This window comes from Gardnerella vaginalis (genome assembly GCF_001546455.1).
GTDB lineage: Bacteria > Actinomycetota > Actinomycetes > Actinomycetales > Bifidobacteriaceae > Bifidobacterium > Bifidobacterium vaginale_B.
Genome location: NZ_KQ956802.1, coordinates 2,712 through 60,382 on the forward strand (window position 1 = coordinate 2,712; position 57,671 = coordinate 60,382).

49 protein-coding genes, 1 tRNA gene and 1 riboswitch (1 of these 51 only partly in view) are annotated in these 57,671 nt (G+C 40.2%); of the genes, 35 read left to right on the plus strand and 15 right to left on the minus strand.

Translation table 11 applies throughout. The features are described from left to right. Nucleotides 1-197: 197 nt before the first annotated feature. Together HMPREF3216_RS00020 and HMPREF3216_RS00025 are read left to right on the plus strand one after the other, a co-directional pair. Nucleotides 198-473, plus strand: coding sequence for a type II toxin-antitoxin system RelB/DinJ family antitoxin (locus tag HMPREF3216_RS00020; protein ID WP_060786381.1), 276 nt, complete (start codon nt 198-200; stop codon nt 471-473). A gap of 407 nt (nt 474-880) precedes the next feature. Next, on the plus strand, nt 881-1,783 hold the full coding sequence (locus HMPREF3216_RS00025) for a hypothetical protein (RefSeq protein ID WP_155639657.1): 903 nt from the start codon (nt 881-883) through the stop codon (nt 1,781-1,783). A 111-nt stretch (nt 1,784-1,894) separates the two neighbouring features. On the opposite strand, the gene HMPREF3216_RS00030 is transcribed toward HMPREF3216_RS00025, so the two are convergent. Continuing rightward, nucleotides 1,895-2,233 carry a hypothetical protein gene (locus HMPREF3216_RS00030; protein ID WP_060786383.1) on the minus strand — a complete coding sequence of 113 codons (339 nt, stop codon included), beginning with the start codon at nt 2,231-2,233 and terminating at the stop codon, nt 1,895-1,897. A gap of 496 nt (nt 2,234-2,729) precedes the next feature. Between HMPREF3216_RS00030 and HMPREF3216_RS00035 the strand changes: the two genes are divergently transcribed. The 3 genes from HMPREF3216_RS00035 to HMPREF3216_RS00045 all read left to right on the plus strand — a co-directional run bounded on the left by HMPREF3216_RS00035 (nt 2,730) and on the right by HMPREF3216_RS00045 (nt 5,864). Beyond that, nucleotides 2,730-3,236: a GNAT family N-acetyltransferase gene (locus tag HMPREF3216_RS00035; RefSeq protein ID WP_060786384.1), complete on the plus strand. Its 507-nt coding sequence runs from the start codon at nt 2,730-2,732 to the stop codon at nt 3,234-3,236. Nucleotides 3,237-3,246: 10 nt separating this feature from the next. Then, nucleotides 3,247-4,200, plus strand: a complete 954-nt coding sequence (locus HMPREF3216_RS00040) for a hypothetical protein (protein WP_060786385.1) — start codon at nt 3,247-3,249, stop codon at nt 4,198-4,200. A gap of 401 nt (nt 4,201-4,601) precedes the next feature. After that, nucleotides 4,602-5,864 carry an MFS transporter gene (locus tag HMPREF3216_RS00045; RefSeq protein WP_419470994.1) on the plus strand — a complete coding sequence of 421 codons (1,263 nt, stop codon included), beginning with the start codon at nt 4,602-4,604 and terminating at the stop codon, nt 5,862-5,864. Here HMPREF3216_RS00045 and HMPREF3216_RS05990 read toward each other — a convergent pair. Beyond that, nucleotides 5,790-6,353, minus strand: a complete 564-nt coding sequence (locus HMPREF3216_RS05990; protein WP_196485406.1) for an InlB B-repeat-containing protein — start codon at nt 6,351-6,353, stop codon at nt 5,790-5,792. The genes HMPREF3216_RS00045 and HMPREF3216_RS05990 overlap by 75 nt on opposite strands. Further along, nucleotides 6,340-6,900 carry a hypothetical protein gene (locus tag HMPREF3216_RS00050; RefSeq protein WP_060786387.1) on the minus strand — a complete coding sequence of 187 codons (561 nt, stop codon included), beginning with the start codon at nt 6,898-6,900 and terminating at the stop codon, nt 6,340-6,342. The genes HMPREF3216_RS05990 and HMPREF3216_RS00050 overlap by 14 nt, the downstream gene beginning before the upstream one ends. A 72-nt stretch (nt 6,901-6,972) precedes the next feature. On the opposite strand from HMPREF3216_RS00050, the gene HMPREF3216_RS00055 reads away from it, so the two are divergent. Further along, nucleotides 6,973-7,665 (plus strand): lysophospholipid acyltransferase family protein, encoded by a 693-nt coding sequence (locus tag HMPREF3216_RS00055; RefSeq protein WP_060786388.1) that lies wholly within the window; start codon nt 6,973-6,975, stop codon nt 7,663-7,665. Nucleotides 7,666-7,676: 11 nt separating this feature from the next. Here the strand turns inward: HMPREF3216_RS00055 and HMPREF3216_RS00060 are convergent, their stop codons facing one another. Both HMPREF3216_RS00060 and HMPREF3216_RS00065 read right to left on the minus strand, forming a co-directional pair. Continuing rightward, the gene (locus tag HMPREF3216_RS00060) at nt 7,677-9,956 is read right to left on the minus strand and encodes a protein kinase domain-containing protein (RefSeq protein ID WP_060786389.1); all 2,280 of its coding nucleotides are present in this window, start codon (nt 9,954-9,956) and stop codon (nt 7,677-7,679) included. 83 nt (nt 9,957-10,039) lie between these two features. Beyond that, nucleotides 10,040-11,140 (minus strand): polyprenyl synthetase family protein, encoded by a 1,101-nt coding sequence (locus HMPREF3216_RS00065; protein WP_060786390.1) that lies wholly within the window; start codon nt 11,138-11,140, stop codon nt 10,040-10,042. 155 nt (nt 11,141-11,295) lie between these two features. Between HMPREF3216_RS00065 and HMPREF3216_RS00070 the strand changes: the two genes are divergently transcribed. From HMPREF3216_RS00070 to HMPREF3216_RS00080, 3 genes are all read left to right on the plus strand, one after another. Further along, entirely contained in the window at nt 11,296-12,234 is a 939-nt protein-coding gene (locus HMPREF3216_RS00070; protein WP_155639658.1) for a hypothetical protein, read from the plus strand. A gap of 163 nt (nt 12,235-12,397) precedes the next feature. After that, a complete protein-coding gene (locus tag HMPREF3216_RS00075; RefSeq protein ID WP_081090861.1) occupies nt 12,398-13,711 on the plus strand; it encodes an RNA polymerase sigma factor in 1,314 nt (437 codons plus the stop codon). A 60-nt stretch (nt 13,712-13,771) separates the two neighbouring features. Further along, nucleotides 13,772-16,138 (plus strand): DNA gyrase/topoisomerase IV subunit B, encoded by a 2,367-nt coding sequence (locus HMPREF3216_RS00080; protein WP_060786391.1) that lies wholly within the window; start codon nt 13,772-13,774, stop codon nt 16,136-16,138. A 131-nt stretch (nt 16,139-16,269) separates the two neighbouring features. Here HMPREF3216_RS00080 and HMPREF3216_RS00085 read toward each other — a convergent pair whose 3' ends face one another. Both HMPREF3216_RS00085 and HMPREF3216_RS00090 read right to left on the minus strand, forming a co-directional pair. After that, the gene (locus HMPREF3216_RS00085; RefSeq protein ID WP_060786392.1) at nt 16,270-17,379 is read right to left on the minus strand and encodes a type II TA system antitoxin MqsA family protein; all 1,110 of its coding nucleotides are present in this window, start codon (nt 17,377-17,379) and stop codon (nt 16,270-16,272) included. A 58-nt stretch (nt 17,380-17,437) separates the two neighbouring features. After that, a complete protein-coding gene (locus tag HMPREF3216_RS00090) occupies nt 17,438-17,845 on the minus strand; it encodes a hypothetical protein (RefSeq protein ID WP_060786393.1) in 408 nt (135 codons plus the stop codon). Nucleotides 17,846-17,994: 149 nt separating this feature from the next. Between HMPREF3216_RS00090 and HMPREF3216_RS00095 the strand changes: the two genes are divergently transcribed. From HMPREF3216_RS00095 to HMPREF3216_RS00105, 3 genes are all read left to right on the plus strand, one after another. Continuing rightward, nucleotides 17,995-18,228, plus strand: coding sequence for a DUF3791 domain-containing protein (locus HMPREF3216_RS00095; protein ID WP_060786394.1), 234 nt, complete (start codon nt 17,995-17,997; stop codon nt 18,226-18,228). Nucleotides 18,229-18,242: 14 nt separating this feature from the next. Continuing rightward, nucleotides 18,243-18,470, plus strand: a complete 228-nt coding sequence (locus tag HMPREF3216_RS00100) for a DUF3791 domain-containing protein (RefSeq protein WP_060786395.1) — start codon at nt 18,243-18,245, stop codon at nt 18,468-18,470. An 83-nt stretch (nt 18,471-18,553) separates the two neighbouring features. Then, nucleotides 18,554-19,729: an MFS transporter gene (locus HMPREF3216_RS00105; RefSeq protein WP_060786429.1), complete on the plus strand. Its 1,176-nt coding sequence runs from the start codon at nt 18,554-18,556 to the stop codon at nt 19,727-19,729. A 69-nt stretch (nt 19,730-19,798) separates the two neighbouring features. Here HMPREF3216_RS00105 and HMPREF3216_RS00110 read toward each other — a convergent pair whose 3' ends face one another. Continuing rightward, nucleotides 19,799-22,480 (minus strand): DNA gyrase/topoisomerase IV subunit A, encoded by a 2,682-nt coding sequence (locus tag HMPREF3216_RS00110; protein ID WP_060786396.1) that lies wholly within the window; start codon nt 22,478-22,480, stop codon nt 19,799-19,801. A 205-nt stretch (nt 22,481-22,685) separates the two neighbouring features. Here HMPREF3216_RS00110 and HMPREF3216_RS00115 point away from each other — a divergent pair, with 205 nt between their 5' ends. After that, on the plus strand, nt 22,686-23,903 hold the full coding sequence (locus HMPREF3216_RS00115; protein ID WP_060786430.1) for an alkaline phosphatase family protein: 1,218 nt from the start codon (nt 22,686-22,688) through the stop codon (nt 23,901-23,903). 31 nt (nt 23,904-23,934) lie between these two features. On the opposite strand, the gene sepH is transcribed toward HMPREF3216_RS00115, so the two are convergent. Then, nucleotides 23,935-25,260: a septation protein SepH gene (gene sepH, locus HMPREF3216_RS06495; RefSeq protein WP_060786397.1), complete on the minus strand. Its 1,326-nt coding sequence runs from the start codon at nt 25,258-25,260 to the stop codon at nt 23,935-23,937. 239 nt (nt 25,261-25,499) lie between these two features. Between sepH and HMPREF3216_RS00125 the strand changes: the two genes are divergently transcribed. From HMPREF3216_RS00125 to HMPREF3216_RS00135, 3 genes are all read left to right on the plus strand, one after another. Further along, a complete protein-coding gene (locus tag HMPREF3216_RS00125; protein ID WP_004574584.1) occupies nt 25,500-25,793 on the plus strand; it encodes a DUF4193 domain-containing protein in 294 nt (97 codons plus the stop codon). Beyond that, complete coding sequence (dut, locus tag HMPREF3216_RS00130) at nt 25,793-26,290, plus strand: dUTP diphosphatase (RefSeq protein ID WP_060786398.1); 498 nt, start codon at nt 25,793-25,795, stop codon at nt 26,288-26,290. Before HMPREF3216_RS00125 ends, dut begins: the two co-directional genes overlap by 1 nt. A 120-nt stretch (nt 26,291-26,410) precedes the next feature. Next, nucleotides 26,411-28,750, plus strand: a complete 2,340-nt coding sequence (locus HMPREF3216_RS00135) for a RelA/SpoT family protein (protein WP_060786399.1) — start codon at nt 26,411-26,413, stop codon at nt 28,748-28,750. 99 nt (nt 28,751-28,849) lie between these two features. Here HMPREF3216_RS00135 and HMPREF3216_RS00140 read toward each other — a convergent pair whose 3' ends face one another. The 5 genes from HMPREF3216_RS00140 to HMPREF3216_RS00160 form a co-directional block, all read right to left on the minus strand. Further along, nucleotides 28,850-29,389: a peptidylprolyl isomerase gene (locus tag HMPREF3216_RS00140; protein WP_060786400.1), complete on the minus strand. Its 540-nt coding sequence runs from the start codon at nt 29,387-29,389 to the stop codon at nt 28,850-28,852. Nucleotides 29,390-29,475: 86 nt separating this feature from the next. Next, nucleotides 29,476-30,075: a hypothetical protein gene (locus HMPREF3216_RS00145; protein ID WP_060786401.1), complete on the minus strand. Its 600-nt coding sequence runs from the start codon at nt 30,073-30,075 to the stop codon at nt 29,476-29,478. Continuing rightward, nucleotides 30,066-30,173, minus strand: a riboswitch (TPP riboswitch). (Overlaps the previous gene by 10 nt.) A 63-nt stretch (nt 30,174-30,236) precedes the next feature. Beyond that, nucleotides 30,237-30,917 (minus strand): methionine ABC transporter permease, encoded by a 681-nt coding sequence (locus tag HMPREF3216_RS00150; protein ID WP_060786402.1) that lies wholly within the window; start codon nt 30,915-30,917, stop codon nt 30,237-30,239. A gap of 1 nt (nt 30,918) precedes the next feature. Beyond that, on the minus strand, nt 30,919-31,710 hold the full coding sequence (locus HMPREF3216_RS00155) for a methionine ABC transporter ATP-binding protein (protein ID WP_060786403.1): 792 nt from the start codon (nt 31,708-31,710) through the stop codon (nt 30,919-30,921). A 105-nt stretch (nt 31,711-31,815) separates the two neighbouring features. After that, a complete protein-coding gene (locus HMPREF3216_RS00160; RefSeq protein ID WP_060786404.1) occupies nt 31,816-32,664 on the minus strand; it encodes a MetQ/NlpA family ABC transporter substrate-binding protein in 849 nt (282 codons plus the stop codon). A 285-nt stretch (nt 32,665-32,949) separates the two neighbouring features. Here HMPREF3216_RS00160 and HMPREF3216_RS00165 point away from each other — a divergent pair, with 285 nt between their 5' ends. The 18 genes from HMPREF3216_RS00165 to HMPREF3216_RS00250 all read left to right on the plus strand — a co-directional run bounded on the left by HMPREF3216_RS00165 (nt 32,950) and on the right by HMPREF3216_RS00250 (nt 55,120). After that, nucleotides 32,950-34,662 (plus strand): NAD+ synthase, encoded by a 1,713-nt coding sequence (locus HMPREF3216_RS00165; protein WP_060786405.1) that lies wholly within the window; start codon nt 32,950-32,952, stop codon nt 34,660-34,662. A 262-nt stretch (nt 34,663-34,924) separates the two neighbouring features. Continuing rightward, nucleotides 34,925-37,300 (plus strand): formate C-acetyltransferase, encoded by a 2,376-nt coding sequence (pflB, locus tag HMPREF3216_RS00170; RefSeq protein ID WP_060786406.1) that lies wholly within the window; start codon nt 34,925-34,927, stop codon nt 37,298-37,300. Between the two features lie 112 nt (nt 37,301-37,412). Beyond that, nucleotides 37,413-38,294, plus strand: a complete 882-nt coding sequence (pflA, locus tag HMPREF3216_RS00175; RefSeq protein ID WP_016635604.1) for a pyruvate formate-lyase-activating protein — start codon at nt 37,413-37,415, stop codon at nt 38,292-38,294. Between the two features lie 106 nt (nt 38,295-38,400). After that, nucleotides 38,401-38,757 (plus strand): hypothetical protein, encoded by a 357-nt coding sequence (locus tag HMPREF3216_RS00180; protein ID WP_060786407.1) that lies wholly within the window; start codon nt 38,401-38,403, stop codon nt 38,755-38,757. A gap of 242 nt (nt 38,758-38,999) precedes the next feature. Continuing rightward, complete coding sequence (locus HMPREF3216_RS00185; RefSeq protein WP_060786431.1) at nt 39,000-40,346, plus strand: HRDC domain-containing protein; 1,347 nt, start codon at nt 39,000-39,002, stop codon at nt 40,344-40,346. 51 nt (nt 40,347-40,397) lie between these two features. Further along, complete coding sequence (gene tig / locus HMPREF3216_RS00190) at nt 40,398-41,756, plus strand: trigger factor (protein ID WP_060786432.1); 1,359 nt, start codon at nt 40,398-40,400, stop codon at nt 41,754-41,756. 100 nt (nt 41,757-41,856) lie between these two features. Further along, nucleotides 41,857-43,350, plus strand: coding sequence for a chloride channel protein (locus HMPREF3216_RS00195; protein WP_060786408.1), 1,494 nt, complete (start codon nt 41,857-41,859; stop codon nt 43,348-43,350). 34 nt (nt 43,351-43,384) lie between these two features. Beyond that, nucleotides 43,385-43,996, plus strand: coding sequence for an ATP-dependent Clp protease proteolytic subunit (locus HMPREF3216_RS00200; RefSeq protein ID WP_032816729.1), 612 nt, complete (start codon nt 43,385-43,387; stop codon nt 43,994-43,996). A gap of 5 nt (nt 43,997-44,001) precedes the next feature. Further along, complete coding sequence (locus HMPREF3216_RS00205) at nt 44,002-44,670, plus strand: ATP-dependent Clp protease proteolytic subunit (RefSeq protein WP_060786409.1); 669 nt, start codon at nt 44,002-44,004, stop codon at nt 44,668-44,670. Between the two features lie 176 nt (nt 44,671-44,846). Then, a tRNA-Arg gene (locus HMPREF3216_RS00210) sits at nt 44,847-44,920 on the plus strand. Between the two features lie 538 nt (nt 44,921-45,458). Continuing rightward, nucleotides 45,459-45,674 (plus strand): helix-turn-helix domain-containing protein, encoded by a 216-nt coding sequence (locus HMPREF3216_RS00215; protein ID WP_060786410.1) that lies wholly within the window; start codon nt 45,459-45,461, stop codon nt 45,672-45,674. Between the two features lie 181 nt (nt 45,675-45,855). Next, nucleotides 45,856-47,673 (plus strand): site-specific DNA-methyltransferase, encoded by a 1,818-nt coding sequence (locus HMPREF3216_RS00220; RefSeq protein WP_060786411.1) that lies wholly within the window; start codon nt 45,856-45,858, stop codon nt 47,671-47,673. Then, the gene (locus HMPREF3216_RS00225; protein ID WP_060786412.1) at nt 47,674-49,863 is read left to right on the plus strand and encodes a DEAD/DEAH box helicase; all 2,190 of its coding nucleotides are present in this window, start codon (nt 47,674-47,676) and stop codon (nt 49,861-49,863) included. It begins immediately after the preceding gene. 17 nt (nt 49,864-49,880) lie between these two features. Beyond that, on the plus strand, nt 49,881-50,570 hold the full coding sequence (locus tag HMPREF3216_RS00230; protein WP_060786413.1) for a hypothetical protein: 690 nt from the start codon (nt 49,881-49,883) through the stop codon (nt 50,568-50,570). Continuing rightward, complete coding sequence (locus tag HMPREF3216_RS00235; protein ID WP_060786414.1) at nt 50,567-52,870, plus strand: DEAD/DEAH box helicase; 2,304 nt, start codon at nt 50,567-50,569, stop codon at nt 52,868-52,870. The genes HMPREF3216_RS00230 and HMPREF3216_RS00235 overlap by 4 nt, the downstream gene beginning before the upstream one ends. Before the next feature lie 222 nt (nt 52,871-53,092). Next, nucleotides 53,093-53,860, plus strand: coding sequence for a helix-turn-helix domain-containing protein (locus HMPREF3216_RS00240; protein WP_060786415.1), 768 nt, complete (start codon nt 53,093-53,095; stop codon nt 53,858-53,860). An 84-nt stretch (nt 53,861-53,944) separates the two neighbouring features. Continuing rightward, complete coding sequence (locus HMPREF3216_RS06565) at nt 53,945-54,691, plus strand: hypothetical protein (protein WP_230953829.1); 747 nt, start codon at nt 53,945-53,947, stop codon at nt 54,689-54,691. A 72-nt stretch (nt 54,692-54,763) separates the two neighbouring features. Continuing rightward, nucleotides 54,764-55,120, plus strand: coding sequence for a DUF2513 domain-containing protein (locus tag HMPREF3216_RS00250; protein WP_230953830.1), 357 nt, complete (start codon nt 54,764-54,766; stop codon nt 55,118-55,120). Nucleotides 55,121-55,199: 79 nt separating this feature from the next. Here the strand turns inward: HMPREF3216_RS00250 and HMPREF3216_RS00255 are convergent, their stop codons facing one another. Further along, complete coding sequence (locus HMPREF3216_RS00255) at nt 55,200-56,588, minus strand: ApeA N-terminal domain 1-containing protein (protein WP_060786417.1); 1,389 nt, start codon at nt 56,586-56,588, stop codon at nt 55,200-55,202. A gap of 859 nt (nt 56,589-57,447) precedes the next feature. On the opposite strand from HMPREF3216_RS00255, the gene HMPREF3216_RS00260 reads away from it, so the two are divergent. Continuing rightward, nucleotides 57,448-57,671 carry the 5' portion of a hypothetical protein gene (locus tag HMPREF3216_RS00260; RefSeq protein ID WP_060786418.1) on the plus strand. Its footprint extends 73 nt past the window's final position, so 224 of the gene's 297 nt are visible here — the first part of the coding sequence; its start codon is at nt 57,448-57,450; the stop codon falls past the right edge of the window.

A 57,671-nucleotide genomic window follows, 5' to 3' on the forward strand; every position in this document is an offset into this window, starting at 1 on the left:
GGGGGGGGGGGGGGGTGCTCTAAAAGAAAATTTCTTGCAAAATGTTATAACAATATAACTTTTGATAAAATTTCTTATTATTTTCGTAATTTGTTATATGTCTTATGGTGTGTCGCAGATTTGTGATTGGGTAATCACTAAACAAATGTTGTAGTTCATTACCTCACTATAATTTTGATACTAAATCGTTTAGTACTTTGTTGAATACAGCGAATGTGAATGTGAGAATACAAGAGGATATTAAGCAGCAGGTGCAGCAGATTCTGGAAACTATTGGAGTTCCTAGGGCTACGGCTATTGACATGTTTTATCGTCAAATCATTCTTAATAAGGGTATTCCGTTTTCGCTTACTATTCCAAAGTCTCTTCCAGCACAAGATGATATGGATGAGAAAACGTTTAACGCGTTGATGGCTAAAGGTTATGATCAGGCGGTTCGTGGTGATAGTTATCCGATAGATGATGTTTTTTAGGAGCTTGAACGCTGATTAGCAGCCGTGGTGTGAACTTGGTTTTAGAAAATTAAAATATTTAGTGCTAAAACCAATGCTTTTGCTATGTGTCTTTCTGCGTTTTTATACTGAGCATTACTCAATACGTATAATTATGTGATTAAAAAAACTAAAATATATATAATAATGTGATTAATTAATTATGTGATTAAATGCGTCAGAACATACATAATAGTGTGATAATAGTGCGATATGTCTAAGGCATAATGCGACATATAGCCTAGGGGCATTTAGGCTATTTTTGAGTCCTCTGTCGCTATTATAATCAGCGAAAAGCAAAGTATAATTTTTAAATCTTCTCGCTTATAAAATTTAAAAAATGATGGTAAAAATTGCGTAACATATTTTTCAAGAAAGAGCAATTAATTATGAAAGAAATAAGAGAAAAGTTAACATCACGTTCAATCATCATAGCTTTAATTTTGATAACGTCAGAAGCAATGAAATACTGCTATCTTATTAACGTTTTTGAAAGATTATTATTGCACGCTCATGTATATCAATCGATAATGTCATTAATCACGCTAGTAGTATTTTTAGTATGCATCTGCTATGTTGAGCTAATTTATCATAAAAATAATAATCTTATTTTTAAACCCAGCAGTTACAGAAATAATACTTTTTTCAATAAGATTGTAAAACATAACTTAATAATTCATGTTGTAATGACAGCGGTTCTTTTCTTAATTCCAAATGAAGTGAAATATAACTACACAATATTAGTTATTGCAGTGCTTGTTATTGAATTTTTAAGACCAGATGTTCTGCGCGTTAAAGAAGAAAGAAAAGAAAATCCAGAGAATGTTAACATCGATGTAGACGCCGATATTCAGCAGCTTGCATCTGAAAATATTGAGGATGACGTTGATGGTGATGAATATTATGAAATTTCTGGTAATGCATATTATCAAAGAGCTTTAGAAGAAGCTAAAAAAAGAAACATTGCAGTTTATAGAAAACTGCTAATTAGAAGAGGTCAAATGTGCAGCCCTGAGGAGTATATAGCATGCGCGGAAGATGAAGACTCTTTACCTGAAAGAATGAAAAGGAAACTTGAGAGAGAAAAAATTCATTACGCGAAGATTATTGATTGCGTGGGAAGAGATTATTTAAACTTCGATAAGCTTTTCGGCTCCGATTATGAAGCTTTGCAATTCCTTCACGACATGAACAAGAGTGAGAACCCTGTATGCACTCCTTCTGACGTTGAATATTTCTGGAAGAATTATGAAAAATATTATTATGATCATCCGTCAATAGCTGATAAATAACGCTCTCCGAAGCTTCGTCTTCGGAGCTTTGTACGCTAAATTATAAAAAGCGGCTATTGTTTTATTTTTTAAACGGCCGCTTTTTGCTTTCCCAATTTTTCAGTCAATTTTTCAGTCGTCGTTATTATCATAAAGTTTTGAGAACTTGCCGCTTTTAAGGTCGTAATCCTCTTCTATTTTGCCGTTAAGATAATCTATTCTTCGCTTATAAAACCATTCCACTGTGTCGCGGGGAATTTTATCTTTTAAATCTTCTATTTGAGTGTTGTAGAAATCATCAAACGAAGGGTAACGTGCGTGGTCAAGATAGTATACGTCGATGTAATAAACTAGTTCGGATTTATAGTATAAGTCGCTGCCTCTTTCAAAACGTCCATAAATACATGCATCTTCAATGTCGCAACGGTTAATTAATGTTATTGCATCATCTGTAAGATTCGAGTAAAACATTTTTCTCCCATCTTTAAAAAACTTTCCCTGCTATTTTTCTTTTATCGTATTGTTATCTATATTTGTTACAAACGGACTTTTTTTTATATCCATTTGTTGCCACACAAGCAATATAGACTATTTTACCAAGTTGTAGAATACTCTACTTTATTTGGTCGGAGTGCCTAAACTGTGGCACCCCGAATTTTTATTTTATGTTCAAAATTTTATTCTGCTTATGTAATAGCACATTATAATACGATAATCAATAACATATGTTTACAGTTTTGTGATGCTGTATTGTTTGACCACGTAGTACCGCTGCTGTTTTTAAAGTCTCAGCTATGGCGATTTACCAGATTTTCTACTGGAAGAGATGCGTAATCTGCTTGATTTTGCTTTTGTATAGATTATGTTTCGCGATGACTACTATTAAAGTTAAACGGACTATTATGGATTCTAATTTTAATAGAATTGTATTCTTATTAGAATTGCATATTAAGAATAAGAGGAACTTATGAAATTAATTAGACCAGATAGTAAATATATTCAAGGTTATATAGAAGCAAATGAAGAAGATGAAATTCTTAGGCCGAATGCAGAAAGACGTTTTATACACCCTGAGACAATTATAGAGAGTTCTTATAACTATGAGCATGGTATAAATTTGCCTGAAAATTATGTTAGAGCTACTACATTTTGGTTGATAGATAATGAAAAATTTATTGGTGAGATTAATATTAGGCATGAATTAAATTCTTTTTTAATTAACTATGGTGGTCACATAGGGTACGAAGTTAGACAGTCTGAATGTATGAAGGGCTATGGAACAAAAATGCTTTCTATGGCACTTACATATTGTAAAGAGACTCTGAATCTACATAAAATTTTGATTACGTGTGATGATGACAATATTGGCTCGATACGAGTCATAGAAAATAATGGTGGAATTTTAGAAAACAAAGTTAAAAATAGCTTATCAAGAGGAAACGTTACAACAAGAAGGTATTGGATTAATATATAGAGGAAAGATGATGAGTGAGACGAAGGTAAGGCCAGTGCTTTTCAAGCATGCTTTTTGGGATAATGTGGTTACAGAAACTGTTGCTGGCGTTTGCACGCTTATTATTGCGTTGCTTGTGCAGCAGTTCGTAGGGCGCCGCGTACTAGGTTGGGAAACTGTGGTCATACTCGCGTTGAGTATTGTGGTGTTTTCGCTGCTAAGTGCAGCGTATCTGCAGTGGTATAGGCATCGTAGACCAGATGACGGGTATTTGCTTATTGGAATCATCGATTTTGCGTTAAGGCTTCTGGTGACTTCTGGTATTGCTTTATTGCTTGTTTCCAATACTATGTTGCTAAGCATTATTATTGGTGCAGCGATTACTAGTGTGTTGATGTTTGTTTTAGAAAAGCCTTGGCAGCCAGGGATGACGGATGCGCAATTACAGGAAGCTTCAAAGAAATCGGTTGAGCTTGGCGTTCAAATGCTTGAAGAAGAGCGCGTAAAGCGCGCCGAGGTGAGAAACACGATTGCATTACAGAATGCGAGCGAAGGTAAAACAGACACTCCTAGAGGCGTGTCTTTAACATTCTCCTCGTTAATCGTTGCGAATATGCTGATGGAATCAGTATATGCTGTTGTTACATTTTTGCTTGCATTGATGCTGCAATGGTGGATGCTTGGTACTATCGCTGGCTGGCGAACGCTACTCGTCATATTCTTGGGCAACATGCTATTTTCTTGCGCGGCAGCTGCGGTTATGGTTATGATGGGCGCATTGAAGGCTGATCAACAGAAATGCCTAACAAAAAGTTGGCCTTTCTTGGTTATTGTTGTATTGCTTCGACTGCTGATTTTCGGTGTTCTCGCTTGGCTGCTTACACCGAGCTTGGTATGGGTGAGCGTAGTCGTTGGTATTGTGCTTACCAATATTGTTCTCGTTATCAAGTGGCACCCACGGAGAAGAACCGCAGTAGACGCATAAGATTTTATAAGACTGTTTTCTTCTCTTTTGAGCAAAGGGTTCTACGTACGTGGAAAGTGTTTGCTTTTATGCTGATAATTATGCAATACATAATAATGTGATTAAATACACTAAAATACGTATAATAATGTGATTAAATGCGCCAAAACATACATAATAGTGTGATATTCGCTAAGACATAATGCAATTTTTGCTTTTTTTTTAAACGAGAGTATTGTGTTATTAAATTTGTCAAATAAGCTATTGGATTTGTGTAGTTTGTATTGAATTATTTAAGTTGGATAGCGATTTGAAGGTAGTTATGTAAGTTTGCGTGTAGGCATGCGTTATTTTGAAAGAGTTTTAGAGGAGAGCTGGTTGCAGTGAAGTCAATTTTTAGCAAAGATAATATTTTTATTCGTATGAGATCTATTAGTCCAGCATTGCGATGGGCGCTGGTTGGATTCTGTTTTTCTATGCTCGGCAATCAAGCGTATGAAGGCTCGGTTTTGCCTTCGATTATTATTGTGGGCTTGCCGGCTTGGGTGATTGGTTTTCGTAAGACTTTTATGACGGTTGCCGATTTTCTTTCGCCATGTTCTGGTTGGATTGTTGATAAGCTTGGCGGTTTTCGCGCTCTTGCTATGACTGAAGGCGTAGAAGGCGTGCTCAGTTTGCTACCGCTTCTTATGCTTGGCTCTCCTGCGTGGAAGTGGTCGCTTGTAGCTCTTTCTTGCGCGTTGTTGATTACTGGTCAAGTGATTGATATTGCTAGCGAAGTTTTCGAGGTTGATGCTGCCGGAGGCGATGATGGCATGATTGTAAACTACAGCGGCATTGTGAGCGTTTTGGCGAGTGTTACAGGAACACTGCTTGGCTCTCCGCTTGGATCTTGGATTGCAAGCTGGTCAATTCCTGCGGTTTTGATTTTCTCGTCCGTGACTTCTTTTGCGGCTTGTGCTACGCGATTTATTATGAAACAAGACATTGCGCAAGCATCTTGCGTAGAAGAGGAAGCGTCGCAAGATGTAGAGAATGAATCGCAAGCGATTAGTGAAGAAGGAGAAGTATCGCAAGAATCGCAAGCAAATGACGTTGCTAACAAATCTGCAGCTAAGCAATCTGCGAACCCATCACTCAAGAGTAAAATCATGCTTCTTTTGGGCTCTCTTTTGGTCGCTTTTATTCCTGCATGCTCCGTTTCCTATATTCTTCTCGGTATCGGTAAGCAATATAGCTCTCAATCTTTAACAGTACTGTATATTTTCAGTGGTGTAGGAAGCGTGCTTGCGTCCATTTTGTATGCGCATTCGTCTCAAAAGCTCGGTTTAAGAAAAGTTGCGATTTTGGGGATTGCTGCAAGCGTGGTTGCTTATTGCTTTATGTTTATTAATCTTTTGCCAATTATGTGCGTTGCATTCTTCCTTGAGGCGATTGGCGGAATGTTATTGGTAGAGCCGATTATTGTTGCACGGCAGATTCTGTTTAAAGGAAGTACGCTCGCTAAGTTTTCTGGTTGGGCGCGCCTTGCGTTTGCGATTGGTGCTACTACTGGTTCTTGGATTGGATTTGCATTCTCGTCTATGTTGCAATGGCAGCTTTTGCCTATACTAGCGCTGATTTTTACTGCCGGTCTTCTTGTTGTTTTGCCGCAGTTGCCAAATACTAGCTACGCTAGAAATTAGGCGCATAGGGGTGAATACTGTCTTTGTTGTAATTTGCGGATCAACATTGAATTCTATTTGCGGCTGCGTTTTGTGAGTATCTGGCTTTGTGTCTCCAGGTGTGCCTGGGGTATATGGATCTTCTGGATTTCCTGGATCTTCTGGATCTCCTGTGCCTTCTGTTCCTGGGGTAGGTGTAGGAGGTGTAGGAGGTGTAGGAGGTTGTGTTATCTTTGTCCAATGCGCAGTTAATGTAACGTCAGACGTTACAGTGTCTTTATCAAAGTTCCACTTGGTAGTTTCATCCTTAAACCAGCCAGCAAACGTGTAGCCAGCTTTGGTTGGATCAGCAGGCTTAGTTACCTTCGAACCATCATCAACCTTAACTGATGTTGTGTCGTTAAAGGTAGCGCCTTCGCCTGGGATGAAGGTTACTGTGTGCTGTGTGGCTTTTTTCCAATGGGCAATTAATTCAGTGGTTTCGCATGCACCTGGCCTATAGCCTTCCAAACTCGTTATAGTCTTCGATAGAAGTGTTGCTCTTTTTTCTAGACATAAGTAGGCCTGCGCCGCCAATCAAAAACAGGAAAGCACTAACAGAGCCAGTATAAAGCGCAAGATATGGCACTAGAACGCTTAAAATCATGCCTAAAATTCCCAGAATAAACACGCTCCATAAAACTATAAGGGTAATGGAAACGTTGTTAAAATGAGGGTTTGGGGCAATAAAGTCATCTCCATACTCGTCCATTGTTTTATCAACATCCAGCCAGCTTAATTTGGTATTATCTCTTGGACCAGATTTTTTTAAATCAGATTTTCTTAAATCAGATTTATCGCTCAACGCTATATTTTTTAACGGTTTTGCCGCTTGATTAATGCGTTTTTTAAAGATTTTTGCACTTTTTGACTTTTCTAAATCGTTAAAATCCTCTTTATGTTCGCTAACAAATTGAGCCCATGAGTCGTCAAAGTTTTTACCAAGCGAGTTGTTAACATTACTGTTTTCGCTATTCGGCAAAGGGTTATGGGAGTTGGTATTCTTAGAAGAAGTCATGAATTATACTGTAGCAAGTCTGCTTGATAGTTGGAATGCTGTTTTGCGAATCTTGCTAGAACGGGGATTAGCATGTTGTATTGGTTCTTTGTAAAGGGGTTTGGATTCATTGCACGCTTAAGGATTCATCCTACTGCTCAAGGAGTTAACAACATTCCTAAAACAGGCGGCGCGATTATTGCAGCAAATCATCTTGCTGTTATTGACGACGCACTTTTGCCTCTTACATGCCCGCGCATGATTCATTTTATGGGCAAAGCCGAGTATTTTGAAGGCAAGGGCTTAAAGGGTCGTTTTAAAAAGTGGTGGTTTACGTCTGTTGGTGTGTTCCCTGTGGATCGTTCTGGTGGGTCTAAATCGCTTGGTGCGTTGAATCATGCTAAAGAAATCCTAGAAAAAGGTCAGCTTTTTGGAATTCACATTGAAGGAACAAGAAGCCCAGACGGAAAGCTTTATAAGGGTCATTCTGGCGCTGCAAGATTGGCGCTAGAAACGGGATGCCCGATTGTTCCAGTTGCAATTATTGGCACTCGCGAGCTTCAAAAACATGGTCAGATTATGCCTGCAAAGGGAAATACAAAGGCGATTTATGGCGAGCCAATTGAAGTTAGCAAGATGAATCCAGAAGACATTACTCACGACATTCTTCGAGATCTTACCAATAAAGTAACCATGGCAATTCAACAGATGAGCGGTCAAGAGTACGTTGACGAATATGCTCAAACTGTTAAAAAGCGCATGCAAGATGCGCGCGAAGAGCGCTAAATAATCGAGCGCTAAATAATCGTTAGCGTTACGGTTGTTGGGTTTCCGCTTTCGTCTAGAACTCTAACTTGAGACCCTGGAGCTGCGGATTGGAACCTAACAGTATGCATAAGATCGCCCAAAGGCGCAGAAATATTAACTTTTAGCCCAAGCGATTCAAGTATTCTTTTAGCTTCGTTAGCGTTCTTATTGCGCACATCTGGCATTGTTATAGTCTTTGGTCCCTTAGAAACAACCACATCGAGTTTATCTCCCCAATGTAGTTGCGCTCCCTTTTGCACGCTAGCGCTAATAATCTTGCCTTTTTCAACTTTGTCGTTAAACTCTTCGCTGTAGTTTGGAACGAGTTTTGCTTCGCCAAAGGCTTTGTCGGCCTCTTCTTTTGTAAGATTAACAACGTCTGGCATAGAAACAGGCATAGGACCCTTAGAAAGAATCACGGTAATGTTTTTATTGTGATTCATTTGCATTCCAGGGGTTGGTGAAATTTCAACAACGCAACCCTTAGGGATTTCCAAAGAGTAAATGTCATCGCTCGATTTATGCGTAATAGAAGTAAATCCAGCCTTCTTTAAAGCTTTTATAGGATTTTTCCCTGCGCTAGAAGTTGGATCCATAATGTCTTCTGGAATAGTGGACTTGCGTATGCCTTTGGAAACAACAACTTTCAAGCGGCCATCATTGCGCTTAGAAACTTTACCGCCACTAAAATCTGGATTAGTGAAAATAATGTTTCCTTCGGGTATGTTGTCGCTAAAGTCTTTAGAAACGGAATAAGGAATATTAGATACTTTAAGCGTGCGCTCGTAATCTACCCAAGGAATGTTTGTTATTTTGCACGCACTCTGCGATGCGCATTCTTGCGTGCTTGGTTTTGGCAAAGACCAGTAGCTTCCAGGGCCTAAATAGTACCAGTACGCTCCAAATGCAGCTGCTGCTAAAACAATTGCCGCGCAGCTGGAAGATGCAATTACAATGTTTTTGCGCGTGTTTTTGCGCGTTTCTTTGCCGTTGCCGTCTGCATTATTAGACTTATTTCGTTTAGCTTTTAAACGTTCACTAATAAATTGCGGAGCGCGCATTGTAACAGTGAGCATATTACTGTCGTTAAAGTCTTCAAGCGGATTGCTGTTTGTTGAAGTTGTTGAAGTTGAATAGTTTGAAGATTCCTCACCAAAATCGAAGCTCTTTGTTTCTAAGGCTTGAGTGGCATTAATATCGGTTGTTTTATCAATATCCGCAGTCTTATCTATATCTGCAGTTTTATTTAGCACTTCTTCGTTTTCTAAAGAGTTAAGGTTATTAGCAAAGCTAGGAGGAAGTGGTATTTGAGATTTTAGATTAGACTTTTTATCTTCAAACTTGCTTGCGATTATCGAGTCTTCAAGAGGTTGATTTTCATCGTTTGAATTTGCATCAAACTTATATTGCCATTCTTGTTCGCTTAATCCAGCGCAAATGCCTCTTAAAATGTTAAGCGCTTTATTGGCATCGGCTGGTCTTTTTTCCATTTCTCGAGCGGTAATAGCGCTAAGAAAATCAGCAACAGAAGAATTGATATCTTTGCAAACAGTTTTTATAGAAGGAGTATCTTCGTGAACATGCTTAAAAACAAGCGTTACGGGATTATCTGCGTTAAAAGGAACACGTCCAGCAAGCATTTCCCAAGCCATCATTCCTGCAGAATATAAATCTCCCTGCGGAGTTGCAAGATTCTTCTCAATCATTTCTGGTGCAAGGTATGCGGCCGTTCCAAGAAGAAGCCCTGTAGAAGAAAGAGTGGCTTGAGATACTGCTCGCGCAAGTCCAAAATCAGTGATTTGCACGTTTCCGCGGTCGTTAATCAAAATATTTTCTGGCTTAATATCTCTGTGAACAACGCCAGCAAGATGTGCGGATGCAAGACCGTCTAAAGTTTGAGCCAGCACGCGTAAAGTGTCTTTTACGCTAAAAGTGCCGTATTTGTTCATCTCGTATCTAAGATTTACGCCATGAACATATTCCATAACTAAGTAGTCAAGTCCTTCAAATTCGCCAGTATCGTAGACTTGAACAATATGCGGATTTGCGATTGCAGCAGCAGAAGTTGCTTCTCTGCGGAACCTTGCAATAAATTGTTCTCGGTGGATTCCCTGAGCAAGTTGCGTATGCATGATTTTAAGCGCAACAGGGCGATTAAGACGCTCATCTTGCGCTTGATAAACAGTGGCCATGCCACCTTCTGCTATCTTTTTAACTATGCGATAGCGATTTTCAATACACATTCCTGGTTGCGCTTGAACTTCACTCATGTAGTAAATCCCTTATACGCGTATTAAAACCCACTACTTAAAAGTGTACAGGTAATACAGTAAAGAATAGTCTTAATTTATACTTATTGCCATTCTTTAGGTATAAACATGTTAGAAATATTTCTAAGAATGACTTTGCTATTGGCGTTTAGCGTGCTGTTGCTTATTTTTTCTTGCGATTTAACCCAAAGATTATGAATGCGTTCTTTAGACTTACTTATAGCGCCGCTTTTGTTGTAAATATCAATGATTCTTTTAACATCATCTTCATTTCTGCTGCTAGAAGTGTATGCGTTTATAAGGAAGAGCTTATCTTCGGGAGTGCAAAGTTCTAATGCGTCTGCTAAAAGAACAGCACGTTTTCCTTCTTTAATATCTCCTCCAATCGGCTTTCCAGTGTGAGCAGAATCCGAAACAATATCTAAAAGATCGTCTGCAAGTTGGAATGCAATTCCCAAGGGGTCGCCAATCTGGTTTGCTAAGTCTATTGCATAATCTTTTTGCATTCCAGCAGCTAAAAATCCTAGAGAAAGAGGTGCAATAGTTGTGTAGCTTGCGGTTTTCCACCTAAAAACGTTTATGGAAGATTCGGCAAGTTTTTGTGGATTATCTAGGCTCATCATCTCGATTGAAAGATCTAGAATTTGGCCAATTCCAACGTTTTTTTGCATGTTTGCAAACTCGCATAAAACCTCATGCGGATTTTGAAGATTTTCGCACGCTTTTCTAGATATATCGAAGCTTTGAGACGCTAGAATATCTCCAAGCATTAATCCAAGCCCAGTTCCAATATGCTGGCTGTTTGTTGCTTTAGACAACGCGCAATAAGCGCTTGGTTTTCCTCGCCTTAAAGCGGATTCGTCGATTATATCGTCGTGAACAAGTGCTGCCGTTTGAAATACTTCTAAAGCACAAGCAAGGTTTAACATTGCGCTTTTTGAGTCATTGGAAAAGTGGCCATTGTTCTCTTTACTGCTCTCTTTGGCTGCGTCAAAAGCCTTTAAAGCTAATAATGCTCTAAGTCGTTTTCCGCCTTGGCTAGACAAAATAGCCTGAGATACAACGCTTTTAAGTGTTTCGCTGCAATTAGAAATAAGATTTTTACAAGCTAAAGAGTCAAATTGATTATAAATTAATTCGCTTATACGCGTATCAATGCATGACCTTTGAGAATCTAAACTCATATTTACGAGTTATCCACATGCCTTAGACATTATAAATCGAGTATTTTCTAGGATTTATAGCCTTTAACCACATTGCTTAATTTTTATTGCATTATTGTTTGCGTGCTGCAAAACTCTTATTTACAAATTTAAAAACACAAAAGTAAGGAGGAATTATGGAAACAATAAATGGCGAAATAATAGACAATGAGTTAGAAGATACACATTTTTTTGAAAACAAAGAGCATGAATATTCAACTCTTAAAGAGATGACAAATCTATATGCTGCTAGCATGATTTGCTGCGATTCCGAAGACTATTTTGCTGTGAGTAATGTTGCTGGAAAAAGTATAGAGAAGGTGAATCTTAGTTATCTTCCAAAAGAGTGCGTAGCAGTTTTAGACATTCCTAAAGATTATGTTAACAATCATCATGGTTACAACGATGATTGGATTAAAAATCTTAGAGTGTTGGCAAAAGACTTTTTTGAAAAATACATTGATTATATAAATAGGGATTTAGATGTTAGAGGGAAATCAGAAGTATTTTCGGCTTTTGATATTTTTGTAAATCAATCAATAAGAAACTGGCATAATATGATTTCCAAAAAAGACGGAAACATTGTAGGCTACGACCTTATAATGCTTCCGATTGCAATGTTTGACAACATTAACGTTCGAGACACGCTGCTTGTATCTTTATTGGATTCTAAAGGTGAATATTACGATATTGATTCTTTGCTTTCTCTAGCCTTAGAGCCTAGAACAAAAGAGATGTCTAAAGCTTTAAGGCATTTTCTAGAAGAAAAGTTTAATGAAGAACATGAGCTTCCCGATATTTGCAAAGCTCTAGACGCGGTAAATCTGTTGAAGGCAGTGGCTTGTGTTGTAGATGGAATTCCAGAGTTAAAAGTGCAAGTTTACGCTCTAATGTGCTATATAAGCTGGTGGTTTAAGCTGGGAGACGTTGAAAAATATGTTGAAATGGCATTAGACATAGATCCAGATTGTTCTATGGCTAGAATTGTTTATAACGCTTATAGCAATCATGTAGAGCCAGCTTGGTGTAAAAACTTTAACGATTTTCAAGAAAAAACAAAGAAAAATCGTACATAAAGAAAGAATCGTCCTTAGAAGATGATTAACTTCTTAAAGAAAAGTTGCCCTTGCCATAACTATGCCTTTGTGGTATAGTAGAGTGCCTTTAGGGTATAGCAAAATTAAATGCCTAATTTGGCAGATTACTTTGTGCTAGCGGGGAATCTACAGGAGGAAAAGTTTGGCGAGCAAAGATAAAGCGATTGTCGATTCCAAGACGAGCAAAGAAGAACAGCAGGACTTTAAAATGGCAGAAGATGTTGATGCTCAAGATGTTGATGTAGACGTTGATGTTGATGCGCCAATGGATCCAGACGAAGACCACATGGATTTAGAAGATGAAGATTTTGATGAAATCCACGATGATCTTGATGTAGACGATGTAGACAACTTGGACGACGTTGACGACATTAATAATCTAGACGATATTTCCGAAGAAGATAGCGAAGATAGCGAAGAAAACAAGCCAGAAGCTCCGCAAGTTCCACAAGCTAAAGGTGCTTTTATTGTTCGAGATGATGACGATGACGATAATCTAACTCCTTCTGGGAATCCAAAGCGTCGCGTAATCGCTACAGGAGCTACTGCAGATCCTGTTAAGGATTATTTAAAGCAGATTGGTCGCGTGAGCCTGCTTAATGCCGAGCAAGAGGTTGATTTGTCGGAGAGAATTGAGGCTGGCTTGTATGCTCAGCATTTGCTCGACACTCAAATCGATCAAATGGAATTTAAGCGCAAGCGTGAGTTAAAGTGGGCTGCAGCAGACGGTAAGAAAGCTAAGGATCATCTTCTTGAAGCAAACCTTCGTCTTGTTGTTTCTCTTGCTAAAAGGTATACAGGCAGGGGCATGCTTTTCCTTGATTTAATTCAGGAAGGCAACCTTGGCTTAATTCGTGCTGTAGAAAAGTTCGATTGGAAGAAGGGCTTTAAGTTCTCAACTTATGCAACGTGGTGGATTCGCCAGGCCATTACTCGCGCTATGGCAGACCAGGCTCGTACAATTCGAGTTCCAGTGCATATGGTGGAAGTTATTAATAAGCTTTCTAGAGTTCAGCGTCAAATGCTCCAAGACTTGGGTCGCGAGCCTACGCCAGACGAGCTTGCGCGCGAGCTTGATATGCCTGTAGAAAAAGTGCAAGAAGTTCAAAAGTATGGTCGTGAGCCTATCTCTTTGCATACTCCTTTGGGTGAAGATGGCGATTCCGAGTTTGGTGATTTAATTGAAGATACCGATGCAATTGCACCTTCGGATGCAGTAGCTTTCTCGCTTCTTCAAGAGCAGTTTAAGCAGGTTTTGGAAACATTGGCTCCTAGAGAAGCTGGTGTTATTAAAATGCGTTACGGCTTGGAAGATGGCCAGCCTAAGACTTTGGACGATATTGGGCGCGTGTATGGAGTTACTCGCGAACGCATTCGCCAGATTGAGTCTAAGACTATGTCTAAGTTGCGTCATCCATCTAGATCGCAGACTTTGCGTGACTTCTTAGATCAGTGATTTGCTGCAGCTGCGCTTTAGTAGCTTTAAGCTTTAATTGTTGTTGAATAAGGGGTAAAAGTGGCTTCTCTTAAAGAGCAAGAGCAATATGATGCCGATAGTTTAACCGTGCTAGAAGGCTTGGATGCTGTTCGTAAGCGCCCAGGTATGTATATTGGCACTACCGACAGCCAGGGATTAATGCATTGCCTTTGGGAGATTATTGATAATGCGGTTGACGAGGCTTTAGCTGGTGCTTGCAATCATATTATTGTTACTCTTCACAACGATGGATCTATTGAAGTTGCAGATAATGGTCGCGGTATTCCAGTAGATGTAGAGCCAAAAACAAAGCTTACAGGCGTTGAAGTTGTTTTAACTAAGCTTCATGCTGGAGCAAAGTTTGGTAACGCTTCGTATAATGCTGCAGGCGGCTTGCATGGCGTTGGCTCTTCTGTTGTAAACGCGTTGAGCTTGCGATTAGATGTAGAAGTAGATAGAGACGGTAAAACGCATCACATGGCGTTCCATCAGGGGCATCCTGGTGTGTATAGCGATGCAGATCCAGCAAATCCATCTCCTGCTTCTCCTTTTAAGCGTACGCGTAAAAACAAGCCTACCGAACTTGAGATTATTGGTACTGTTTCTCCAAAAACTACTGGTACTCGAGTTCGATATTGGGCGGATCCTGAGATTTTTAATTCAACGGCTCGCTTTAGTTACGAACAGCTGATTGACCGAGTTCGTCAAACCAGTTTTTTGGTTCCAGGCTTAAAAATTACTGTTATTGATGAGCATGTACCAGAAGGCGAATCTGCAAATATTGAAGAAATTGATTCTCCAGAAGGCGTTATTGCGGAAGATAATAATATTCTTGAGAATCAGTACGAAAATGATGACGAATCTAATACAGAAGAACTCGAGTCTGAGTCCACGTTGGTAAATAATGATGAGTCTGAGACCGATTTTGATGACGACGATGAGTCTGATGAATCTGATGAATCCACTGCGCAATCTGTTGCCAATAGCGAATCTGCTAGAGAATTGCAAAATAATCATCACCCTAGAGTTGTTGAATTCTTGCACAATGGTGGAGTAAAAGATTTTGTTGACTTTCTTTCAAAAGGTCAAGCCATCTCCGATATTTGGCGAATTTCTGGCCAAGACACTTATATTGAAGAGACTCAAGCTGTTGATTCTGCAGGCGATTTGCATGCTCAGCAAGTAACGCGTAAGTGTGCTGTAGACATTGCAATGCGCTGGGTAAACGGCTACGATTCAACGATTGTTAGCTTTGTGAACGTTGTTGAAACACCTGGTGGTGGTATGCATGTTGACGGCTTTTTGCAAGGCTTGACTAAGCAAATCCGCAAGGCTGTCGAAGACAATGCTAGAAAACTTAAAGTCAATCTTAAAGATTCAAACACTAAGATTGAGCGAGACGATATTCTAGCTGGAATGGTGGCTGTTGTAACAGTTCGCATAGCAGAGCCTCAATTCCAGGGTCAAACCAAAGACGTGCTTGGAACAGCTCAAGTTAAGCCAATCGTTACAAAAATGACGGATTCTCAATTTGGGGATATGATTAGCGGGTCCAAGCGAGGATTAAAAGAGCAGTCTGCTAGAGTTTTAGAGAAAATTGTTTCCGAGATGCATGCGCGCATTCAAGCGCGTAAAACTAAGGAAGTTACTCGCAGAAAGAACGCTCTTGAGTCTGCTTCTATGCCGCCGAAGCTTTCTGATTGCCAGCCTGGAAACGACGATGTTGCAGAGCTTTTCATCGTGGAGGGCGATTCTGCACTCGGAACTGCAAAAGCTGCAAGAAACTCTGCTTTCCAGGCGCTTTTGCCAATACGCGGTAAGATCTTGAATGTTCAAAAAGCAAGTCTTGCGCAAATGCTTTCCAACAAAGAGTGTGCTGCAATTATTCAGGTTGTTGGAGCAGGGTCGGGAGCAAGTTTTGATATTTCGCAAGCGCGTTATAACAAGATTGTTATGATGACAGATGCAGATGTTGACGGCGCGCATATTCGTATTTTGCTGCTAACTCTGTTTTACCGTTATATGCGCCCACTTATTGAGCACGGCCACGTTTATGCTGCAGTGCCTCCGCTTCACAGGATTGCGCTCGCTGGAAAGCACAAAGGCGAGTATATTTACACGTATTCCGACGACGAATTGGCTGGAAAGCTTGATGATTTGCAAGTTAAGGGCATTGATTTTAACAGCGATATTCAGCGCTACAAGGGCTTAGGTGAGATGGATGCGGATCAGCTTGCAGACACCACTATGGACCCTAGAACGCGTATGTTAAGAAGGATTCGTATGGAAGATGCTCAGCAGGCGAGCGAGGTATTTGATTTGCTAATGGGCGATGACGTTCCGCCGCGAAAGCAGTTTATTGTTGATAATGCAGACGACTTTGATCGCTCCAAAATCGATACCTGATTTTTGCTTAAAAATAGTTTGTTGATAGGTGAAACTGGATTTATATTACTTACACATAAATTACTTACACATAAATCCTACTGTTTAGTGAATTGCAGCAGTAGGATTTATGCGTATCTTATGCTATTACGTTATTTTCTTGCAAACATGCTTTTTGCATATTCGCTTATGTCGTCTGGGTTTATCATATTGTATTTTTCTTTTATTTTTGTGAAGTATTCGCCGATTATGTTTTTATTGATTATTTTATTTGATGAATCATTAGTTTTTAGATTTCCGCGAGTAAGTATCCAAGGCTCTTCATGATGTGTGAATCTTTCAAGTTCTTTACCACTGTAGCAGCAAAGATTATCGATAACACTATCACATACTGCTCTTTCGGTGGCAGATAGTGTGGTTGTTAGATCTGCTGTAAATAGTGTCACATCACTTTTTTGAACATGTTTGTAATCCGCTAATTTTTCTGATGATTTAATTCCTGATATTTCCTTGGTTGGTGAATCTATTGGATTAAAAATGTAGTTTTTATAGCGCAAATAGACGTCTTTATACACAGGTCCATGAACCCATGCTTGACAATCGTCTGTAAATATAAACGACTTATAAAAAGCGAAATAAAAACCCTGAATGTAGTATAAGGATTTTTGCAAGGCCAGGGGAGTTATATCCTCACACTTTATAAGCAAGTATTGTATTACATTGTTTATTTTGTCACTCGACTTATTGCTATCAAAGTTATTGTTTGCAAAGTTATTTTGTAATTCGCGTATTAGTTTTTGTGTTGCTTTATAGCTTTTTTCGTAGCTAAGTGCGGATTTCAGATTGTTCTTATTGCTGATTAATAATTGCAAGTAATATTCCGGATCATTATAAATGCGTAGCAAAATGTCAGAATATTGTTTTGAAGGAATATCTCCATCTGCAAATCTAGAAAATGTTTGTTCTCCCCAGCCGAGTAGCAGTGAAAGTGGCCGTTTACCTATTGAGTATTTAGTAGGTATTTCGTTGATTTCATCAAGAGGAATAATATTGTTTTCTTTACGATACTCGTCATACAATGCTCGAAGATTCGCGTCGATAATTTCTGGTACATATACGTAAGAACCGCATTCTTTACAGTGTGCTTCTGTGCCAGTGTAGGAATATTGTTTCCCTTTAATAGATGCAGTCATTGGAATGGATTTTGTTGAGTACTCAACATCATTCCTGCACTCTTCGCAAAATGTTTTATTATCTTTCATTATGAGAGCCTTTTATTGAAAATTAGCAGATTTATTATTTTTTGAGTTGTTTATTAGATTATTTAAATAAATAATCTATCTGTTTATTCGCTTTATGGAATGAAATAACAACTGTTCTATTTTGCTGAGAAATAGTAATGATATTAAACTTCGTGTAAATGTTTACCATCTCACATTTACCTACGTGTGATAGTTTTACTCGTGGCGCGAATACGTAAAGCGTTTCATATTCATAGCCTCTTTTTTTGTTTTTTAACGAATGACAAAAATCTTCTACTTCAATGTTGAGAAGTATATTTTTCTGAATATCTGATCGTATGTTGTATTCTCGAATGAAGTTTATGTTTTCCTGACGATTTTCGTTTAACGAGATGGTAAAACGGTCATTTTTTATGCAGTCTTTTATCTTTGCAAGTATTGCTGAAATTTCTTCTTTTGTGTAATTCTGATTATAGTTTCTGTTCATATACCACCTCCACTCTTATGATACAAAAAATAATCGTTTTTATCAAGAAAAATGCATCTATTGATGCATAAATAATTGCACATGCATTTTAGAATAAAATTTATTAGCGTTATTAATGTATTTGGCTTGTTTTTATGCTTTAAGATTATCTGCAAGAAGGCTTTGACAAAGATAAGCTTGATTTTGCAATATTTTGTATTGAAAATGTTGCTAAAAAGCTTAATCAAAACCCTCGTGATACGTATGATGCTTTGACTAAGAAAAGTAATATTCTTATGTCTTATATTGTTCCGTCATATGATGTTTTGCATACTCAAGGCAAAGAGTATATTACAAACGATATTATTTCTTTCATGCGCGAAAAAGGTGTGGCAAAGATTTAGGGGAGTGATGGATTTTGAGGGCGAATCCTATTTTGTTGCAAAAGAAGTATGCTAGGGTTGTAAGTCTTTTAGTTGAGCGTGCTGGCTTGAGTTATGAGCAGGCGCTTGACGTGTTTTACCATTCTGTTACTTACGATTTGATGCGTAATGGTATTTCGGATATGCATTGTATGAGTGACGGATATTTGGTTCAAGATCTGCTTGATGAGATGCACGAAGCCAGTGAGAAAAATAATTTGTAAATGTTATAGTGCTGGCGTTTTTTAATCCTACCTAAATCCTAATGCAAAAACTTATAACTCGTTTTATGAATTGATATGTGAATATGATTAACCTTCTTCTTGCAATTATCTATTTAGCATTTATTAGCTTGGGTTTGCCAGATGCTCTTCTTGGAGCCGCGTGGCCGACTATGAGCCACGATGTTGGTGCGCAAATTTCTTGGGCTGGCGGAATATCAATGGTTATTTCTGCAGGAACAATTGTTTCTGCGCTGTTATCTAATAGGCTTACGCATAAGTTTGGCCCAGGGAAAGTTACGTTTATTTCAGTTGCTTTAACAGCTTTAGCTTTACTGGGTTTTTCTTTTGCTCCGAATTATCTTGTGCTTATTTTTCTAGCTATACCATATGGTTTGGGCGCTGGAGGAGTGGACGCGGCTCTTAATAATTACGTTGCAGTTCACTATGAGAGTTGGCATATGAGCTGGCTTCACTGCATGTGGGGAATTGGAGCTTCGGCAGGCCCTTACGTTATGGGGTTTGCGCTTTCTAACGGTCAGCGCTGGCCTGCAGGATACCAGTATATTGCTGTTATACAAATTGTTTTAACTCTTGTGCTGTTTATAAGTTTGCCGCTGTGGCAAAATAATACAAAAAAAGAAGTGAATATTACTGATTCAAAGCAACAATCTTCTGGAATGCTATCTTATGCGGAAGTTTTGCGCATTCCTGGAGCTAAAAATATTCTTATAATGTTCTTCTGCTACTGCGCTATTGAACAAACTGCAGGATTATGGGCTAGCAGTTACATGGTTTTGCATGGGGGAGTTGGTCGCGTTGTTGCAGCGGGATGGGCAAGTTTATTTTACGTTGGTATTACAGCAGGACGATTTATAAGTGGTTTTTTAACAATGCGTTTTAACGATGCAACAATGATTCGTATTGGTCAGTGCGTGATGCTTGTGGGAATTCTGGTATTGTTATTGCCATTGCCGAATCATATTGAGCTTATTGCAGGTTTTGTGATTATTGGCTTAGGATGCGCTCCAGTTTATCCATGCATTATCCATTCTACGCCGCATTATTTTGGTGCTGATAAATCGCAAGCGATTGTTGGCATGCAAATGGCAAGCGCATATATTGGATCAATGGTAATGCCTGCAATCTTTGGGTTTATTGGTCAAAACGTGTCTATGTCTTTGCTGCCAGCATATTTGATTATTTTGCTATCTGTAATGACTTTTATGCACATGCGTCTGCTTCGAACTTGCGAAAGTTGAGCGTGAAAGTATTTGTGTAAGATTGCGTAACTACACAGCGTAACTGTACAGCGTAATTAACCAATGTAACTAACCAATATGCGCAATAGGGGAAACAAGCTCAGTTCCCGAAGCATCCCTTCGCATATCTGGCTTAGGTAGTTCCACATTTGCTCCACGTTGTGTAGTAGCGTAAAGCGGATAGTTTCCAACGTATGCATGCAAAAGCGTGTTCTGCCCCTTAAGGAATCGCTGCGATCGCACGCCTCCCGTGCCGCGGCCCTTTGTAGGGTACATTTCTAACGGCGTAATCTTTGCAGCTCCGTTTTCTGTTCCAGCAAGCGCGTCGCTATCTCCAGCAAGAGTGAAGACCACGCTTCCAGAAGCAGAAAATAGTCCGTTTTGCCCTTCTTCGTAGTTCCATTCAACATCATTTTTAGCAACAACTGCAAAAGCAGAAACAGCGCATCCTTCATTAAGCCTAATTCCTGCCATTCCAGCGGAATTTCTGCCCTGTGGGCGTACTTGTTTTGCGTCGAATGTAAGTAGGGAGGAGTCGCTGCTTATAAACACAAGCCTGTCGTCGTCTTTTGCAGGAGCGGCACTGATAACCGAATCATCGTCTTTTAAGTCAATAATGCTCCAGGAATCCATTGTTGTTGGCGATTCAAAATTCCATCGTTTTACAACGCCGTTCTTTGTTCCAATTGCAAGAGAAGTCGAAGTTGTAGAAGTTGTAGAATCATCGCTCATTGCAATTGCAGCTACGACTTTTTCTCCTATAATCGGGTCTGTGCTTTGAGTAGAGGTTAGCAATTCGTTTGCGTTAACGCCATTAGAAAGTGATTCTAAAACGTCTTCGTTCCCTTGATTTAAATGCGGCAAATCTGCAACATGAGCTATTACTAATCGCCCTGCGGATGTTATTAAAGCGTAGTTTGCGCGAGTTGTTGTTTCAAACATGCTTAAGCATGGAGTGTTAAAAACGCTTGAAGAATGTGCTTGCCATTTATTAAACGTTTCAACGCTTGTTCTTGCTATAAGCCCAGACGCACTCAACGCTACTGCGCACGGCTCGTCGCTTAATTGCAAAGCTGCCGCAGCAGCATCGCTGCTTCCAGCCTTTTTAGCGGCCAGTGCGGCTGCTGCAACGTCTGCTTGAGTGCTTGTAATCTTATTTGCTGCAATAACGGCATCCATAGCTAAATCAGCATCTGCAACTTTGGTGTTCTTAGTGCAAACTGGTGTAAAGCTGCCGTCTTCTTGCTCATCTAAAAGAATTGTTCTGCGCGGAGTATCCCACTGTTTTACAGCGTAGTCCATTTCTGCAATTACAACTTTATCTAGCTGGCTGGCGGAGCTTAGAATCTCGTTAAGTTCATCTATTTTTTGCAATAAGTCGTTTTTTTCGCCTTCTAGCTCGATTCGACTCATTTTTGTAAGTCTTCTAAGCCTTAGGTCAAGAATGTACTGAGCCTGAATTTCGTCTAAATCAAATACGCTAATAAGCTTTGATTTTGCGGTTTCTGCATCTTCGGAAGACCTAATTACTTGAATCACTTCGTCAATGTCTAGCATTGCAAGAAGAAGGCCTTCTACAAGGTGCAATCGCTCTTTGGCTTTGTTTAGCCTAAATTCACTACGCCTTCTAATAACAGTTCTTCTGTGCAAAATCCACACGTCTAGAAGCTCTCGAAGACCCATTGTGTGCGGCCTGCCGTCTACCAGTGCAACGTTGTTAATCGTAAAGCTTTCTTGCAGCGGAGTGTGTTTAAAAAGCTGCGCAAGAACAGCGTTTGGGTCGAATCCTGTTTTTATTTCTATTACGATTCGCGTTCCGTTATGTCTATCTGTTAAGTCGATTGCTCCAGATATTCCGTCTAGTTTGCGTGCTTTTATACCTTGAGATATGCGTTCGAGCACACGCTCTGGGCCAACCATAAACGGCAGCTCGGTAACAATAATCGCCTTTTTGCGTGCTGTAACGTTTTCAATATGTGTTTTCGATCTAGTTGTAAAAGCGCCTCTTCCAGTTTCGTACGCTTCGCGAATTCCGCTGCGGCCAATAATTATGCCGCCTCCTGGCCAATCTGGGCCTGGAACTATTTGCATTAAATCGTCTAGAGTGGCGTTTGGGTGGCGCATAACGTATTTTGCTGCAGCAACAACCTCTCCAAGATTGTGGGTGGCCATGTTTGTAGCCATTCCAACTGCGATTCCAGAAGCTCCGTTTACAAGCAAGTTTGGTATAGCAGAAGGCAAAACCGTTGGCTCTTTTAGCTTATTATCGTAGTTTGGCGCAAAATCAACAGTATCTTCGTTTATGTCTGCATTCATTCCAAGCGCTGCTGGGGCTAATCGCGCTTCTGTGTACCTGGATGCTGCAGGGCCGTCGTCTAGGGAACCAAAGTTTCCATGGCCGTCAACCAAGGGGAGTCTAAGCGAAAACGGCTGAGCTAAACGCACCATTGCTTCGTAAATCGCGGAATCTCCATGCGGATGAAGCTTTCCCATAACTTCGCCCACAACGCGCGCAGACTTCATGTACGCGTGATCTGGCGTAAGATTCATGTTTCCCATTTGGTACACGATTCTGCGCTGTACAGGCTTCATTCCGTCTCTTGCGTCTGGCAATGCGCGCGCGTAAATCACGGAGTACGCGTATTCCAGGAAAGATTTGCTCATCTCTTCGTTAAGCGGCGTTTCAACAATATTTTCCTTAACCTTTCTAGGGTCGAAGGTTGGTTTTGTTGATTTGCTGCGTGAAGGCATGGTTTTAAACTCCTTGAAGTGGTTTACAAGCCTTTATAATACCAATTTATATGCACAAATGTTTATTAAATGCTTATTTTCTTGCCATTTTAGTGGCGACTTTTCTTGTGATTTTTCTTGCTGCTTTAGTGCTAACTTGAATTTTGCTTTAGTGCTAATTTGAATCTCACTTTATATGTATTCTTTTTTAACTACAATGTTGCTTATGACTATTGAGGTTCCACAATTGGATGACTTGTTGAAGTTTGTTGACAATAGCAAAATTCGTGACGCATACAATAATCCTGATTTTGCTCTTCATTTATCTGCAATTCTTCCTGCTCTTAGTGCTTCTATAGGATCGCCAATTTGCACACAAATCCATAAAAACCCTGATTTTTTGCGAGATTCTCTTGGTTTTCCTAAAGCACAAAGTGCTGTTGTTGTTCTTGTAGACGGTCTTGGGTACTGGAATCTTGTTAGTAGAAAAGGTCATGCTCCATATTTGCGCTCTCTTCTTAACAACAGCGCAAACCAGCGGCCTATAACCACTTGTGTTCCAAGCACTACGGTTGCAGCAATGGCCACTTTTGGCACTGGAACTTGCCCTGGCCTTACTGCAATGACTGGGTACACTCAAAAAAATCCTAAAACTGGCGCTTTATCTCAATTAATTCAATTTAGAGATGCTCCAGATCCAAAAGATTTACAGCGTCAGCCTACAATATTTGAGTCGCTTTCTAACTTGGGCGTTAGAGCAAACCATGTAAGTCTTTCAAAATTTGAAGATTCCCCTTTAACTCAAGCAGCTTTTAGAGGGGCTAAATTTATAAGCGGAACAACTGCTAGAGCGCGAATTATCAATGCTGCAAACAGCACTAAAACGCCTGGATTAACTTATTTATACCTTAGAGATATTGACAAAATAGGGCATAATTACGGTTGGAATTCCAATAATTGGGTTTCTACTTTTGAGCAGATTGATTCGCAGCTAAATCTTTTAAGAAAAAATTGCCAAAAAGGTACTTTAATCGTTATTACGGCAGACCATGGAATGGTTGAGTCAAATCCAGATTTATCAATCGATATTGCAAAAGATAGTCGTCTTATTAAAGGAGTTAAGCTTGTTGGGGGAGAGCCACGTTCTGTTATGCTCTATGCGGAATCTGGCGAAAATCCAGAAGACATTGCATTAAGATGGGCTAATGTTTTGCAAGATAAAGCGCTTGTTAGAACTAAAGAGCAGGCTATTAAAGACGGCGTTTTTGGCAAAGTCAGCCCGCTTGCGTTAAGCGTTATTGGAGATGTTCTTGTTCAAGCAAAGTCGTCTGTAACAATCGTTGATTCTAGAATAGAAACAGAAAAAGCCATGAACTTGCCGAGTGTTCATGGCTCTATGAGCGCAATGGAAATGGACATTCCTTGCTTAATTGATATAGCTTGATATAGCTTAATATAGCTTAATTTATGCTAAATCACCCTTCTCCAAAAAGAATCTCATCCCAGCTAGGAACGGCTGCTCGGCTGCTCTTTTTGGCTTTAGAATGCTCATTTGTGCGCGCTTTAGTAGACTTTTGCGTTTGCGTAGACTTTGGTGTTTCTATTGAAACAGTTTTGTCTGCCTGAACGTGCTTATCTTCTTGCTGCGCTTTTTTGTTGTTCGATTCGTTGTTTGCCTTGTAGCTAGAGTCGTCACTAAAAAGCGTATTTGAATTGTTGCTAGTGTTGCTTAAATCAGAATTTGCTGAGTTTGCAATATTTGCTGCGATTTGTGCAGCATCTACATTTGCATCCGACTGATTCTCGCTATTTGCCACTAAATCGCTTAAATCATTGTTTTTAAGCTGATTATTAGGCTGATTTTGCAACTTGCTCTGATCTTGATTTTGCTCATAGTTTTGATCAAAGCTTTGCATATAATCCGCATTATTTTGGCTTAGAGCTTGATTTTTACTATTCTGTTCTTTTGCACTTTGTGCTTGCACTGCGGCATTTGCTGCATTTGCAACACTTGCAAGGTTTTCGCTATTCCTTGATTCCCATTGAGAAACAGCGCGCTCTATTCTTGCAGAACGAATTGAGTTTCCTGGAAGATCTTCGTTTGCAAATGGGAAGCTAATGCTTACAGTGTCTCTGTACGCTCCACCAAACTGCGATTTTTTGGAAGAATCATTATTCATAACTTCTTCACCGAAAAGCAGTCTAGCCGAAGGATTTGCGCAAGTAACGGAGTTATCGTGCATATTCCAAGTCCACTCGGCTTTTATTGTGCGAGTAGCGGTGTTGAATTCTGCGGTTATAAGCCATGGCTCAAGACCGCGTCTTGTTGCACGCCACTTTACTGTTTCCATTCCAATATGAGCTTTTGCAAGAGTGCGTTCAATCAAATCTGAAAGAGTTCGCATATTACTTTGCTTTGGGGCTGGAACAGTTAAGAATTGCTCAATAGCATACTGTTTTTCGGTTTCAACGCCGCTTGAGAATCGTCTAACTTGTGATTCGCTTACGTTGTAGCGCTTTGCAACATGTTCTGGCTCTAAGCCAGCTCGTATTAACGCTTGAATCTGAGATATAGGCAGCGTTGCTGTAGTTACAGCTGGTGAATCGTCAGATTTGCCAAGCGAGCTAACTGTATTTTGATTACTTCCATCAACATTTGTTAGTTTTTTCGACTCTGCGATTGCGTGCTCCAGCGTGTCGTCAACATGAATTTTTAACGGCGTGTCTTCAAAAATAAAAACTAAATCGCCATTATTATCCACATGATCGAAACTCGCCTCTTTTGGCGGATTTTCAAGCATTGTGCACCACTTTCTTCGCTTTTAACGATACTTATAACATACTCTAGTCCATAGTCTGCCTTCTTTGCCATTTTCTATGAATAAAAAAACAAGTATTTTATGCGGGGTATGTTTCATGTATGCTATGCGCGTAGGTAGATTTAGACTAATTGCTATAAATAGTGCTAATTGCTATAAGTAGAGTAGAAAAGTAAAAAGTAGCTTTAAGCAATAAGTAGTGTTAAAACGAAAGGACCATAATGGCACAGGATTATGATTCTCCTCGTAGTAAAGACGAAGACGAGGAGTCGTTGGAAGCGTTAAGCAAAGGCTCGCAGAGTTCTGCAAACGATATAGACGATGATGAAAATGCTATTGCAGAAGATTACGAGTTGCCAGGCGCTGATCTTAGTAACGAAGATGCATCTGTTACGGTAATACCAATGCAGGGTGATGAGTTTATTTGCTCCGAGTGCTTCTTGGTAAAGCATAGAAGTCAGCTTGCTCAAATGTCTCAAGACGGTCAACCGATTTGCAAGGAGTGCGCAGCTTAATGGCTTACGACGAGACCTATACTGGCCCAGAGCAGGTAGAAGTTCTTATTAAATATTTGAACGATGGAACTGATAATACTGATAATAAGGCCAAAGTAGAGCATCTTTCTTACGCTCATGCTGGAGACGCTGGAGCAGATTTGCGCACTACAGAGGACTTTACTTTGCGTCCATTTGAGCGTGCGCTAGTGCCAACTGGCATTGCAATTGCTTTGCCTGCTGGATACGTTGCTCTGGTTCATCCACGTTCTGGTCTCGCTGTAAAACAGGGCGTTACTGTTCTTAATGCTCCAGGAACGGTTGATGCTGGGTATCGTGGTGAAATTAAGGTTCCACTAATCAACATGGATCCTAATAATACTGTGCAATTTAATCGCGGAGATCGTATAGCTCAACTTGTTATTCAACGCTACGTTGAAGCTAACTTTGTTGAGGCGGATCAGCTTCCAGGTTCCGATAGATCTACTAAAGGATTTGGCTCTACTGGAGTACAATAACTCATTAAATCCGACTAGCTAAAATTGGGTTAGTCGGATTTATTTTGTTTTTGTAAATGTTGTATGATTTAGCTGGTTTTACAAGGTAGTATAGGATTTATAAATCGGGAGGTGCATTCGATGGCAGAAGTTCAAGACGACATTAAAGGCGCTAACATGCTCGGATGCGAAATTAGCGAAGATATGCGAGACCCATTGCGCCCTATACTGCAAATGTGCAAATGGCATCATCCCGATGAAAGCATGGATATTCTGCATAAGGCGTATAAAAGAGCCGTAAAGCAGCATACTGGTCAAAGGCGTAAATCGGGAGAGCCGTACATTATTCATCCTCTTGCTGTAGCTCAGATTTTGGCAGATCTTGGAATGGGTCCAATTGTTGTTGCCGCAGGACTTTTGCACGATACGGTAGAAGACACTGATTACACGCTAGAAGAGTGTAGGGCAGATTTTGGAGACACGATTGCTGGCCTTGTAGATGGCGTTACAAAAATATCCAATATGGAGTACGGCGAAAGCGCTCAAGCAGAAACAATCCGAAAAATGGTTGTTGCAATGAGCCGAGATGTGCGAGTGTTGGTAGTAAAACTTGCGGATCGATTGCATAATGCGCGTACTTGGAGGTATGTTAAGCCATCTAGCTCGCATAAAAAGGCTCGAGAAACTCTAGATGTTTATGCTCCTCTTGCAAATCGTTTAGGCATGAATGCCATTAAAACCGAGCTTGAAGAGCTTAGCTTTAAAGTTTTATATCCAAAGATTTACAACGAAATCGTAGTGTTAGTGGCTAGAAGAGCTGGCCAGAGAGAAGTATATTTACGTCAAATTCTAGAAGAAATCAATGAAGATTTAAGTCAGCAGCATGTTAAGGCTTCGGTTAAGGGTCGTCCAAAAGATTACTTCTCAATTTACCAAAAGATGATTGTTCGTGGCCACGATTTTGAAAATATCTACGACCTTGTAGGAGTGCGAATAATCGTTGATTCTATTCGAGACTGCTACGCAGCTCTTGGTGCCGTGCATGCCAGGTGGAGCCCTGTACCAGGCAGATTTAAAGACTATATAGCTACTCCTAAGCTAAATATGTATCAAAGCTTGCACACGACTGTTGTAGGCCCTGGCGGAAAGCCTGTTGAGATTCAAATTCGCACATGGGATATGCATAGGCGTGCTGAGTTTGGTATTGCTGCTCACTGGAAGTACAAGGCAAACGGCCAAGCTGGGCGCGCTTTAAGTAAGCCAGATAAGGGTGATGTTAAGCGCGAGCAAGAAGAGAACAAAGAGCTTAGCGAATTAGATAATTTAAAGTGGATTCAGCAGCTTGCAGATTGGACTAGCGAAACGCCAGATTCCGACGAATTCTTGGGCTCCTTAAAGCAAGATCTTGGAGCTTCGGAAGTCTACGTGTTTACTCCAAAGGGGAGCATTGTTGCTCTTCCTCAAGATGCAACGCCAGTTGACTTTGCTTATTCTGTGCATACAGAGGTTGGTCACAGAATGATGGGCGCTCGCGTAAATGGAAAGCTTGTTCCGCTAGATACAAAGCTTAACAACGGAGACACTGTAGAAGTTCTTACGTCTAAGTCCGATACTGCTGGCCCTTCTAGAGATTGGCTTAGTTTTGTAAAAAGCCCTAGAGCTAGAAATAAGATTAGGCAGTGGTTTAGCAAGGAACGTCGCTCGGAGGCCATTGAAGAGGGTAAAGACGAGCTTACGCGCGCTATGCGTAAACGTAACTTGCCTCTTTCTACTTTGCTTACTCCGCAAGCGTTAATAGGTGTTGCAGAAGAGCTTAATATTACTGCAAATGTAGAGGCTGTTTATGCTGCGATTGGCGAAGGCCAGGTTTCTACACAAAATGTTATTTCTCGTCTTGTTAAAGATGCGGGAAGCGAAGAAGTAGCAGAAGAAGCGCAAGAAGAGGCGCTTCCGCTTAGAAGAGCAGAGCGTAATCGCAAGTCTAACGGCGTTCTTGGCGTTTCGGTAAAGGGTGTTGGAGACGTTTGGGTTAAGCTTGCGCGCTGTTGCATGCCTGTTCCAGGAGACAATATTGTTGGCTTTATAACAAGAAATCAGGGTGTTTCTGTTCATAGAACAGATTGCCAAAATATGATTGATTTGCAAAAGTCGCAATCGGAACGTGTTATTCCTGTTCAATGGACAAGCGACAAAGGCTTGTTCCTTGTTAAAGTTCAAGTAGAAGCTTTGGATCGTCAGCATTTGCTTTCGGATGTTACTAGAGTTCTTTCGGATCATGGAGTAAACATTCTTTCGGGAACGATTGCTACTGGAGACGATCGCGTTGCTACAAGCCAATTTACATTTGAAATGGCAGACCCTCAGCATTTGAATACTCTTCTTGCTGCAATTCGTAAGATTGATGGCGTTTTTGACGTTTATAGAATTACGGGTGCAAAAGATAGTGCGGAACCGCGACTTAGAAAAATGGAACGCGACTAAACTGCGATTAGATTGCGGCTAAACCAATACTAAACAATAAAACTTCCAGTCAAAGAGTGTTTTGGCTGGAAGTTTTGTAGTTTGTAGTCTTATAAGCTTTTACTTAATAACCTCAATGGATATAATTCCAACTGGCTCTAGTGGAGCGTCTGCTCTATCTGTTGGAACGGATTCGAGCTTATCTACAACAGCTTTAGACTCATCATCTACCACTTCTCCAAAAATCGTGTGATGGCCATCAAGCCAAGGAGTTGGAACAGTGGTAATAAAGAACTGCGATCCATTCGTGCCGTGCAAGCGGCCGTCTCTACCGCGTTGCTTTCCAGCATTTGCCATTGCAAGCAAATATGGCTTATCGAACTTTAAAGATGGGTCAATCTCATCGTCAAATTCGTAACCTGGGCCGCCCATTCCGTTTCCAAGAGGGCATCCACCTTGAATCATAAAGTCTTTAATAATACGGTGGAACGTCAAGCCATCGTAGAATGGTTGATTAGACTTTTCCCCGCTAAAAGGATCGGTCCATTCTTTTGCACCAGTGGCCAAGTCAACGAAATTTTTTACTGTAATAGGCGCTTTATCGTCAAAAAGATTAATCTTTATATCGCCTTCAGACGTATGCATGTTAATAAGTGTCATAATGCGATTTTCCCATACGTTAAAGACGGTTGGAAAAGTCAAGGCGAGCCGAAGTAAAGTGTGTTACTTGCGACTCGCCTTGTGCGCTATATAAAAGCATAGGATTTTATAGGCCAAAATCCATTTAATGTTTTTATAAAGCGTTTAACCAATATACTGAAACTTCTACTTATCTCTTTCAACCCTCGGCAATAGTCTTGCTGCGGGCTTCTTTTCAACAAGTTAATTAGGTTAATTGAATTAAACTTGTTGATCTTGCTGCAAAAATCTTGCAAAACAAGTTGTTTTAAAACCCAATTTTGTAAGATTTTGCAATGGAAAGTGATATTTGCATTTGGATTTAAGCTTGATATAAACTTACCCAAGTAGCCAAGCTCAAAATGAGTTTTGCCTGCAATGTTATCTCTATCCATACCATGTTGATTATGCATAGGTTGATTACGCATAGCAAACCCAACATGATAACAAGCTTTTTTGTGTTCAATCGCACTATTTTTAACGCGATTATTATGCATCCCCAAATGCATTTTTTCTACAGATAAGCAAAGATTCTCTTTTATGCAAAGATTAGTAAAGTAAGCAACATTTTGTAATAAGATAATTTTTTTCGCTGTAAAATCGCTAGCAAAGCATGCGCCAAGATTAAACTGTTTATGCATTAATGCATATGTGTAATCTGCTGTCATGCTATGCTCCCTACGTTGTATTAACTAACAGGTTCTAAGGGTAAAGCGATGTGCTTATCTCAGCCTTCTAAAAATAGAAAGCACCCCCGCAAATGTTGTGACATCTAATATTTTACATTAAAAGGTGATTTTTAAAAACGTGTAGCCATTTTGTGTGTGCTTTAGCGCTCATGATGGTTGATTTTGTTAGAAATTAAATCACCAATGCTTTGCACTAATTGCACAAGAATAATGCACAAAATTACTGCTGCGCTCATAACGTCGTATTGATAACGCTGATATCCGTAGCGAATTGCAATATCTCCAAGACCGCCTGCGCCAACGGCTCCAGCCATTGCAGAGAATCCAAAAAGCGTAATAAACGTTAATGCTGCTCCGCGAATTAGCGAAGGTAAGCTTTCAAAAAGTAGCACTTTAAATACAATTTGAGTGTTGCTTGCTCCAAAGCTTTGTGCAGCTTCTATAAGACTTCCGTCAACTTCTGCTAAAGATTGTTCAACAATTCGCGCTACAAACGGGGCAGCGGTTATAACCAGCGGAACAATAGCTCCGGGAACACCTAAAGATGTTCCAACAATAAGCCTTGTAAGTGGGATTATGGCAACAAGCAAGATTATAAATGGAATAGAACGAACAACATTTACAATGCTGCTTAAAACAGTGTTAATCAATGCGTTGTGGCAAATTCCTTGCTTTGCGCTTGTTATAAGAAGAACTCCTAATGGAAGTCCAATTACGTAGGCAAATAGTGTAGATATTGAAGTCATAACAATTGTGTCTTTTGTGCCTTCAATAAGTAGTTCGCCGTACTCGTCTATAAATTGTGAAATATTTTCTAGCATCTTATTTCACCTCACTGTTGTCGCTGCTGTTATCTTTGTTATTTCTATGATTTTCAACGTGTTCGTTTGCAATAAGTGTTTTTAAAATATTGCTTTGCGGATTTTTAAAAAGCGTTGATGTATCGCCGATTTCTACTATGTTTCCGCCGTCAATCATGGCAACTCTATCGCAAATATTGCGCGCCACTGCAAGAGAGTGAGTAATAATAACCAACGTAACGTTAAGATCTCGGTTAATTCTTCTAAGCAAGTCAAGTATTTGCGCGGTAGTTGTTGAATCCAAGGCGCTTGTGGCCTCGTCGCAAAGCATAATCGAAGGATTGTTGGCAAGCGCGCGCGCAATGGCAACTCGCTGCTGCTGGCCGCCAGAAAGCTGAATAGGGTAGCGGTTTGCTAAATCTTTTAAGCCAACTAAGTCAAGCAAATACTTTGCTCGCTCTTCTCGTTCGTTTTTATTTGTGTGGTTTAGTTCCAAAGGAAAAGTCACATTTTGCAAAACTGTTCGCTGTTGGAAAAGACTAAAGTTTTGAAAAATCATGCCAATATTCGATCTAATATCAGATAAATCGTGATTTTTAGCGTCTGTAATATCTTTTCCGTCTATTACAACTCTTCCGCTTGTAGGTCTTTCTAGAAGATTTATGCAGCGAACTAGCGAAGATTTTCCAGCTCCCGAAGAACCTAAGATTCCAAAGACTTCTCCCGACTCAATAGTCAAATTAATGTCTTTAAGTGCTTCGTGCTTAATTTTGCCGCTTGAATAAGTTTTGTAAAGATGCTCAATCTGAATCATTTTTCCACCGATTTTAAAACGAATTTTTAAACAAATATGAGGCACGTGCCTCTAGCTTTTTAGAGGCACATGTCTCTTTATTTGTGATTAAACGCTGTAATTACTTTAGAATACTGGCAAAACAGCGCCATTATAGTTGTTCTTTATAAAGTCACGAACCTTGCTTGTTTTTAGCGCTTTTACAAGAGCCTTGATTTTAGCAAGCTTTTCGGATCCCTTCTTAACAGCAATAATGTTTTCGTATGTTTTAGCAGCAACGCCTCCAACCTTTTCGCTTGTAAGAGGATCTTTAGTTGGGTTAAATCCAGCTTGAATAGCGTAGTTTCCGTTTAGAGCAGCTAAATCAACGTCTTTAACAACTGTTGGGACCAAAGAGGCATCTAATTCCTTAAACTTTAGATTCTTTGGATTAGAAACAATATCCTTCTTGGTTGAGTTAACATCCTTTGGATTCTTTAACTTAAGAAGTCCTGCGTCTTGCAAAAGAAGAAGAGCGCGAGCTTCGTTGGTTGGGTCGCTAGGAATTGCAACTGTTGCGCCATCTTTTAAGTCTTTAATGCTCTTGGTTTTTCCTGGGTAAAGTCCAAATGGCTCAAAGTGAATTCCAGCAATGGAAATAATATGAGTTCCTCTTTCCTTATTAAAGTTATTTAAGTATGGCAAATGCTGATGGTAGTTTGCATCAACTTCGCCTTCTTCTACAGCAGTATTTGGCTGAACGTAGTCGGTAAATTCCTTAACAACCAATTTATAACCCTGCTTTTGCAAAATTGGCTTAACAACTTTGTTTAAAATATCGCTGTGAGGAGTTGGGGAAGCTGCAACCTTAATCACCTTATCGTCTTGAGTTGCACCATTTGCCGAAGATCCGCATGCGCTTAGTGACAATCCTAAAATCGCAGTTAGCGCGGTAAGAGCTGCAATGGCCTTTGTGTTCTTTTTTGTGATTTTCATATTTTTCCCCTTGTCCTTTAATGTTTTTGTTAATCGCGCTGTTTTGTAGCAACGGAATATCAATATATGCGATTTTGTAGCAGCTTCGCTACCTATTTTCTATTTGTATAATTTATGACGAGTTACTAAGACTAATTAAATCAAGCAGATAGTCAAGAATTATTTTTTGCATTTAGAGCTTGATTTTTTGTTTTTTCTATTATTTTGGCGTGGCGTTTTGCAATCTTTTTGTTTTAGAAGTCTTTAAAGTGATATGTCTTATGCAACATGGCCTATAATAAAACCATGACTTCTTTGCGTTTAGCTTTAGCTCAAATTGACACTTGCGTTGGAAACATAAGCAAAAATACGGATGAAATATTGCGATTTTGCAAAGACGCACGTAAGGGAAATGCGGATATTGTTGTGTTTCCAGAGATGACACTAACTGGGTACCCAATCGAAGATCTTGCTTTGCGTGCAACTTTTAGAAAAGCAGCTAATAATGCCGCTTATAGTCTTGCAAAAAGCTTGGAAGATAGCGGTTTGGGTGATTTATTTGTTGTTGTTGGAACAGTTGGAGTAGATAGCGAATCTGGAAAGCCAAGGAATCGCCTGCTTGTTATTAACAATGGCAAAGTGGCACTTGTTTACGACAAGCATTTCTTGCCAAATTATGGCGTTTTTGACGAATTTAGAATCTTTTCTTCTGGAGATGATTGCGGAATTCTAAACGTTAAAGGTGCAAAATTAGGATTTGCTATTTGCGAAGACATTTGGCAAGATGGCGGCCCAGTTGCGCGTTTTGCTAAAGAGGGGATTGATGTTTTAGTAACAATCAACGGTTCTCCATACGAAGAAGGTAAAACGGATATTCGCTTAAAACTTGCGCAAAAGCGAGCTAAAGAGGTTAATGCTCCGCTTGTTTACGTAAATCAGGTTGGTGCTCAAGACGATCTTGTTTTTGATGGCGGCAGTTTTGTAGTAAACGCAGACGGGTCTTTGATTGAGCGTTCTAAAATGTTTGATCAAGACTTAAGTTTTGTTGATTTTGATACGTCTTTAAAAACGCAAAAATGCTCAACGATTGCTCAAAAATTAGACCCAGACGAAGAAGTTTATTGCGCATGCGTTTTAGGATTAAGGGATTACATGCGCAAAAATGGCTTTAAGGGTGTTTGCTTAGGGCTTTCTGGCGGAATCGACTCTGCGCTAGTTGCAACTATGGCGGCGGATGCTTGCGGAGGGCAAAACGTTTGGGGCGTTTCAATGCCAAGCATGTATTCTTCGCTTGGTTCTAAAGACGATGCTTGCGATTTAGCTAATCGCCTTGGTGCGCATTACGATATTCAGCCTATTGAGCCGCTTTTTAAGTCGTTCCAGAATCAGCTTGATTTACAAGGCGTTGCTGCCGAAAATTTGCAGGCACGCGTTAGAGGCGTGATTGTTATGGCGTACTCCAATTCAAAAGGTTTGCTGGCGTTAGCTACTGGCAATAAGTCGGAGCTTGCATGCGGTTACTCTACTATTTATGGAGATGCGGTAGGTGGGTATGCGCCTATTAAAGATTTGTTTAAGACTCGCGTTTGGGCGCTTTCTAGATGGCGTAATCGCGCTGCTAAAAATGGAGTAGGTCTTGGAATGTTGCATATTGCTGGGAGTGAAGATTTTCCTAAAGACAATAATCCTAAAGAAAATGCTCCAAAAGATGGCATTCTTATACCTGTAAACTCTATTGTTAAGCCTCCTAGCGCAGAGCTTAGGCCTGGGCAAAAAGACTCGGATTCTTTGCCAGAATACGACTTGTTAGATAAAGTGCTAGCGGCTCATATTGAGCTTGCTCACGGGCGAGCGGATTTGCTTGCAGATGGTTTTGATGAGCGCACGGTTGATACTGTTATTGGGCTTGTAGACCGCGCGGAATGGAAGCGTAGGCAGTATCCGCTCGGGCCAAAAGTTAGTGCGATTGCGTTTGGTAGGGATAGGCGAATACCAGTAACAACGGCGTTTAGGGAGTAGACGAAAGGAATAGGCGAAGGCTGGGAGCGGATTAGTGGGCTCAATAAAAGTCGCAAGCAGCCGTTGACTTTCTACGCGTTGTATATGTGCTAGTTTGAGGATTCAAACTAGCATTTTTTATTAAAAATAAGCTAAAAAACAGTAAAATGTGAGGTAACTCACGTTAAAAATGCCAAAAATCGACGTGTACTGTTTAAACATTGCTCTAACATAGTAGAGAAGGCGACGTGAAGAAGCGTCGTGGATACGAAAGGAGTCAAATATGGCATCAGTGGATGCATCCGTTCTCAGCGAAGAGGATCTTCGTGCAAAAGCGTGGGATGGATTTACAAGCGGCAATTGGGAAAAAGATATTGACGTTCGTGACTTTATCCTAAAGAATTACACCCCATACGAGGGCGACGAGACGTTCTTGGCAAACGCCACCGAAAAAACGAAGCATATGTGGAAGTACCTCGACGACAACTACTTGGCAGTCGAGCGTGAACGCCGCGTATACGACGTTGAAACCCATATTCCAGCAGGCATTGACGCAATGCCAGCAGGCTACATTGAAAGCCCAGAAGTAGATAACGTAATCGTTGGTCTTCAAACCGACGAACCTTGCAAGCGCGCTATGATGCCAAACGGCGGTTGGCGAATGGTTGAGCAGGCCATTAAGGAAGCTGGCAAGGAAGTTGACCCAGAAATCAAGAAGATTTTCACCGTTTATCGCAAGACTCATAACGATGGCGTGTTTGGTGTTTACACCAAGAATATTAAGATTGCTCGCCACAACAAGATTTTGACTGGTTTGCCAGACGCTTATGGCCGTGGTCGTATTATCGGTGATTATCGTCGTGTGGCTCTTTACGGCGTTAACATGCTTATTGAGTTCAAGAAGCGCGATAAGGACTCGATTCCATACCGCAACGACTTTACCGAGACCGAGATTGAGCATTGGATTCGCTTCCGCGAAGAGCACGATGAGCAAATCAAGGCTTTGAAGCAGCTTATTAACTTGGGTAACGAGTACGGCTTGGATTTGAGCCGCCCAGCTCAAACTGCTAAGGAAGCTGTTCAGTGGACTTACATGGGCTATCTTGCTTCTGTTAAGAGCCAGGATGGCGCTGCAATGAGCTTCGGCCGTGTTTCCGCATTCTTCGATTGCTACTTTGAGCGCGATTTGAAGGCTGGATTAATCAACGAAACCGACGCTCAGGAAATCATTGATGCTTTGGTTATGAAGCTTCGTATTGTGCGCTTCTTGCGTACTAAGGATTACGACGCAATCTTCTCCGGAGATCCATACTGGGCAACTTGGTCCGATGCAGGCTTCAGCGATGATGGCCGTACCTTTGTTACTAAGACTTCGTTCCGTTTGCTCAACACTTTGACCCTTGAGCATCTTGGGCCAGGTCCAGAGCCAAACATCACTATTTTCTGGGATCCAAAGCTTCCAGAAGCCTACAAGCGTTTCTGCGCACGAATCTCTATCGACACTTCTGCAATTCAGTACGAGTCCGATAAAGATATTCGTGAGCACTGGGGCGATGACGCTGCTATTGCTTGCTGCGTTTCCCCAATGCGTGTTGGTAAGCAAATGCAGTTCTTTGCTGCACGCGTTAACTCCGCAAAGGCTTTGCTCTACGCGATTAACGGTGGCCGCGACGAAATGACTGGCATGCAGGTTATTGATAAGGGTGTTATTGACCCAATCAAGCCAGAAGCTGATGGAACTCTTGACTACGAGAAGGTTAAGGCCAACTACGAGAAGGCTTTGGAATGGCTTTCCGAAACCTACATTGAGGCTTTGAACATCATCCACTACATGCACGATAAGTATGCGTACGAGTCCATTGAGATGGCTTTGCACGATAGGGAAGTCTATCGTACACTCGGTTGCGGTATGTCTGGCTTGTCTATTGCTGCAGATTCCTTGGCTGCTCTAAAGTATGCAAAGGTTTACCCAATCTACAACAAGGATGCTAAGAATACAGAAGGCCACGAGTACGAGTACATCGAAGGCGCAGACGACGACTTAATCGTTGGTTACAAGACGGTTGGTGAGTTCCCAATCTACGGTAACGATGACGATCGTGCTGATGACTTGGCAAAGTGGGTTGTAAGCACTGTTATGGGTCAGGTAAAGCGTTTGCCTGTGTACCGTAATGCTGTTCCAACTCAGTCCATCTTGACTATTACTTCTAACGTTGAGTACGGCAAGAACACTGGTTCCTTCCCATCTGGCCACAAGAAGGGCACTCCTTACGCTCCAGGTGCAAACCCAGAAAATGGTATGGATTCTCACGGCATGCTTCCATCCATGTTCTCCGTTGGCAAGATTGACTATGACGATGCTCTCGATGGTATCTCTTTGACCAACACCATTACTCCAGACGGTTTGGGTAGAGACGAAGACGAGCGCGTTAACAACCTTGTTGGTATTTTGGACGCTGGCAACGGCCACGGCTTGTACCACGCAAACATCAACGTTTTGCGCAAGGAACAGCTTGAAGACGCTGTTGAGCACCCAGAAAAGTACCCACATCTTACGGTTCGTGTTTCTGGCTACGCAGTGAACTTTGTAAAGCTCACTAAGGAGCAGCAGCTCGACGTTATTTCTCGTACATTCCACCAGGGTTCAGTTACTGACTGATTCTGATTGATTGCGAATGCCGCCGGGAGTGAGAATGGTTTTGCTCCTGGCGGCTTTTAAAATAAAATAGACTTATAGATATATACCAAAGACGGTTATAGGAGGGCATATGATGGCTGAAAACACAGCATTTCGCACTACGACTCAGCACATGTTAAAGGAGTCAAAAGAGTATGCCCGACAAACTTTAATGGGTGGTCTTTCTGGTTTTGAATCTCCAATTGGATTAGACAGAAAAGATCGCTTAGTTGCTCTTAAAACTGGCGATATTGGGTTTGTGCATTCTTGGGATATTAACACTTCTGTTGATGGTCCTGGCACTCGCATGACTGTGTTTATGAGCGGTTGCCCGCTTCGCTGTCAGTATTGCCAGAATCCTGATACTTGGAAAATGCGCGACGGAAAGCCAGTCTACTTAGATGCAATGATTAAAAAAGTAGACCGTTATCAAAGTCTTTTTAAGGCAACAGGCGGCGGAATCACATTTTCTGGCGGAGAATCTATGATGCAACCAGCTTTTGTATCTAGGGTTTTTCGTGCAGCAAAAGAGATGGGCGTGCATACTTGCTTAGATACTTCGGGCTTTTTGAATCGCAATTATACGGACGAAATGATTGACGACATTGATCTTTGCCTTCTTGACGTTAAATCCGGAACTGAAGAAACGTATAAAAAAGTAACTGGTGGCTTGCTTCAGCCAACTATTGACTTTGGTCAGCGATTGGCGAAAGCTGGTAAGAAGATTTGGGTGCGTTTTGTGCTCGTTCCAGGTTTGACCGACAGCGAAGAAAATGTTGAAAAAGTTGCTGAGATTTGCGATTCGTTTGGGGATGCTGTCGAGCATATCGACGTTCTTGGATTCCATCAGCTAGGCCGCCCAAAGTGGCATGAGCTTAGGATTCCGTACCCTCTTGAGAATCAAAAAGGACCTTCTAGAGCACTTAAAGAGCGAGTTGTAAACCAGTTTAAAGACCACGGTTTTGTTGTGTACTAGACTGAACCTCGATGCGTTTTAGGCAATTTTTGCGTATTGTATTGTTTTTTTTTTTAAAGGATTTTGTATAATTATACAAATAACCTTTTTAGAGAAAGGATACGCAATGAAGCGCAGAATAGGTTGTTGGATTGCATTAGCTTTTACATTAGCGTTAGCTATTTTTGTGCGGTGTAACGATCAGTTTGGTTTTGCTACAGCGCTTACTATTTTCGTTATTTTGCCAATAATTTTGTTGCCAATAAACATTGTTGCATCGTTTGATGAGAAACTTCTTATTGAAGTGCCAATAATATCTATTGCGATAACTTTTGTTATAGAACTTGTTACTTTTTCAATATCCAAGTTCTCGGATTTAGGTTTACATGCTGGCTACGTTATCCCAACAGTTTTAGTTTCGGCAGTTGCATTTACTCTTACTAGATTCCTTAAAACTAGGCTTGTTAAGCGCATAACTCAATAAGAATCAAACAATAAAACAGATTGATTATTTAAATGATTATTTAATTTATTACTTATTTTTGATTAGTCGTAGTTGTGTGCGAAAGTTGAAGCCGTGTTACAAGATGCATAATCTTTTAACACGGCTTAAATATATCTTGCGCAATATTCTATAGAATGTTTTACAGATATTTTGCAAAAAATTGCAAAGTAAGATGCAAAAAGCGTAAGAATTTGGCTAAAGCGTACAATCGGGAGGCGTTCTTGAATAAGGAACCAAAGCTTTTAAAAGAGCCTAGAGAAGGAGTTCCAGAAGTCATTGATACGCTTGAAGCATATAAAGAATATTGTAATTTATTAGCAGCAGGGTCGGGGCCTTTGGCTGCAGACGCAGAGCGCGCATCTGGTTTTAGGTATGGTCACGAAGATTGGCTGATTCAGTTTAAACGCAAAGGTGCAGGAATTGGATTGCTGGACCCAATAGCGCTAGGAAAACTTGGCGTTGATTGGCATGAATTTAATGAGGCAGTAGGGGATGCGCCTTGGATTATTCACGATTCTATGCAAGATTTGCCAGGATTTTTCGATATTGGTTTGCGCCCACGTGCTTTATTCGACACAGAAATCGCAGCTAAATTACTTGGCAGAAAGCGCTTTGGCTTAAGCTCTGTAACTGAATATTATTTGGGGTTGACTCTTGCAAAAGAACATTCTGCAGCGGATTGGTCTTATCGCCCACTTCCTAGAGATTGGCGAAATTACGCGGCTTTAGACGTTGAATTGCTAATCGAATTAGAAGAAGTAATGAGCAGCGAGCTAAAAAAGCAAGGCAAGCTTTTATGGGCAAATCAAGAGTTTGCACACTTATTAAGTAAAGGTGCGCAAAAGAAGGCTCCTCACCCAAATCCTTGGCTTAGAATATCTCATATAAGCGTTCTTATGCACGATAAAATCGGTTTAATGATTGCAAAAGAGCTTTGGCAAAAACGAGATGAGCTTGCTCGTCAATACGATATTGCGCCAACTTTATTGCTTTCGGATTCTGCGATTATTGAAGCAGGCAAGCGAAAACCAAGTAATTCTAGGGAGTTTCGCTCTATTCGCATTCTTAACGAACGCGTTAGAATTCACACGGGCGGCGAACAAGACAAGATGTTTGAACGTTATGCTCCGATTCAGCGCAAAATCAAATCAAATGTGTGGAAAGTTGTTATAGAAGACGCTATTAGTCGCGCTAAAAGCGGGGAAGTTGCTATTGTTTCTAAGATTGATGATTCAAGTAGTAAATATGGCAATTACAACGATTCTGGCGATACTGGCGATTTTGGCGACGCACAAGAATCGCAAGCAGCTCCACGATCTATGAAGTATTGGCGTGAGCATCATCCCAAAAGATATGAGCTCTTACAAAATGTAAAACAGTCTTTAATTAAGATTGCAGAAGATACACATACGCCTACGGAAATCATTATTAAACCGCAAATTATTCGCAATCTTTGTTGGCAAGACAATATTGAGCATATTGACGTTAAGGAGTTTCTTGTAGAGCAGGGAGCAAGAACGTGGCAAAGCGATTTAATTGCTGAGTCCGTAACTCGCGCTATTATGTAACGGTTGTGCCATATGGCAGAAGCTAGAAAACGTAATTTCAGGAGCGCAAGCGTGAAAATCAGCGTCAGGAATCTTGAGCCAACTAAGGTTAAGCTCACCATTACCGCAGATCTCGAAGATTTTGAGCCATTTTTGGATGAGGCTCGTAAAGAGATTGCAAAGCAAATCAACGTGCCAGGTTTCCGTAAGGGACACGTACCAGGCAAGATTGTAGAACAGCGAGTTGGCTTCGGAGCTGTTGCCGGTGAAGCTGTAAATTCTGCTGTTCCAGAGCTTTATTCTAAGGCTTTGGAAGAAAAGAAGATTCGCCCAATGGATCAGCCAGAATTTGATGTTCAGGAAGTTCCAGAATCTGCTAAAGACGAAGTTAAGCTTAAGTTTGTCGCAACTGTTGAGCGTCGCCCAGAGTTTAAGCTTAACAAGTTCAAGGGTGTAGAAATCGAAGTAGAGAAGCCAGAAGTTAAAGACAGCGATGTTAAGGCTCGTCTTGAGGCTTTGCGCGCACGTTTTGGCACTCTTGTTGGTGTTGATCGCCCAGCTAAGAAGGGTGATTTTGCAAACATCGATTTGGAAGCTAAGATTAACGACGAAGTTGCCGATTCGCAAAATGGCGTAAGCTACGAGCTTGGCTCCAACACTATGCTTGATGGTTTGGATGAGGCTTTGGAAGGTCTTTCCGCTGGAGAAGAAACCACTTTTGAAGGCACTCTCGAAGCTGGAAAGAACCAGGGCAAGAAGGCTCAGGTTAAGGTAAAGGTTAACTCCGTTAAGGCTCAGGAATTGCCAAAGCTTGACGATGAGTTTGCTAAGGAAGCATCTGAGTTCGACACTCTAAAGGAGCTTAAGGAAGACGTTCGTAAGTCTTTGGAGCAGGCAAATGAAGGCCGTCAGGCAACTCTTGCTCGCGATGCTTTTATTGCTAAGATTCAAGAAGAAGTTGAAATTCCTGTGCCAAAGGGTGTTAAAGATAAGGCTGTTGCTGAGCACCTTAAGGGCATGACTCCAGACCCAGAAAAGGCCACTAAGAAGCAAAAGGAAGAGGCTGAAAAGGCTGCAGAAAAGGAGCTTCGTGACCAAATGGTTCTCGACGCTTTGGCAGAAAGCCTCGATGTTTCTGTTTCTCAAGCAGACGTTACCAACTTCTTGGTTTCCGTTGCTCAGCAGTACGGCATGGATCCAAGCCAGTTTATTAACGCTATTGTTCGCAATGGTCAGCTTGGTTCTGCTGTTCAAGAAGTTGCTCGCTCTAAGGGCTTGCTTGCTGGCATGCGTGCTGTAAAGTTCGTTGCTGGCGGAGAAGCTCTTGATTTGAGTGCTTTCTTGTCGGAAGATGAAGAGCCAGAAGATGAAAGCGTTAAGGCTGCTTCTGCTGCTGCAGCTGTTGCCGATGAGCTTTCTGCTGAAAAGTAGTTAGAGTCTTCTAAATTAGAATCTTCTAATAATCTTGTTATTTAAGACCTGGCGGAATTTTTTCTGCCGGGTCTTACTTATATAAGAATTGCGAGACGTTATGGATGATAGTAGTGCTAAAACTAAGCATGAATCTTGTTGCAGATTTGGCAAATTCGGCAAATCTTGCAAATTATTTAGTTTTGCAATTCTAGTAGCGCGTTTTGTTACGTCTTCTGTTGCTCTTGGCGTTCTTGTTGGCTTAGGAGCAACAGTTCTTACGCTTATTTTTTACGCTGTACAATACCTTGCTTTTGGCTCAATTGAATCTGCTAAAAATACTGTATTTTTAGGGCTTCCTTGGTATCGATACGTGCTACCTGGCACAATTGCTATGACTATTGCTGCAATATCTTGGTATTTTTTGCGAAAGAAGGAGAATCCTCCTCGAATCGTTACTATTCCACAAGCCGTTAGTGGCAGTAGAATGCCAATTTTTTCTACTATTGCACATGTTTTATTGCAAATCGGCATTGTTGGTTCTGGAATTTCAATCGGCAGGGAAGTAGCTCCGCGAGAATTAGCTGCAATGCTTGCTCAACGCTACAGCAGTATTTTTAATGTGTCTGCTAAAACTCAGCGCATACTTGTTGCCTCTGCTGCAGGTGCTGGCTTGGCTGCAGTGTACCACGCGCCTTTAGCTGGCACCGTGCTTTCTTTAGGTTTGCTTAGTAAAACTCAAGGTTTTGGTTTTTATGCGTGGCTAAATCGCGAAAATGGCTCTGTAATAGTTAATGCGCTTAAAAATATTGCGCGCTCGGAGCGTTTGCATTGCTTGCCTTTTGCTCTTGTTATGAATTATGTTGCTGCGTTTGTTGTTGAATTTTTATTGCATCATTCTAGATACTACAATATTTCGCAATTTTCTTGCGTGATTTCTTGGCAAATCTGCGTTTTTGCTGTTGTTGTTGGTGCCGTGTGCGGCTTAGTTGGTTACGTTTTTCGCTTGGGAATTATTTGGTGTAGAACTCATGCTTTGCGTGGCATACAAATGCTGTGTTTTATGCCTGTAGCTGGCTTAGTTATTGGTGTTTCAGCTTGTTGGTTTCCGCATATTTTGGGAAACGGTAGGTCGCTTTCTCAACTTGCCTTTTCTGTAGCTAGCTTTCCGTATTTGGCAGAAAACTCGCATATTGTGACTATTTTGTTGCTTCTTGCAGTAATAAAAATGCTTATGACTGTGCTGGTTTTACGTTACGGTGCCTCTGGAGGAGTGTTGCAACCGAGTATTTCAACTGGTGCTTGCTTTGGTGTGATTTTATACTCTATTTTTTCAACGTCTGGTTTTTTGCAAGTTTTTGACATTTCGCAAGTTTCTGCAATTTCTGTATCTATTATTGGCGCTGCTTCTTTACTTGCGTCTTCTAGAAAAGCTCCGATTATGGCGTGGCTTTTAGTTGCGGAATTAGTAAACGCACCGTTTGCGTTACTTTGTCTTATGCTATTGGCGGTGATTGTGTCTAATTGCGTGTCTAATTGCGTGTCTAGTTGTGTGTCTAATTTCGTTGAGCGTTTTACTTTGCATTCTTGTTCTGCGGTCACGCGCACACGATAGTCTAGATATATTCAAATATTTGTAAGGAGATAAGGTGACTGAGCTGTTTACGGCTTCTCCCGTTATGCAAGAAGGGGAGCCACAAAATCCAACGGATTCGATTTTTAATCAACTCTTAAAGGATCGTATTATTTGGCTTGGCTCTGAAGTCAAGGATGAAAATGCCAATATTATTTGCGCTCAGATGCTTATGCTAGCTGCGCAAGACCCTAAGAAAGATATTTGGCTTTATATTAATTCGCCAGGTGGTTCTATTACCGCTGGAATGGCCATTTACGACACTATGCAGCTTATTGAGCCAGATGTGGCTACGATTGCTGTTGGCATGGCCGCTTCTATGGGTCAGTTCTTGCTGAGTTCTGGTACCCCTGGTAAGCGTTTTATTACGTCTCACGCTCGCGTGCTAATGCATCAGCCTTCTGGCGGAGTTGGTGGCACTGCTACCGATGTGCGTATTAATGCCGAACTTATTATGGACATGAAGAAAACTCTCGCTGAACTCACGGCTCAGCAGACTGGTCATACTGTTGAAGAGATTTACAGAGACAACGAGTACGATCATTGGTTTACCGCTCAGCAGGCTTTGGAGTATGGCTTTGTAGATAAGATTGTTACCACTCCAGCTTCTATGCGTGGGGAGGAGTGATTTTAATGGCAAGTGAAGAAGCAAAGTTTGTTGCTCGCGCTAAGCGTTTGGGTGGATTTGGTCAGACCAGTGGTGTGTTTACGAATCGTTATGTTTTGCCACAATTTGGTGAGCAAACGCCATACGGTATGAAAACTCAAGATCCATACACTAAGCTTTTTGAAGACCGCATTATTTTTATGGGTGTTCAGGTAGATGACACTTCTGCGGACGACATTATGGCTCAGCTTTTGGTTCTAGAAAGCATGGACCCAAACAGAGATGTAATGATGTACATTAACTCTCCTGGCGGCTCTATGACGGCTATGACGGCCATTTACGATACCATGCAATACATTAAGCCAGATGTTCAAACGGTGTGCTTGGGTCAAGCTGCTTCGGCTGCTGCGATTTTACTTGCTGCTGGTGCTGCTGGTAAGCGCATGATTTTGCCAAATGCTCGTGTGCTTATTCATCAGCCTGCAATGGGTCAGGATTTTGGCAAGGCCACAGAGATAGAGCTTCAAGCTAAGGAAATGCTGCGTTTGCGCGAATGGTTAGAGGCCACTCTTGCAAAGCACACTGGCCAAAGTGTTGAGCGCATTCGTAAAGATATTGAGGTAGACACTATTCTTACTGCTCCTCAAGCTAAAGAATACGGAATGGTAGACGAGGTTCTTGAGCATAGAGCTTAAGTAGTTTTTGCTTTTTGCTGTAGACTTTAGATTCTTATGTTTTAGCTTCTTATGTTTTAGATTCAAACCCTGGCGCTGGCGACACGCCAGGGTTTGTGTTTTTGTAAAGATGGTTGTATATTAGTCAAGTTGCCAAAAACAACGGAAAGTTAAAGTTCCAAGTTTTTGGAGAACATGCGCCAGTAGCCCAACGGATTAGAGCATCTGACTACGGATCAGAAGGTTGCAGGTTCGAATCCTGTCTGGCGCACGATATACGCGGTTTTTGCCGCGTTTTTTTTTTATGCTGCTTAATAACAGAGAGTTTTCCTTGGTATTTCAACGAAAACTCGGTTTTTTTAGACACACTTCTTTGCTGATTACCCATAACGGGTACTATCCTGCCTGTTTTCATATTACTCGGTGTTTTCAACCGCCCTATGAAATTTCTTGAAAAATTTTTGTCGATAGGCAAAACTCCTTTCAGCGAAATCTCTCATTTTTGAAATTGGCAATAAAAATGCGCCCTCGATTTTTTGAAAAACGAGAGCGCAGCACTTGTGCAACTATTCGATTGTGATTGAGGACGGAGGGTTAAGCCGTCGCTTATTCAAGTTGAAAATATTTTCTGAACATTTTTCCAAACCTCCTTATTTTGTTCGTATGAGCGAGTACAATATGCAGCGATATTTTATAAACAGACGAAGCCTATGTCTGCGTAAAAGCAGTTTGTTCCGCTAATCCCCTAGTCAATATAAAAGTGTGTTTTTGAAAGGTTAGCGGTACGCGGAATAATTGGGAGGGGTACGATGAAATATTTATCCGTTGCGGAGACCGCTGAGAAATGGGGCATCTGCCAACGGCGCATACAGACCTTGCTCAACGAAAAACGTATTGAGAGTGCGACGCGGATTGGTCGTACCTGGGCAATTCCCGACGATGCACAAAAGCCCGCCGATGCAAGAATTAAAAGCGGCAAGTATATCAAGACCTCTGAAAAACCAAAAGAGTCGCAGGAGAAATAGCCGCGACTCTAATTCGATATGATGATACCAATTTATCCGCAAGTGTGCCAATGTCCGCACTACCCCCCTGGTTACAACTCGCCCCAGATGGTATGTACGACGGACAACAAAAGCCGGTGCCGATGCGTTTACCAATGTGTGAATTGCTGCGCCAATAGAAAAAATAGGAGGCACAAACACGATGAGCACCAACATCTCAAAACAAAAGCGTGATGACCTGATTGCAAAAATCGGTCAGATACGCACTTTCATATCTGCCGCCCCGCAGGACGAAAACACGGGCAATCTGCTGACCTACCTTTCCGAGTTGGAGAAAGATGTTAATGGTAAAAAGTATGGTCTTGTGTTTGAAGAACACCGCGAGGAAATTGACGATGTGCTGGATACGCATACGCCTGTGCTGACCGAGGACAAAAGCCTTTTCATCGACAACGGCGGTCAAATGAATTTTCTCATTGAGGGGGATAATCTCGCTTCTTTGAAACTATTGGAGAAAACGCACAAGGGCAAGATTGACCTTATCTACATAGATCCACCTTATAACACCGGAAACCAAGATTTTATTTATGATGACACGTATCTTTCAGCTACCGATGGATACCAACATAGTAAGTGGATTTCGTTTATTACTGAAAGACTTAAAATTGCGAAAAAGTTTCTTGCGCAAGATGGTGTTATTGCAATTAGTATTGGATACCAAGAGGTACATAACCTCATGTTGATGTGCCAAGAAATGTTCTACGAAAAGAATGTTACTTGCGTAACGGTTCAAACATCGGGTGGAAAGCCAAACGGTGGTTTTAATATTACATACGAATTTATTGTATTTATTACCCCAAATGATTTTTCTCCCAATGCGAGCGAATCTGCAATGAACGAATATGCGTCACCTTACCACGGAATGAATTTAGCGACATTCGACCAAGTACAGAGACCGGGACAAGCCTATCCGATATTTGTTGATAAGGATGGAGTTTTTTTAGGATGCGGAAAATCCCTTGCCGAAAGGGTAAAGGCAGGAGAATATAACGGCGAATTGCAAGATTTCATATATGACTATTCGGAGGCGCCTGAAGGCGCGTATGCTATTTGGCCTGTTACACGAAAAGGTGTGCCTTGTGTATGGCGTTTAATTCCGTCCCGTCTTGCGAAAGATTGGGAAAAAGGTTACATCAAAATTGTACCTCAAAATCCTGGCAAGACAAAAAATTTATTTACAGTTCAGTATCTTTCCGATGGTGTAATTAAAAAAATCAAAAGTGGTGAATTGGAAACACATAGATTATCCGAGGATAGCCGTATTCCTACTGTCAATGTTGATAATTATCGAACTGCTGGAACAACTATTCAATCTATTTGGACGGAAAAAGCCTTTTATACTACTAACGGTGGCAATGAAATGGCTGATATTCTTGGTAGTAAAAAAGCATTTTCCTACCCAAAACCGCTTGACCTTGTATCAGAGGTAGTGCAACGCATATCCAAAGAAAATTCAACCATTCTTGATTTTTTTGCTGGCAGCGGCACAACGGGACATGCCGTTATGAAGCTGAATGACGAAGATGGCGGAAACCGTCGTTTCATCCTATGCACCAACAATGAAAACAACATATGCCGTGATGTGACCTACGAGCGTATCAAGCGCGTTATCGACAAAGAGGGGTACGCCGCGAGCCTGAAATATTACAAGGTGGATTACATTCCCATCTCAGAACGTCTTTATTATGAGTATGCGGACGAGCTGCTCTGTCATATCCGCGAATTGGTGGAGCTTGAAAACGGCATCAATTTTGTCGGCAACGCGGAAATTGCAATTGTGCTGACCGAAGAAGAACTTGCCGTTTTTATGGCAAATATTGATGCTTACAGTAAATGCCGCAAGCTGTATATGGGACACGACCTCTTACCCGACGAGGAACAGGAAAAGTCCCTTGTCGAACACGACATAGAGATAAATATTATTCCCGATTACTATTATCGGGAGTTGCAGGAGGTGTAAATGATGGAACTAAAAATGTTTCAAAAAACGGCTGTAAAGTGTTTGTTTGAGGCGATGGATACCTCTGCCAGGGACATCATCTTAAAAAGTCCCACGGGCAGCGGAAAGACCATCATTCTCACCTACTTTATGCACCAATACACGCAGAGCTATCCGAAAACCGTGTTTGTGTGGCTCACACCAGGCAAGGGTAACCTTGAAGAACAGAGCAAGGCGAAAATGGACAAGTATATCCACGCCGCGCAAACCAAGCTTCTTGCCGATGTGATGGCGGCGGGATTTGAGGAAAACGATTGCTGTTTCATCAACTGGGAGAAGCTGACGAAAAAAGGCAATAACGCCCTCAAAGACAGCGAACGCACCAATTTCATTGAGCATATCGAACATGCTTTGAATGACGGCTTGCGCTTTGTGGTTATCGTGGACGAGAGCCATCAGAATAACACGGTCAAAGCGGATGAGATTATTCAGTATTTCCATACGAATAAAATTATCCGTTGCTCTGCTACGCCGAAGGGCATAAAAAATGCGGAGATTATTGAAATCCCCGAAGAAGATGTAATTGCAGAAGGTCTGATAAAGAAAATGCTCATTATCAATGAAGATTTTCCGCAGAGCATAGAAACCACCGACCAGAACGCCTATCTGCTTGAAATGGCACTTGCCAAGCAGCGCGCGCTACGTTCCGCTTTCCTTGCGGCAGATAAAGACATCAATCCGCTGATTGTGGTGCAAATACCGAATAAGTCCGAGAAAATGCAGGATGATATTGAGCGTTATTTTGACACACAAGGTATCACCTATGAAAATCAGCAGTTGGCGGTGTGGCTCTCCGATATGCACGAAAACCTGGAGGGCATCGACGAGCCGAACGCAAATTCCGTTGCTGTTATCATCAAGCAAGCCGTCGCTACGGGTTGGGACTGTCCGAGAGCCTATATTCTGGTGAAGCTCCGCGACAACATGGACGAAACCTTTGAAATACAGACTATCGGACGTATCCGCCGTATGCCCGAAGCGCATCACTACGGAAGCGATTTGCTGGATAGCTGTTACCTCTATACCTTTGACGAAAAGTTTACGCAGGGTGTGAAAATGAGCCTGGGCAAGGGCGCGTTGGAGGCGGCTACGCTGTTTCTCAAAAACGAATACAAAGAAATCACGCTGACCAGTGAACAGCGGACGATGGTTACGAATACCCGCAATCCGCAGACTGCGCTGCTTGCTGTTGCCAAATACTTTGAGAAAGAGTTTAAGACGGGCGGCAATAAAGCGGAAAATCTGACGCGCTTACAGACGGCGGGCTTCGTGTTTGTAGACGGCATTTTGCGCCATACATATTCGGGCGAAACAGCAACCCTCGATTTCAATGCCTGTGATATGAACACCGTAACCATTGAGGAAAAGCTGAACACCCACCAACACGGACACTTGTATCACAACTGTATCGGTAGAATCGGTATGGAAATTGGTATGGAATATAATTATATGAATACCATTATCCGCAAGCTGTTTGATAAGAATTTCAAGTATGCGCGTAAAATTCTTACTTTAGAGCCAAGAGAGGTTTACATCTTTGTCATTAACAATGCAGACCGTTTGAAGCACATCGTGCGCGAAGCAATGGCGGCGGAGTTGGCGCAGCTTCAGTTGGATATAAAGACGGTATCTAAAGTGCAGTTCCGTATTCCGCAGAGTTGTCTGTTTACCTATGACGGAACGGCGAAAACACAGGTGGAAATGAAAAAGAACGTGTATAGCGGCTATCTTTCCTCTGCCGAGGTTCGTTCTTCTTCGGAGCGCAAGTTTGAAAAATACTGCGAACACGATGACAGTGTGGATTGGATATATAAGAACGGCGACAAGGGTAACGAATACCTTTCCATCGTTTACGCTGATAACTCCGAAAAGCAGAAGAATTTCTATCCCGACTACATTATTTCCGTTCGCGGTAAGATTTGGATTATCGAAACCAAGGGCGGTTTTGATCGTTCCGGCAACAGCCAGGATATTGATATTTTCACGCCGAAGAAGTTTAAGGTGCTGAAAGATTATCTTGAACGCTATGAGCTGAACGGAGGCATCGTACGCTACGATGAAAAGAGCGAGGAATTGTGTATCTGTATGGATACCTATTCCGATGACATCGGCAGTGACAGTTGGAAAATTCTATCTGATGTTTTAATGTAAGAAAAGAGGTATTTGGGGTGAAGGTAATAGAGCATCGACAAGTAAATACAAATGGAACAGCTAAAGTGCAGTTTTTGCGTATTGACCCCGAAGATTTATCTGCAACTTTGTCAGATATTTTGACCGCTTTAATGAATTTGTCGTGGCTTAGCAAATTCGATGAAGATTACGAAATTGCAGCCTTTGCCTCAAGAGCCAATAAAACTATAAAGGTCATTAAGGAGAAATTCTCTAAATCCATAGACGATAAAATTTCCAAGGATGCCGGCGAGTATGTTGTATCCGAATTAGCGAGAGAGGCAATCGTAAACGAACTTCATTACTTGGATATACCTTTGTCAGAGTTACTTGGAAAGAAAAAGTCCGGAAATCCGGGATTCGATTTTCATAGCCAAAATATTTATACAAATACAGTCATATTTGGTGAATCAAAGTATGTTGCGACAACAACTGCGTATTCCAGTGCTTTGCCACAGATGGTAGATTTCATTAAAAAGGGTAAGGACATTGAAGATTTGCCCGAATTAAAACCTTTTTGTTCAGACGCAGCACTTAATAGAGCTTATAGCGGAAGCAAGGGTTTTGCTGCGGCTTTTTCTGCCAAAAGTACAAAATCGGATAGTATTATCAATAACATTATGGGTCGTTCAGATTTCCAATCACTACTTTTATTTGAGGAAGTATTATTAGTGGCAGTGAATCTATGAATAGTATTTTAGAAAATGGGAAGTTGATAAGTCGAATTAAAGACGGGGTAAATTTGCCCGAAATAGCAAGCTATGCTCTTGAATGCTTATATCGAGATGGACCAGTAGATACAGTGGTTCTTGAAATTGTTTCGTATCTAAAAATATTTCAACCTGCATTCTTTGCTACCATTGAAAATGACGTGATAGAAATAATGGGGTTGTTCTATAAATCGCCCACACCAGAAACACTTCAAGGTGTAGTGTTTGATATATATTCTCAACAAATCAAAGAACGCTGGGGTAATAATTATACTCCAATGCAGGCGGATATTCTAAAACAAATCAACTCAAAGCAATGTTTCAGCTTTTCTGCTCCGACAAGTACGGGAAAGTCGTTTGTGTTCCGCAATGTGATTATGAAATCGCAAAGAGATATTGTTGTAGTTGTTCCTTCGAGAGCACTAATAAACGAATATCATGACCGTGTATGCAGCACCTTAGATGTCAAAGAAGTGAATGTCTTAACATTTGTTGAGCGCATCAATACTAAGCATGCAAAAAGAAATGTGTTTATTCTTACTCCTGAGCGTGCTCGCGAATTGTTTAAGAACAAGTCTTGGCTGGATGTTGAATACATACTTTTTGATGAAGCCCAGTTAAGTGATGAAAAATCAACACGGGGAATATACTTTGACGGTATCGTTCGACGTGCATTGAAAGTTTTTCCAAATGCGAAATTTATATTTGCCCATCCTTTTATATCAAACCCGCAGGCACAGTTAAAAAAGAATAATATTGGGCTGGATGAATCAACATTTTCGAGACAGTACAAGCAAAAAAATGTTGGACAGATATTTTATACTCATAATCCTAATTCGGGAGAATTTTGTCATTTCGGAACAAACAATAGAATATTTGGGGAACGTAAAATATTATCTTCTTATGATCCCATTGAACAGTCGCTAAGGAATGGCGGTAGCGTTCTGATATACGCTGCGAAAACACAGATTCTTAACAAAAAAATATTTCAACGCTTCAATAAATATTTTGAGTTCTGCCCCACAATTACAAATCCAGAGGCATTAGAGCTAATCGAAAGTCTCCGTGAATACATTGGAGCATCAAAAAACGATGTGAATTACTATAATTCCGACATGATTGATAACCTCATGCGCGGAATTGTATCCCATCATGGCTCAATCCCTCTTACTGCTAGACTCATTCTTGAGCATTTTACTCAAAGAGGGTTCTGCAAATTATGTTTTGCTACCTCCACATTGGAGCAGGGGATAAATATGCCCTTTGATGTAGTTTATATCGACAGATTTGAGTCCTCAAAATCTTTGTCTGTAAAAAATCTTATTGGTCGTGCAGGGCGCTCGACCACGAGTAAGCAATTTGACATAGGTAGCGTCATAGTTCACACCTCTGCTATGACATCATTGCGTAAAACACTTCTAAAAAACGAACCTATTTCAGAGATATCTCATTTGGATATTAAAAATGACCAAATTGATGAAACCTACCAGGAGTTTAAGGACGCAATTGTTAATGAGACATTTAATGATGAGTATAATCTGACCGAAAAAGATGTTGAAAAAATTAAAGCGGAAGAAATCAAATTAGTGATACCAACATTGTTAGATATACTGTTTATTGATGAAAACATTATTACTACCGAAGAAATTACTCCAGAGGTCAAAGACCTGTTTCATAAACTTTACGAGTCCTATCTCGGACGTCCTTTAGTTGAATCAGAGAAAAATGTACTGAATGAAGCAATTAGAATCATACTCTGGAAAGTGACCGGCAGAACTTTTAGAAATATTTGTCAGATTAGATACGCACGAGTTGCACAAGTGAATGAACGCAGGAAACATCCTGAACGTATTGAATCTATATACGCCAAATATATGGTTGGCTATAATGAAATACCCAATAAGAATCTGTCCAATTACCCTAAAATACCAAATACAATCCTTGCAAAAAATGTGGATTACGATACGGTTGTATTTGATACTTATGATTTTTTGGATAAAATGATTGGCTTCAAGTTGAGTGACATTTACTATGCAGTTTTTCATGAATACTATTTGGATACAAATGATGAGCGCTCCCAGAAAATGGCGAATTATATTAAGTTCGGAACAGCTGATGCAACAGAGATTTGGATGCTAAAATATGGATTTGACTTTGAAGATATTGAGTGGCTGAAGCCATATGTAAAATCCATTGGGGAAGAAGAAATTTGCTTTCATAGTTCTATTGCAGAACTGAATAATGAGCAGAAAAGACTTATAGAAAAGTTTCTCTACTAAAAACTTGGCAAAAGCATCAAACCGTTACCAATGCATCAAAATGAGACAATAGGAATGTGGGTAAGTACTCCTTCGGGGTTATATGCCAAAAGCGTGTAAAGCTAATATGATAGATATTTTTTGAAATAGAACTAGACAGATTAGCTTATTAATAATAACTCATATGCAAGCGCAAGTATCAAAACTATTTCCTTAACGCAACAATTTTGATACACTTGTGTTATGTCTATTTTTGTGAATGATACTCTTCTTACGCGTGAGGAAGCTGCAGCCAAGCTAGCAGTTAGCACTCAAAGAGTTAGCGCATTATGCTCGAATCATTTACTAACAACGTACACATTTGGAAGTAGGAAGATTTTAATTTCACTAGATTCTGTAAATCGTTATAAACAACAAAACTCTAAAAGTGGTAGAGCATATGCTCCGTCATTAGCTTTTGCTGCATTGTTTATGCTTAGTGGTTACAAAGTTTCGTGGATTAATAGGCAGCAGAAGTATCGTATAGAAGCATATTTGCGTTCGATTAGCCCGCAAGAGCTGGTTAGTCGATCTAAAAATCGCGCAAAAACAATGGAGTATTGGTGTAGAAAATCGCGTTTAGCAGAACTTTCAAATCACTTGATACTTTCTGCTGCAACTGGGAATATGCACTCACAATTCCAACTTACACAAACTGACAAAATAGAAGGATACGTAAGCAGCATCAAACTAGGAGATTTAATAAATAAGTTTCATCTTAAAAATAGCGAAGATGGTGTAAGTAGTTCAATGGCCAACGTTAAACTTCGTGTTATTGAAGATTCTAAAGTTTTTGATTTTATTCTCCAAAATATGTCTTTGCATATTACAGAATGCACAGAAGAAACGCTGGCAAAATCCTTTATGCCAATCGCAGTGTGTGCTGCAGATTTGGCTGAATCTGTTGATGTTCGCGAGCGACAAGCAGGATTAAACAAACTTGCGGAATTGCTTGCTAAATATAATCACTAAATATAATCATGCAATAAAAGAATAAAAATTATGCCTTTTGCTAAAATTTAAAAATAATATTTGGGAGTTTTGAGAGGGGTTTTTATGATTGACATAAGTGTATCTACACCTACAGTTGAAGTTTCTAGCAGTGCACACCCGTGGAGTACGATATATGCACTATCTAAATCGTGTGATAGTTCACTATGGCTTTTAACTGGCGGACTTATGGTTCAGTTACATGCAATAATGAATGGAATTACAGCACGTCCTACTTTGGATGCTGATTTATTGATTGATGTAATTTCTAATAAGGATAACGTTCGTAAAGTTTATAATACTCTAAATAATTTAGGATTTGCATTACAAATTGGCTTAACTGGATATGCAACTAGATTAACGAATCGCAATAATGATATTGTTGATGTGTTGATAGCTGATCATACTCCAAAAAAGCTATTTGGTTTTTTAAATATCTTTAATACTCCACTTTTATCCATGCCGGGTGGAACTCAAGCAATAGAACGAAGTATGCTTGTAAAACTTATTGATAGGCATGAAAACAATGAAGCAATGCTAAGAATTCCAGATTTGCTTGGAGCGTTAATATTGAAGAGCGCTGCTTATAATGCAGATAATATGGGGGACAGGGAAAAACATTTGTATGATGCAGCGCTAATAGCATCTTTAATAGATAATCCAGATTTTGAAGCTAAACGATTGCACAGTAAGAATGATTATAAAAGATTAAGATTTCTAAAATCAAAACTTACTAAAGATTCAATATATTGGGATGTGCTAGATGCCGAGCATAAATTAAACGGTCTAGATGTGATTAATACGCTTGTATAACTTTGCATATGATATTTGTGTAAAAAATTTAAACAATGATCTATAAAGAAGAATAAACTTATGAGAAGAAATATGGATTTAGTTCGCGAAATTTTAATTGAAGTTTCTAAAAGTGATAAAGAAGTTAGAGCAAGCGACATTGCTGAGAAAAGTAGTAAATACTCTCTTGAAGAAATTATTTACAACATAAAAATAATGGGGGAAGGTAATTTAATTAATGTATATATCGATGAGCGCGAAGTTGGCGTTGTAGATGCTTACATTATGGACATAACATGGCATGGCAATGAGTTTCTTGATTCTATAAGCTCTAACGAAATATGGGAAAAGATAAAAAATAATTTTTCGGATAAAATTATCAATATTCCTTTTGATATTCTCACTAGTTTGGCTAAATTGTACCTAAAAAGTAAATTAGGCTTATTTTAATTATTTTTTACTCTATTCATCAGTTTATCTTGCATAAATATTAATTTTATGCAAGATAAACTGATTCAGTATGCGTGTTTTATATAGATGCTTCATTGTATTTAAATATGTTCGAATTAAGTCTTTTAAGCATTGTCGGTAGATCAGCTCCAAGCTGCTTGCCAATCCATAATCTAATAATATTCATAGAGCAAATATTAATTCTGTACATTTTTTCATAGTCTTTCGGAGTTTTTTCCATATTTTCGTTAGCATCATCATGTTTATTTTTCTTATAAATATCATTCATTTCTTTTACCCAATCAAAATCCTTTATATCTATTGGAAAATATTTGCCTAGTTCTTCTTTTATAGTGTCTAATGCACAGGAAAAATATCTCAATTCCTTAATTGTTTTTCCCTTTTTCTTTTTCATCCTATCTTCACGACCTGTACTTTTTATTATTTCCCACCCAATATCTTCTAGTGCAACACCTAAGATTATATTCACAGATTCAACTGGAAGATTATTTTGTTCTTTTGCTATGTGCGATATTATTCCCATTGCTCTTCCATATCTTTGCAATAATTCAAACCATTTTTCTATTCCACAAATATTAATATCGTCAAAATCAAACAAGAATTGTTTATTATGCTTTTTATCAATGTTTTGCGCATAAGCATTTAAATGATGAAGAACATGGGACCATTTTACTGTTGAATCATTGCAAGTATTATTGTTTTCCACTCCTACTTCCATTTTTGAAAATTCGCATCGCTCTAATTTAGATATAGAGATAAGATTTAAAATCCAATTATGAATTGAAATATGCTTTTCCCAATTCAATTCAGCTTCACTATGAGTCTCAATAAATGCTTCTTCTGTAAAGCTTACAATACTGCCATTTTTTGATATTTTTCTTACCTGCTGGTCGATAGCAAGCGACAGACTGATGGGTGATTTATTGCTTTCATTTTGCATTGAATTTATTTTGCATAACTCTTTGCTACTAGATTTTTTAATATCAATTTTTATACTTTCGCCATCATCGGAAAGATTACTAACGCTAATTCCTCCCGATACGAACCAATCATATAGATTTGAACAACTCGTTCTCAAATTAGTTATTTTTTCGAATTGTTTTTCATCTGAACCAACGATTATGTAGTCGCATGTAATTGTTGCAATTCTAATTGGGCACATTACATCCTTGCGTGATTCTGTATCTCTACATCCTACTAACGTATATGTTTTACTTGAGGATAAAACTTGCAAAATATTAGGTACAGGCAATCTATTTATTGCATCAGATTTTATATGTGTAACTCTTCCATCTAAAAACTGACCACTAAGCTCTTTGAATAATACAGACAGTTCAAATTTCATTCCGTTATCATGTAGCATAACTACAGTTTCAGAAGAATCGTTATTCTCTGTCTTCAAAAAACCAAGAACTGGTTTAGTTAAATCAAGACTTTTATCTTCCATAATCTCTTAATCTCCACTAGGTTTCTACTTTTAATGAGAATATTTTAATATACAAATGTAGATTACTACAATTTATTGTTTGCAGTTTTAGCACTATAAACCAATGCAGCAATCAATAATTTCGCTTGAAGATATCATATACCCACGTATCAAAACTATTTCCTTAACGCAACAATTTTGATACACTTGCGCACTAAATTTATAAATTAGATTTGGTATACAAACAAAGTCAATGTTGTGCAAGAATGCAATATTTACTAATATCCTTTATAGGAGTCTTCCTGCGTTGAAAGTCGGTTTCATGCCGTCGGTAGATTTACTCACCTTAGGCGTTGCGTGGGCTCCTTTACTTTCGCTTATAACATATGAATCATTAAAGACTATAAAACAGTTGGAATATACGAAAGCTAGTCATACCCTCAAACCAACTCATTACGAGATTAAGGGGTAAGAGGAGCCCTAGCCTTCACTTCGATTCTATCATATAAGTCTTTACCTAATACGCAGTGGTAATCCTTGAAGCGCAATAAGTAAATAAAGAGTCCCGAACAGACGAAGTGTCCAGGACTCACAATCCACTATAGTCTTTCCCGCATACGCGGGGTTGATCCCATTTTAGTGTATTCTTTACGCTGTTTTTTGAGATCTTTCCCTCATACGCAGAGGTGATACTATAAATATTGTGATACAGTATAACCAGCGTGGGGACCTCGGCAACCAGTTTTCAAGACTGGAACATCAGTCTGAGGAGCACCCCACGTTTTTCAGTTTTTTGCAACGATTGAGCGAGAAAAAGGAAAGGGTGGCACGTTAATACAGCATTCCCAGTTGTGGAAAATAAGAAAGGAGTGAGAAGCTGATGAACATGCAGAAAATTTATTATGACATGGCTGAGAAACTTCGTCCTTATGCTGAGCCATACATGGATAAACTTTGCAAAGAAGCTGCTAGTAATGCTACATGCGCAGGAGAGCCTTATGAAGCGTTAGTAGATTACTTAAGCTTTGCATGGGAACACCAAAATACTCCTCGTAAACTTATTATTGAAGCATACAATCTTATTGACGATGACTATCTTGATTT

Bases quoted from the DNA above. Each gene is read 5' to 3' on its own strand.
- HMPREF3216_RS00025 (WP_155639657.1), top strand. From the start codon at position 881: ATGAAAGAAATAAGAGAAAAGTTAACATCACGTTCAATCATCATAGCT.
- HMPREF3216_RS00030 (WP_060786383.1), bottom strand. From the start codon at position 2,233: ATGTTTTACTCGAATCTTACAGATGATGCAATAACATTAATTAACCGT.
- HMPREF3216_RS00035 (WP_060786384.1), top strand. From the start codon at position 2,730: ATGAAATTAATTAGACCAGATAGTAAATATATTCAAGGTTATATAGAA.
- HMPREF3216_RS00040 (WP_060786385.1), top strand. From the start codon at position 3,247: ATGAGTGAGACGAAGGTAAGGCCAGTGCTTTTCAAGCATGCTTTTTGG.
- HMPREF3216_RS00045 (WP_419470994.1), top strand. From the start codon at position 4,602: ATGAGATCTATTAGTCCAGCATTGCGATGGGCGCTGGTTGGATTCTGT.
- HMPREF3216_RS00050 (WP_060786387.1), bottom strand. From the start codon at position 6,900: ATGACTTCTTCTAAGAATACCAACTCCCATAACCCTTTGCCGAATAGC.
- HMPREF3216_RS00055 (WP_060786388.1), top strand. From the start codon at position 6,973: ATGTTGTATTGGTTCTTTGTAAAGGGGTTTGGATTCATTGCACGCTTA.
- HMPREF3216_RS00060 (WP_060786389.1), bottom strand. From the start codon at position 9,956: ATGAGTGAAGTTCAAGCGCAACCAGGAATGTGTATTGAAAATCGCTAT.
- HMPREF3216_RS00065 (WP_060786390.1), bottom strand. From the start codon at position 11,140: ATGAGTTTAGATTCTCAAAGGTCATGCATTGATACGCGTATAAGCGAA.
- HMPREF3216_RS00070 (WP_155639658.1), top strand. From the start codon at position 11,296: ATGGAAACAATAAATGGCGAAATAATAGACAATGAGTTAGAAGATACA.
- HMPREF3216_RS00085 (WP_060786392.1), bottom strand. From the start codon at position 17,379: ATGAAAGATAATAAAACATTTTGCGAAGAGTGCAGGAATGATGTTGAG.
- HMPREF3216_RS00090 (WP_060786393.1), bottom strand. From the start codon at position 17,845: ATGAACAGAAACTATAATCAGAATTACACAAAAGAAGAAATTTCAGCA.
- HMPREF3216_RS00105 (WP_060786429.1), top strand. From the start codon at position 18,554: ATGATTAACCTTCTTCTTGCAATTATCTATTTAGCATTTATTAGCTTG.
- HMPREF3216_RS00110 (WP_060786396.1), bottom strand. From the start codon at position 22,480: ATGCCTTCACGCAGCAAATCAACAAAACCAACCTTCGACCCTAGAAAG.
- HMPREF3216_RS00115 (WP_060786430.1), top strand. From the start codon at position 22,686: ATGACTATTGAGGTTCCACAATTGGATGACTTGTTGAAGTTTGTTGAC.
- sepH (WP_060786397.1), bottom strand. From the start codon at position 25,260: ATGCTTGAAAATCCGCCAAAAGAGGCGAGTTTCGATCATGTGGATAAT.
- HMPREF3216_RS00125 (WP_004574584.1), top strand. From the start codon at position 25,500: ATGGCACAGGATTATGATTCTCCTCGTAGTAAAGACGAAGACGAGGAG.
- dut (WP_060786398.1), top strand. From the start codon at position 25,793: ATGGCTTACGACGAGACCTATACTGGCCCAGAGCAGGTAGAAGTTCTT.
- HMPREF3216_RS00135 (WP_060786399.1), top strand. From the start codon at position 26,411: ATGGCAGAAGTTCAAGACGACATTAAAGGCGCTAACATGCTCGGATGC.
- HMPREF3216_RS00140 (WP_060786400.1), bottom strand. From the start codon at position 29,389: ATGACACTTATTAACATGCATACGTCTGAAGGCGATATAAAGATTAAT.
- HMPREF3216_RS00145 (WP_060786401.1), bottom strand. From the start codon at position 30,075: ATGACAGCAGATTACACATATGCATTAATGCATAAACAGTTTAATCTT.
- HMPREF3216_RS00150 (WP_060786402.1), bottom strand. From the start codon at position 30,917: ATGCTAGAAAATATTTCACAATTTATAGACGAGTACGGCGAACTACTT.
- HMPREF3216_RS00155 (WP_060786403.1), bottom strand. From the start codon at position 31,710: ATGATTCAGATTGAGCATCTTTACAAAACTTATTCAAGCGGCAAAATT.
- HMPREF3216_RS00160 (WP_060786404.1), bottom strand. From the start codon at position 32,664: ATGAAAATCACAAAAAAGAACACAAAGGCCATTGCAGCTCTTACCGCG.
- HMPREF3216_RS00165 (WP_060786405.1), top strand. From the start codon at position 32,950: ATGACTTCTTTGCGTTTAGCTTTAGCTCAAATTGACACTTGCGTTGGA.
- pflB (WP_060786406.1), top strand. From the start codon at position 34,925: ATGGCATCAGTGGATGCATCCGTTCTCAGCGAAGAGGATCTTCGTGCA.
- pflA (WP_016635604.1), top strand. From the start codon at position 37,413: ATGGCTGAAAACACAGCATTTCGCACTACGACTCAGCACATGTTAAAG.
- HMPREF3216_RS00180 (WP_060786407.1), top strand. From the start codon at position 38,401: ATGAAGCGCAGAATAGGTTGTTGGATTGCATTAGCTTTTACATTAGCG.
- HMPREF3216_RS00195 (WP_060786408.1), top strand. From the start codon at position 41,857: ATGGATGATAGTAGTGCTAAAACTAAGCATGAATCTTGTTGCAGATTT.
- HMPREF3216_RS00205 (WP_060786409.1), top strand. From the start codon at position 44,002: ATGGCAAGTGAAGAAGCAAAGTTTGTTGCTCGCGCTAAGCGTTTGGGT.
- HMPREF3216_RS00215 (WP_060786410.1), top strand. From the start codon at position 45,459: ATGAAATATTTATCCGTTGCGGAGACCGCTGAGAAATGGGGCATCTGC.
- HMPREF3216_RS00220 (WP_060786411.1), top strand. From the start codon at position 45,856: ATGAGCACCAACATCTCAAAACAAAAGCGTGATGACCTGATTGCAAAA.
- HMPREF3216_RS00225 (WP_060786412.1), top strand. From the start codon at position 47,674: ATGATGGAACTAAAAATGTTTCAAAAAACGGCTGTAAAGTGTTTGTTT.
- HMPREF3216_RS00235 (WP_060786414.1), top strand. From the start codon at position 50,567: ATGAATAGTATTTTAGAAAATGGGAAGTTGATAAGTCGAATTAAAGAC.
- HMPREF3216_RS00240 (WP_060786415.1), top strand. From the start codon at position 53,093: ATGTCTATTTTTGTGAATGATACTCTTCTTACGCGTGAGGAAGCTGCA.
- HMPREF3216_RS06565 (WP_230953829.1), top strand. From the start codon at position 53,945: ATGATTGACATAAGTGTATCTACACCTACAGTTGAAGTTTCTAGCAGT.
- HMPREF3216_RS00250 (WP_230953830.1), top strand. From the start codon at position 54,764: ATGGATTTAGTTCGCGAAATTTTAATTGAAGTTTCTAAAAGTGATAAA.
- HMPREF3216_RS00255 (WP_060786417.1), bottom strand. From the start codon at position 56,588: ATGGAAGATAAAAGTCTTGATTTAACTAAACCAGTTCTTGGTTTTTTG.